Source organism: Cellulomonas sp. P4_H12 (assembly GCF_056400905.1).
The window spans coordinates 1-53,201 of the sequence record NZ_JBFUKJ010000027.1; the positions used below are offsets into that span (position 1 = coordinate 1).

Annotated in this window: 58 protein-coding genes; 41 read left to right on the top strand and 17 right to left on the bottom strand. The window is 73.9% G+C overall.

Going from position 1 to position 53,201, the window contains the following annotated elements:
• The 3 genes from AC1DQC_RS15415 to hpaD all read left to right on the top strand — a co-directional run.
• On the top strand, nt 1-1,053 hold a 1,053-nt coding region (locus tag AC1DQC_RS15415), incomplete at its 5' end, for a thiamine pyrophosphate-dependent enzyme (RefSeq protein ID WP_477052123.1).
• Nucleotides 1,054-1,101: 48 nt separating this feature from the next.
• Nucleotides 1,102-2,652: a 5-carboxymethyl-2-hydroxymuconate semialdehyde dehydrogenase gene (hpaE, locus tag AC1DQC_RS15420; protein ID WP_477052124.1), complete on the top strand. Its 1,551-nt coding sequence runs from the start codon at nt 1,102-1,104 to the stop codon at nt 2,650-2,652.
• A gap of 77 nt (nt 2,653-2,729) precedes the next feature.
• Nucleotides 2,730-3,851 (top strand): 3,4-dihydroxyphenylacetate 2,3-dioxygenase, encoded by a 1,122-nt coding sequence (hpaD, locus tag AC1DQC_RS15425; protein ID WP_477052177.1) that lies wholly within the window; start codon nt 2,730-2,732, stop codon nt 3,849-3,851.
• Nucleotides 3,852-3,882: 31 nt separating this feature from the next.
• Here hpaD and AC1DQC_RS15430 read toward each other — a convergent pair whose 3' ends face one another.
• A complete protein-coding gene (locus AC1DQC_RS15430) occupies nt 3,883-5,124 on the bottom strand; it encodes an alpha/beta hydrolase (RefSeq protein WP_477052125.1) in 1,242 nt (413 codons plus the stop codon).
• A 378-nt stretch (nt 5,125-5,502) separates the two neighbouring features.
• Between AC1DQC_RS15430 and AC1DQC_RS15435 the strand changes: the two genes are divergently transcribed.
• The 6 genes from AC1DQC_RS15435 to AC1DQC_RS15460 are packed head-to-tail and all read left to right on the top strand — an operon-like array spanning nt 5,503 to nt 11,139.
• Nucleotides 5,503-6,849 carry an FAD-binding protein gene (locus AC1DQC_RS15435; RefSeq protein ID WP_477052126.1) on the top strand — a complete coding sequence of 449 codons (1,347 nt, stop codon included), beginning with the start codon at nt 5,503-5,505 and terminating at the stop codon, nt 6,847-6,849.
• Nucleotides 6,849-7,697 (top strand): SDR family NAD(P)-dependent oxidoreductase, encoded by an 849-nt coding sequence (locus AC1DQC_RS15440; RefSeq protein WP_477052127.1) that lies wholly within the window; start codon nt 6,849-6,851, stop codon nt 7,695-7,697. The genes AC1DQC_RS15435 and AC1DQC_RS15440 overlap by 1 nt, the downstream gene beginning before the upstream one ends.
• A 38-nt stretch (nt 7,698-7,735) precedes the next feature.
• Nucleotides 7,736-8,332: an HAD-IB family hydrolase gene (locus tag AC1DQC_RS15445; RefSeq protein ID WP_477052178.1), complete on the top strand. Its 597-nt coding sequence runs from the start codon at nt 7,736-7,738 to the stop codon at nt 8,330-8,332.
• Complete coding sequence (locus tag AC1DQC_RS15450) at nt 8,329-9,477, top strand: phosphodiester glycosidase family protein (RefSeq protein WP_477052128.1); 1,149 nt, start codon at nt 8,329-8,331, stop codon at nt 9,475-9,477. The genes AC1DQC_RS15445 and AC1DQC_RS15450 overlap by 4 nt, the downstream gene beginning before the upstream one ends.
• A 23-nt stretch (nt 9,478-9,500) precedes the next feature.
• On the top strand, nt 9,501-10,436 hold the full coding sequence (locus AC1DQC_RS15455) for a decaprenyl-phosphate phosphoribosyltransferase (protein ID WP_477052129.1): 936 nt from the start codon (nt 9,501-9,503) through the stop codon (nt 10,434-10,436).
• A gap of 25 nt (nt 10,437-10,461) precedes the next feature.
• Nucleotides 10,462-11,139 (top strand): response regulator transcription factor, encoded by a 678-nt coding sequence (locus tag AC1DQC_RS15460; RefSeq protein WP_477052130.1) that lies wholly within the window; start codon nt 10,462-10,464, stop codon nt 11,137-11,139.
• Here the strand turns inward: AC1DQC_RS15460 and AC1DQC_RS15465 are convergent.
• The gene (locus AC1DQC_RS15465) at nt 11,112-12,527 is read right to left on the bottom strand and encodes a sensor histidine kinase (protein WP_477052131.1); all 1,416 of its coding nucleotides are present in this window, start codon (nt 12,525-12,527) and stop codon (nt 11,112-11,114) included. The genes AC1DQC_RS15460 and AC1DQC_RS15465 overlap by 28 nt on opposite strands.
• A 123-nt stretch (nt 12,528-12,650) precedes the next feature.
• On the bottom strand, nt 12,651-13,943 hold the full coding sequence (locus AC1DQC_RS15470; protein WP_477052132.1) for a sensor histidine kinase: 1,293 nt from the start codon (nt 13,941-13,943) through the stop codon (nt 12,651-12,653).
• Nucleotides 13,944-14,105: 162 nt separating this feature from the next.
• Between AC1DQC_RS15470 and AC1DQC_RS15475 the strand changes: the two genes are divergently transcribed.
• The 4 genes from AC1DQC_RS15475 to AC1DQC_RS15490 are packed head-to-tail and all read left to right on the top strand — an operon-like array spanning nt 14,106 to nt 18,704.
• Nucleotides 14,106-14,714, top strand: a complete 609-nt coding sequence (locus tag AC1DQC_RS15475) for a hypothetical protein (protein ID WP_477052133.1) — start codon at nt 14,106-14,108, stop codon at nt 14,712-14,714.
• Nucleotides 14,711-15,373, top strand: a complete 663-nt coding sequence (locus AC1DQC_RS15480; protein ID WP_477052134.1) for an ABC transporter ATP-binding protein — start codon at nt 14,711-14,713, stop codon at nt 15,371-15,373. Before AC1DQC_RS15475 ends, AC1DQC_RS15480 begins: the two co-directional genes overlap by 4 nt.
• Nucleotides 15,370-16,047, top strand: coding sequence for an ABC transporter ATP-binding protein (locus tag AC1DQC_RS15485; protein WP_477052135.1), 678 nt, complete (start codon nt 15,370-15,372; stop codon nt 16,045-16,047). Before AC1DQC_RS15480 ends, AC1DQC_RS15485 begins: the two co-directional genes overlap by 4 nt.
• A complete protein-coding gene (locus AC1DQC_RS15490; RefSeq protein WP_477052136.1) occupies nt 16,044-18,704 on the top strand; it encodes an FtsX-like permease family protein in 2,661 nt (886 codons plus the stop codon). The genes AC1DQC_RS15485 and AC1DQC_RS15490 overlap by 4 nt, the downstream gene beginning before the upstream one ends.
• A 9-nt stretch (nt 18,705-18,713) precedes the next feature.
• Here AC1DQC_RS15490 and AC1DQC_RS15495 read toward each other — a convergent pair whose 3' ends face one another.
• Complete coding sequence (locus AC1DQC_RS15495) at nt 18,714-19,436, bottom strand: response regulator transcription factor (RefSeq protein ID WP_477052137.1); 723 nt, start codon at nt 19,434-19,436, stop codon at nt 18,714-18,716.
• On the bottom strand, nt 19,436-20,107 hold the full coding sequence (locus tag AC1DQC_RS15500) for a phosphatase PAP2 family protein (protein ID WP_477052138.1): 672 nt from the start codon (nt 20,105-20,107) through the stop codon (nt 19,436-19,438). The genes AC1DQC_RS15495 and AC1DQC_RS15500 overlap by 1 nt, the downstream gene beginning before the upstream one ends.
• A 166-nt stretch (nt 20,108-20,273) precedes the next feature.
• Here AC1DQC_RS15500 and AC1DQC_RS15505 point away from each other — a divergent pair, with 166 nt between their 5' ends.
• Both AC1DQC_RS15505 and AC1DQC_RS15510 read left to right on the top strand, forming a co-directional pair.
• Nucleotides 20,274-21,065: a COG4705 family protein gene (locus tag AC1DQC_RS15505; RefSeq protein ID WP_477052139.1), complete on the top strand. Its 792-nt coding sequence runs from the start codon at nt 20,274-20,276 to the stop codon at nt 21,063-21,065.
• A 17-nt stretch (nt 21,066-21,082) separates the two neighbouring features.
• Nucleotides 21,083-22,468 carry a HAMP domain-containing sensor histidine kinase gene (locus AC1DQC_RS15510; RefSeq protein ID WP_477052140.1) on the top strand — a complete coding sequence of 462 codons (1,386 nt, stop codon included), beginning with the start codon at nt 21,083-21,085 and terminating at the stop codon, nt 22,466-22,468.
• Here AC1DQC_RS15510 and AC1DQC_RS15515 read toward each other — a convergent pair.
• Both AC1DQC_RS15515 and AC1DQC_RS15520 read right to left on the bottom strand, forming a co-directional pair.
• Nucleotides 22,444-23,118: a response regulator transcription factor gene (locus AC1DQC_RS15515; RefSeq protein ID WP_477052141.1), complete on the bottom strand. Its 675-nt coding sequence runs from the start codon at nt 23,116-23,118 to the stop codon at nt 22,444-22,446. The genes AC1DQC_RS15510 and AC1DQC_RS15515 overlap by 25 nt on opposite strands.
• A 39-nt stretch (nt 23,119-23,157) precedes the next feature.
• Nucleotides 23,158-23,913, bottom strand: coding sequence for an ABC transporter permease (locus AC1DQC_RS15520; RefSeq protein WP_477052142.1), 756 nt, complete (start codon nt 23,911-23,913; stop codon nt 23,158-23,160).
• Between the two features lie 106 nt (nt 23,914-24,019).
• Between AC1DQC_RS15520 and AC1DQC_RS15525 the strand changes: the two genes are divergently transcribed.
• The 6 genes from AC1DQC_RS15525 (at nt 24,020) to AC1DQC_RS15550 (ending at nt 28,426) form a co-directional block, all read left to right on the top strand.
• A complete protein-coding gene (locus AC1DQC_RS15525) occupies nt 24,020-24,862 on the top strand; it encodes a COG4705 family protein (protein WP_477052143.1) in 843 nt (280 codons plus the stop codon).
• The gene (locus AC1DQC_RS15530; protein ID WP_477052144.1) at nt 24,859-25,515 is read left to right on the top strand and encodes a DedA family protein; all 657 of its coding nucleotides are present in this window, start codon (nt 24,859-24,861) and stop codon (nt 25,513-25,515) included. The genes AC1DQC_RS15525 and AC1DQC_RS15530 overlap by 4 nt, the downstream gene beginning before the upstream one ends.
• A 73-nt stretch (nt 25,516-25,588) precedes the next feature.
• Entirely contained in the window at nt 25,589-27,103 is a 1,515-nt protein-coding gene (locus tag AC1DQC_RS15535) for a hypothetical protein (RefSeq protein WP_477052145.1), read from the top strand.
• Nucleotides 27,104-27,193: 90 nt separating this feature from the next.
• Nucleotides 27,194-27,586 (top strand): DUF7144 family membrane protein, encoded by a 393-nt coding sequence (locus AC1DQC_RS15540; RefSeq protein WP_477052146.1) that lies wholly within the window; start codon nt 27,194-27,196, stop codon nt 27,584-27,586.
• Nucleotides 27,587-27,648: 62 nt separating this feature from the next.
• Nucleotides 27,649-28,029 (top strand): SHOCT domain-containing protein, encoded by a 381-nt coding sequence (locus AC1DQC_RS15545; RefSeq protein ID WP_477052147.1) that lies wholly within the window; start codon nt 27,649-27,651, stop codon nt 28,027-28,029.
• 73 nt (nt 28,030-28,102) lie between these two features.
• Nucleotides 28,103-28,426: a carboxymuconolactone decarboxylase family protein gene (locus AC1DQC_RS15550; RefSeq protein ID WP_477052148.1), complete on the top strand. Its 324-nt coding sequence runs from the start codon at nt 28,103-28,105 to the stop codon at nt 28,424-28,426.
• Between the two features lie 3 nt (nt 28,427-28,429).
• Here AC1DQC_RS15550 and AC1DQC_RS15555 read toward each other — a convergent pair whose 3' ends face one another.
• Entirely contained in the window at nt 28,430-30,691 is a 2,262-nt protein-coding gene (locus AC1DQC_RS15555) for a winged helix-turn-helix domain-containing protein (RefSeq protein WP_477052149.1), read from the bottom strand.
• A gap of 234 nt (nt 30,692-30,925) precedes the next feature.
• Here AC1DQC_RS15555 and AC1DQC_RS15560 point away from each other — a divergent pair, with 234 nt between their 5' ends.
• The 3 genes from AC1DQC_RS15560 (at nt 30,926) to AC1DQC_RS15570 (ending at nt 33,929) form a co-directional block, all read left to right on the top strand.
• Nucleotides 30,926-32,452, top strand: a complete 1,527-nt coding sequence (locus tag AC1DQC_RS15560) for an MFS transporter (protein ID WP_477052179.1) — start codon at nt 30,926-30,928, stop codon at nt 32,450-32,452.
• Nucleotides 32,453-32,605: 153 nt separating this feature from the next.
• Entirely contained in the window at nt 32,606-32,812 is a 207-nt protein-coding gene (locus AC1DQC_RS15565; RefSeq protein WP_477052180.1) for a LuxR C-terminal-related transcriptional regulator, read from the top strand.
• A gap of 46 nt (nt 32,813-32,858) precedes the next feature.
• Nucleotides 32,859-33,929 carry a DNA polymerase IV gene (locus tag AC1DQC_RS15570; protein ID WP_477052150.1) on the top strand — a complete coding sequence of 357 codons (1,071 nt, stop codon included), beginning with the start codon at nt 32,859-32,861 and terminating at the stop codon, nt 33,927-33,929.
• Here the strand turns inward: AC1DQC_RS15570 and AC1DQC_RS15575 are convergent.
• Nucleotides 33,926-34,687: a deoxyribonuclease IV gene (locus AC1DQC_RS15575; protein ID WP_477052151.1), complete on the bottom strand. Its 762-nt coding sequence runs from the start codon at nt 34,685-34,687 to the stop codon at nt 33,926-33,928. The genes AC1DQC_RS15570 and AC1DQC_RS15575 overlap by 4 nt on opposite strands.
• An 81-nt stretch (nt 34,688-34,768) precedes the next feature.
• Between AC1DQC_RS15575 and AC1DQC_RS15580 the strand changes: the two genes are divergently transcribed.
• Genes AC1DQC_RS15580 through AC1DQC_RS15605 form a run of 6 tightly spaced genes read left to right on the top strand, consistent with a single transcriptional unit; the run spans nt 34,769 to nt 38,747 of the window.
• Nucleotides 34,769-35,557, top strand: coding sequence for a PIG-L deacetylase family protein (locus tag AC1DQC_RS15580; protein WP_477052152.1), 789 nt, complete (start codon nt 34,769-34,771; stop codon nt 35,555-35,557).
• Between the two features lie 51 nt (nt 35,558-35,608).
• Complete coding sequence (locus AC1DQC_RS15585; RefSeq protein ID WP_477052153.1) at nt 35,609-36,067, top strand: hypothetical protein; 459 nt, start codon at nt 35,609-35,611, stop codon at nt 36,065-36,067.
• A complete protein-coding gene (locus AC1DQC_RS15590; protein ID WP_477052154.1) occupies nt 36,064-37,293 on the top strand; it encodes an NRAMP family divalent metal transporter in 1,230 nt (409 codons plus the stop codon). The genes AC1DQC_RS15585 and AC1DQC_RS15590 overlap by 4 nt, the downstream gene beginning before the upstream one ends.
• The gene (locus AC1DQC_RS15595; protein WP_477052155.1) at nt 37,290-37,682 is read left to right on the top strand and encodes a hypothetical protein; all 393 of its coding nucleotides are present in this window, start codon (nt 37,290-37,292) and stop codon (nt 37,680-37,682) included. Before AC1DQC_RS15590 ends, AC1DQC_RS15595 begins: the two co-directional genes overlap by 4 nt.
• Nucleotides 37,669-38,022, top strand: coding sequence for a PRC-barrel domain-containing protein (locus AC1DQC_RS15600; RefSeq protein ID WP_477052156.1), 354 nt, complete (start codon nt 37,669-37,671; stop codon nt 38,020-38,022). The genes AC1DQC_RS15595 and AC1DQC_RS15600 overlap by 14 nt, the downstream gene beginning before the upstream one ends.
• A complete protein-coding gene (locus AC1DQC_RS15605; RefSeq protein ID WP_477052157.1) occupies nt 38,019-38,747 on the top strand; it encodes a DUF72 domain-containing protein in 729 nt (242 codons plus the stop codon). The genes AC1DQC_RS15600 and AC1DQC_RS15605 overlap by 4 nt, the downstream gene beginning before the upstream one ends.
• A gap of 8 nt (nt 38,748-38,755) precedes the next feature.
• Here AC1DQC_RS15605 and AC1DQC_RS15610 read toward each other — a convergent pair whose 3' ends face one another.
• The 4 genes from AC1DQC_RS15610 to AC1DQC_RS15625 form a co-directional block, all read right to left on the bottom strand.
• Entirely contained in the window at nt 38,756-38,956 is a 201-nt protein-coding gene (locus AC1DQC_RS15610) for a CDGSH iron-sulfur domain-containing protein (protein WP_477052158.1), read from the bottom strand.
• Complete coding sequence (locus AC1DQC_RS15615; RefSeq protein WP_477052159.1) at nt 38,953-39,969, bottom strand: iron-containing redox enzyme family protein; 1,017 nt, start codon at nt 39,967-39,969, stop codon at nt 38,953-38,955. Before AC1DQC_RS15615 ends, AC1DQC_RS15610 begins: the two co-directional genes overlap by 4 nt.
• 96 nt (nt 39,970-40,065) lie before the next feature.
• Nucleotides 40,066-40,566, bottom strand: a complete 501-nt coding sequence (locus AC1DQC_RS15620) for a metallophosphoesterase family protein (protein WP_477052160.1) — start codon at nt 40,564-40,566, stop codon at nt 40,066-40,068.
• A 13-nt stretch (nt 40,567-40,579) separates the two neighbouring features.
• A complete protein-coding gene (locus AC1DQC_RS15625; RefSeq protein ID WP_477052161.1) occupies nt 40,580-40,978 on the bottom strand; it encodes a VOC family protein in 399 nt (132 codons plus the stop codon).
• 132 nt (nt 40,979-41,110) lie between these two features.
• Here AC1DQC_RS15625 and ggt point away from each other — a divergent pair, with 132 nt between their 5' ends.
• Nucleotides 41,111-42,892, top strand: coding sequence for a gamma-glutamyltransferase (gene ggt, locus AC1DQC_RS15630; protein WP_477052162.1), 1,782 nt, complete (start codon nt 41,111-41,113; stop codon nt 42,890-42,892).
• A gap of 15 nt (nt 42,893-42,907) precedes the next feature.
• Here the strand turns inward: ggt and AC1DQC_RS15635 are convergent, their stop codons facing one another.
• Nucleotides 42,908-43,639 (bottom strand): glycosyltransferase family 2 protein, encoded by a 732-nt coding sequence (locus AC1DQC_RS15635; protein WP_477052163.1) that lies wholly within the window; start codon nt 43,637-43,639, stop codon nt 42,908-42,910.
• The gene (locus tag AC1DQC_RS15640; RefSeq protein WP_477052164.1) at nt 43,636-44,205 is read right to left on the bottom strand and encodes a DUF2238 domain-containing protein; all 570 of its coding nucleotides are present in this window, start codon (nt 44,203-44,205) and stop codon (nt 43,636-43,638) included. The genes AC1DQC_RS15635 and AC1DQC_RS15640 overlap by 4 nt, the downstream gene beginning before the upstream one ends.
• A 130-nt stretch (nt 44,206-44,335) precedes the next feature.
• Here AC1DQC_RS15640 and AC1DQC_RS15645 point away from each other — a divergent pair, with 130 nt between their 5' ends.
• The 3 genes from AC1DQC_RS15645 to AC1DQC_RS15655 are packed head-to-tail and all read left to right on the top strand — an operon-like array spanning nt 44,336 to nt 46,560.
• Nucleotides 44,336-45,112: a class I SAM-dependent methyltransferase gene (locus AC1DQC_RS15645; protein ID WP_477052165.1), complete on the top strand. Its 777-nt coding sequence runs from the start codon at nt 44,336-44,338 to the stop codon at nt 45,110-45,112.
• Nucleotides 45,113-45,162: 50 nt separating this feature from the next.
• The gene (locus AC1DQC_RS15650) at nt 45,163-46,107 is read left to right on the top strand and encodes a hypothetical protein (protein ID WP_477052166.1); all 945 of its coding nucleotides are present in this window, start codon (nt 45,163-45,165) and stop codon (nt 46,105-46,107) included.
• A 57-nt stretch (nt 46,108-46,164) separates the two neighbouring features.
• Nucleotides 46,165-46,560, top strand: coding sequence for a hypothetical protein (locus AC1DQC_RS15655; protein ID WP_477052167.1), 396 nt, complete (start codon nt 46,165-46,167; stop codon nt 46,558-46,560).
• Here AC1DQC_RS15655 and AC1DQC_RS15660 read toward each other — a convergent pair whose 3' ends face one another.
• Nucleotides 46,561-46,773 (bottom strand): hypothetical protein, encoded by a 213-nt coding sequence (locus AC1DQC_RS15660; protein ID WP_477052168.1) that lies wholly within the window; start codon nt 46,771-46,773, stop codon nt 46,561-46,563. It abuts the gene before it with no gap.
• 25 nt (nt 46,774-46,798) lie between these two features.
• A complete protein-coding gene (locus AC1DQC_RS15665) occupies nt 46,799-49,093 on the bottom strand; it encodes a helix-turn-helix transcriptional regulator (protein WP_477052169.1) in 2,295 nt (764 codons plus the stop codon).
• Nucleotides 49,094-49,310: 217 nt separating this feature from the next.
• Here AC1DQC_RS15665 and AC1DQC_RS15670 point away from each other — a divergent pair, with 217 nt between their 5' ends.
• The 7 genes from AC1DQC_RS15670 to AC1DQC_RS15700 all read left to right on the top strand — a co-directional run.
• Complete coding sequence (locus AC1DQC_RS15670) at nt 49,311-49,712, top strand: SHOCT domain-containing protein (RefSeq protein ID WP_477052170.1); 402 nt, start codon at nt 49,311-49,313, stop codon at nt 49,710-49,712.
• A 29-nt stretch (nt 49,713-49,741) separates the two neighbouring features.
• The gene (locus AC1DQC_RS15675; protein WP_477052171.1) at nt 49,742-50,194 is read left to right on the top strand and encodes a DUF6325 family protein; all 453 of its coding nucleotides are present in this window, start codon (nt 49,742-49,744) and stop codon (nt 50,192-50,194) included.
• Nucleotide 50,195: 1 nt separating this feature from the next.
• Nucleotides 50,196-50,357: a hypothetical protein gene (locus AC1DQC_RS15680; protein WP_477052172.1), complete on the top strand. Its 162-nt coding sequence runs from the start codon at nt 50,196-50,198 to the stop codon at nt 50,355-50,357.
• A 14-nt stretch (nt 50,358-50,371) separates the two neighbouring features.
• Nucleotides 50,372-50,764 carry a DUF7144 family membrane protein gene (locus tag AC1DQC_RS15685; protein ID WP_477052173.1) on the top strand — a complete coding sequence of 131 codons (393 nt, stop codon included), beginning with the start codon at nt 50,372-50,374 and terminating at the stop codon, nt 50,762-50,764.
• Nucleotides 50,765-50,840: 76 nt separating this feature from the next.
• Nucleotides 50,841-51,656, top strand: a complete 816-nt coding sequence (locus tag AC1DQC_RS15690; protein WP_477052174.1) for a class I SAM-dependent methyltransferase — start codon at nt 50,841-50,843, stop codon at nt 51,654-51,656.
• Nucleotides 51,657-51,715: 59 nt separating this feature from the next.
• Nucleotides 51,716-52,636 (top strand): S1C family serine protease, encoded by a 921-nt coding sequence (locus AC1DQC_RS15695; protein ID WP_477052175.1) that lies wholly within the window; start codon nt 51,716-51,718, stop codon nt 52,634-52,636.
• A 23-nt stretch (nt 52,637-52,659) separates the two neighbouring features.
• Nucleotides 52,660-53,201, top strand: a 542-nt coding sequence (locus AC1DQC_RS15700) for a sigma-70 family RNA polymerase sigma factor (RefSeq protein ID WP_477052176.1), incomplete at its 3' end; no start/stop codon positions are given.

Here is a 53,201-nt window from a genome sequence, read left to right on the forward strand (position 1 = left end):
CGCCGCCCGCTGCTCCTCGCGGGCCGCGGCGCCTGGGTGGCCGGCGCGGGCGCCGTGCTCGGAGCGGTCGCCGACGCCACCGGCGCCCTGACGGCGACCACGGCGCTCGGGCGCGGGATCTTCCCCCGGACCGAGTTCGACCTCGGCGTCGCCGGCGGGTTCGGCGCCGAGGAGGCGATGGCCCTCGTGCGCGAGGCCGACGTCGCGGTCGTCGTGGGCGCCTCGCTCAACCAGTTCACGATGCGGTTCGGGGACCTGTTCGCCCCGGGGTGCCGGATCTTCCAGGTCGACGTCGCACCCGCGGCCACCCACCCCCACGTCGGCGGCTACGTCCGTGGCGACGCCGCGGTGGTCGCGCGGGCGATCCTCGACGAGCTCGAGGACGCCACGTCCAGCGGGTGGCGCGAGTCGGTCGACCTCACCGGCGTCCTGCGGCACGAGCCCGGCACGGGGATCGCCGCCGACGGACGGCTCGACCCCCGCTCCGCGGCGGCCCGGCTGGCGGAGCTGCTGCCCGAGGACCGCGTGGTCGTCTCCGACGGCGGGCACTTCCTGGGCTGGTCGAACATGTACTGGCCCGTCGCCGCACCGGACCGGATGGTCATGGTCGGCACGGCGTTCCAGGCGATCGGGCTCGGGTTCCCCAGCGTCGTCGGGGCGGCACTCGCCCGTCCCGAGGCCACCGTGGTCCTCACGACCGGCGACGGCGGCGGCCTCATGGCGCTGTCGGACCTCGAGTCGGCGGTGCGCGTGGCCGGGGGTCGCGGCATCGCGGTCGTGTGGAACGACGGCGCGTACAGCGCGGAGGTGCACCTCTACGGGCCGAAGGGGCTGGCGCGCGAACCGATGCTCATCCCGGAGGCGGACTTCGCCGGCGTGGCCACCGCGCTCGGCGCGCAGGGGGTCGCCGTCCGGTCGCTCGACGACCTCGAGGTGCTGACCGCGTGGTGCGCCCGCCCGGCGACCGACCGTCCGTTCCTCCTGCTCGACCTGCGGATCTCCGGCACGGTGATCGCGCCGTTCTGGGAGGAGATCTCCCGCGCCAGCGGCTGATCGCCCCGGCACGACACCGACGTCCTCACCACCTGAGAGAGGGAGCTCATGGCCCACGACAGGCAGGCTCCGGGCACGCCCGCCGACCTTCCCGAGCGCATCCAGCACTACATCGGCGGCGAGCACCTCGACTCGGCGGACGGCGCGACGTTCGAGGTCCTCGACCCGGTCACCAACGAGACGTACGTGCGCGCGGCGGCCGGCAAGGCGGCGGACGTCGACCGCGCCGTCGGGGCCGCGCGGCAGGCCTTCCAGGACGGCCCGTGGCCGCGCATGCTGCCGCGCGAGCGCTCGCGCGTGCTGCACCGCGTCGCGGACATCGTCGAGTCGCGCGACGCCCGGCTGGCCGAGCTCGAGAGCTTCGACTCCGGCCTGCCGATCACGCAGGCGCTCGGCCAGGCCCGCCGCGCCGCGGAGAACTTCCGGTTCTTCGCCGACCTCGTGGTCGCTCAGTCCGACGACGCCTTCAAGGTCCCCGGCCGGCAGCTCAACTACGTCAACCGCAAGCCGATCGGCGTCGCCGGGCTGATCACGCCGTGGAACACGCCGTTCATGCTGGAGTCCTGGAAGCTCGGACCCGCGCTCGCCACGGGCAACACGGTCGTGCTCAAGCCGGCGGAGTTCACGCCGCTCTCGGCGTCCCTGTGGGCCGGGATCTTCGAGGAGGCCGGCGTCCCGGCGGGCGTGTTCAACCTGGTCCACGGGCTGGGCGAGGAAGCCGGCGACGCGCTGGTCAAGCACCCGGACGTGCCGCTCATCTCGTTCACGGGCGAGAGCCGGACCGGGCAGCTCATCTTCGCCAACGCCGCGCCGGCCCTCAAGGGTCTGTCGATGGAGCTCGGTGGCAAGTCCCCCGCGGTCGTGTTCGCCGACGCCGACCTCGAGGCGGCGATCGACGCGACGATCTTCGGCGTCTTCTCCCTCAACGGCGAGCGGTGCACCGCGGGCAGCCGGATCCTCGTCCAGCGCGAGGTCTATGACGAGTTCGTCGAGCGGTACGCCGCCCAGGCGAGCCGCGTCGTCGTCGGCCCGCCGCACGAGGCGAGCACCGAGGTCGGTGCGCTCGTGCACCCCGAGCACTACGCCAAGGTCATGCGGTACATCGAGATCGGCAGGACCGAGGGGCGCCTGGTCGCCGGCGGCGGCCGGCCGGAGGGCTTCCCGACGGGCAACTACGTGGCCCCGACGGTCTTCGTCGACGTCCCCGCCGACGCCCGGATCTTCCAGGAGGAGATCTTCGGCCCGGTGGTCGCCATCACACCGTTCGACACCGACGAGGAGGCGCTCGCGCTGGCCAACGGCGTGAAGTACGGGCTCGCGGCCTACGTGTGGACCAACGACCTGCGTCGGGCGCACACCTTCGCCCAGGCCGTCGAGGCCGGCATGGTCTGGCTCAACAGCAACAACGTGCGCGACCTGCGCACCCCGTTCGGCGGCGTCAAGGCCTCCGGCCTGGGCCACGAGGGCGGGTACCGATCGATCGACTTCTACACGCACCAGCAGGCCGTGCACGTGACGCTCGGCGGGGCGCACAACCCGACGTTCGGGAAGGCGGCGCACCACCCGGCCACCGACCTGGACGATCCCGACCCCCGCTGACCGACGGCCCGACCACGAGAGGCAAGGACGCTGACGTGAGCGCGACCCCCATCACCCCCGACGGGCCCGAGCCCGTCGTGACCGCGGACGACCCGATCCGGTCCGCCCACCGGATCCCGACGCCGTCGTCGCCGCCGCCCGACATCCTGCGCGCCGCCTCGATGGAGCTCGTCGTCACCGACCTGGCGGCGTCGCGGCACTTCTACGTCGACGTCCTCGGGCTGGTGGTGACCGAGGAGGACGACGACGTCGTCTACCTGCGGAGCATGGAGGAGTTCATCCACCACAACCTCGTCCTGCGCGCGGGTCCGGTGGCAGCGGTCGCCGCCCTCTCCTTCCGGGTCCGCGCCCCCGAGGACCTCGACCGGGCGGTCGCGTTCTACGGCGAGCTCGGGTGCCGGGTCGAGCGGCGCGCCGACGGCTTCGTGAAGGGCCTCGGCGACACTGTCCGCGTGCAGGACCCGCTCGGGTTCCCGTACGAGTTCTTCCACGACGTCGAGCACGTCGAGCGGCTCGCCTGGCGCTACGACCTCTACACGCCCGGCACGCTCGTCCGCATCGACCACTTCAACCAGGTCACGCCCGACGTGCCGCGCGCCGTCGCCCACCTCGAGGACCTCGGGTTCCGGGTGACCGAGGACATCCAGGACGAGGCCGGCACCACCTACGCCGCGTGGATGCGCCGCAAGCCCACCGTGCACGACACCGCGATGACGGGCGGGAACGGCCCACGGCTGCACCACGTCGCCTTCGCCACCCACGAGAAGCACAACATCCTGGCGATCTGCGACAAGCTCGGCGCGATGCGCATGTCGGACCGGATCGAGCGCGGCCCCGGTCGGCACGGCGTGTCCAACGCCTTCTACCTCTACCTGCGCGACCCCGACGGGCACCGCATCGAGATCTACACGCAGGACTACTACACCGGCGACCCGGACAACCCCGTGGTCACGTGGGACGTGCACGACAACCAGCGCCGCGACTGGTGGGGCAACCCGGTGGTCCCCTCGTGGTACACCGAGGCGTCGCTGGTGCTCGACCTCGACGGCGTCCCGCAGCCCGTCGTCGCACGCACCGACACCAGCGAGATGGAGGTCACCATCGGCGCCGACGGGTTCTCCTACACCCGCAAGGGCGACGATCCCGCCGAGCTGCCCAGCTGGAAGCAGGGCGAGTACAAGCTCGGTCACCAGCTCTGACCGCCCGAGCGACGGGCTCCCGACCTGGGGTTCACGCTGGCTCGTGGACGACGGTCACCTCGGCGTGCCGGCGGGCCGCGGACTCCAGGCCGGAGGCGTCGCCGCTCGCCGCGGAGTCGAGGAACTCGACGACCAGCTCGGACGTGATCGACAAGACCAGCGGCCGGCGCAGGTGCCCGACGGGGATCAGCAGGCGCAGCGGGGCCGCGAGGTAGTACGCGTCGTAGTCGCTGAAGTCGAAGTGCCGGGCCGCCCCGATCGTGACGCACCAGGCGCTGCCACGACCGGCGGCGAGGAGAGCCCTCGCGGTCCTCGCGTCTGCCCGTTCCCCCGCGGTGGTCGGAGCACAGGTGCCCGTCACGCAGCCACGGTCACTGGCGATCAGCAGGAACGGTCTGTCGAGCCCCTCGCTGACCACGTCCCCGAACTGCGTGCCGTCCAGATCGACAGCACCGCGACACGACGGATCGGTGCGGCAGGCCTCGAGCGCCGCCGCTCCCCCGAACGAGTGCCCGACGTAGAACGTCGAGCCCGCCTCGACGTGCCCGGCGAACGGCACCTCGCCTGTCGAGCCGGCGGTCGCCGCCGCGAACTGGGCGTCGTCGACCCAGACCCGCAGCAAGCGGTCAGCCGTCCGCTCGGCGGCACCCTCGTGCAGGTCGTCGACGTCGAAGGCCCGGGGGTTGCCGGCGGCCGACGCTCGGACGATGCGGCCGTCGATGACGGTCAGGTTCGCGCTGTAGGTCGGCGTCGGAGCCACGACGACGTAGCCGTGGCTCGCGATCGACTCGGCCAGCACGGTGTACTGCGGGGCCGCCAGCCCGAGCCCCGGCTCGAGCACCACGACGGGGAAACGGCCCGCGGCCGGCGGCGCCGACGACGTCGAGTGGGTGCGGACACGGTCGAAGTCGCTCTGCCCGGCGCCGACGGGGAACGCGAGCTGTTGTTGCCGCCACAGCCCCGGGGCGTACGGCGCCGGGCGGCCGGACGCGTGCTCGGTCGGGTACCAGGCCCACACGGCGAGCGTCCGTGCGGGACCGGGGGCTCCCGGCGCCAGAGGGTCCCGACGAGCGGCGTCCGTCCACTGCGTCACGACCCGCCCGACTCTGAACGGCCCCGTGGGCTCGGGCAGCGTGAGAGGCCGACGCGCCTGCACGACGGCGACGCCGGCGCACCCGACGGCGGCGACCGCGCTGACGACGGCGAGGACCGCCACGGACAGCCACAGCCCGCGATGTCGACGGAGTCGGTCGGCCACGGACAGCCGTGCCACCAGCACGCTCCTTCCCGGCGCGGTCTTCGCGGATGCCTCGGCCGGAACCCGAGGCCGCCGCCGTGCGCCGTGCGCCGTGCGCCGTGCGCCGTGGTCGATCCTGCCCCCTCTCGGCCGTCCCTGACGGCGACCCGCGGCCGCGTCCCGTCCCTGACCATTCCGCGACGACGTTCGACGCCGACCCCCTACCGCCGGGATCACCGGCCTGAGCGATGTGGCGTGACGCTCTCAGTCGATTCTCAAGAGCGCAGTCCTACGGTCGCGGCCAGCGCTGATCCGACGAGCGGAAGTGCAGGTGGCGGTGCCGTGGCGACGACAACCACAGAGCCGAGGCAAATGCCGGAGCGGATCTCGAACTTCGGGCGGAGCCTGACGTCGTTGAGCACGCGGTCGACGGCGGGCACGGACGAGGAGTGGGAGCGCACCGTCAGAGACGCCGGCCCGCGCGGGCTCACGGTCCGTGGCGCCGGGCAGAGCTACTCGGACGCGGCGCTGAACAGTGCCGGTCGCGTGGTCTCCGCGCCGCACGGGGGCGTCGGCACCGTGCACGTGGCGCCCACCCCGCGCTCGGCCGACGGACTCGGAGGCGCGTGGGTCGACGTCGGCGCCGGCGTCACCCTGCGCGAGGTGCTGCGGGCCGTCGTGCCGCAGGGCTGGACCCTGCCGGTGCTCCCCGGTACGGCGCTGGCCACCGTCGGCGGGGCGGTCGCCGCGGACGTCCACGGCAAGAACCACGGCTCGCGCGGGTCGTTCGGTCTGCATGTCCGACGGCTGGTCCTGCGGTCGCCGGCGAACGGCGACCTGGTGATCGGTCCCGACGCCCAACCCGCCGCGTTCTGGGCGACGATCGGCGGCCTGGGCCTGACCGGACTGATCAGCGAGGTCAGGCTGGACCTCGAGCCGATCACCAGCAGCCGCATGGTGGTGGACGACACGGTCTGCGCCAGCCTCGACGCCGTGCTGCACCGTCTGCTGGCCGAGCGACGCCCCGGCGCGCACGCGGTCGCGTGGCTCGACGGTCATGCCCGCGGCACCGCCACCGGCCGAGGGATCGTCACCGTCGCCCATCACGTCCGCTTCGACGACCTGTCGCCGGCGGACCGGCTGCGCCCGCTCGACTACGGGGCCACGAGCTTGCCCGGCCGGTGGCCGCTCCCGACGAACCTCGTGCGACCGTCGCTCGTCCGGGCCGCCAACGCAGTGCGATTCCGGCGCGCGCGCAGCGACGTCCACCCGCGGACCCGCGCCATCGCCACGGTGCTGCACCCGCTCGACTCCCTCGCGGCATGGCCCACCGCCTACGGCAGAGACGGCTTCGTCCAGTACCAGGTCGCCGTGCCCGACGGGCGGGAGGACCTCCTGGGCACGGCCCTCAGCACGCTGTCCGCGGCGGGCTGCCCCCCGTCGCTGGCCGTGCTCAAGCGGTTCGGGGCGGCGTCACCCGCGCCGCTGTCGTTCCCGTTGCCGGGCTGGACGCTGGCGCTGGACTTCCCCGCGGCGGCGGGTCGTCACGCCCGGGCCGCACTCGACGCCCTCGACACCGGGATCGCCGGCGCGGGTGGGCGGCTCTACCTGGCCAAGGACTCGCGGATGCGCCGTGAGCTCCTCCCCGCGATGTACCCGCGCCTCGACGAGTGGCGCGCGGAGCGCGACCGGCTGGACCCCAACGGCGTGCTGACGTCCGACCTCGACCGGCGCCTGGACCTGACGGGGCGGTCCCGCTGATGCTGAACTCGCTCGGACAGCCCGACACTGTCCTGCTGGTCGGCGGGGCGTCGGACATCGCCGTCGCGACGGCCCTCGAGTGGGCTCGCGACCGGCCCGTGCGCCTGGTCCTCGCGGCGCGGCCGGGTGCCCACCGCGACGCGGCGGTCGCATGCCTGACCGCCGCAGGCGCACGCGTGGAGGTCGTGCACCTCGACGCCTCCGTGCCCGTGGCGACGGCGGCGGACATCGACCGCGTCTTCGACCTGTGGGAGATCGACGTGGCGCTGGTCGCGCAGGGCGTGCTCCCCGACCAGGAGGCGCTCGAGCGCGACCCGAGCCTGGCGGCGGAGGTCGGCGCCACCAACTACACGTCCGCCGTGGTGGTCGGCCTGCAGCTCGCGCGCCGCATGCGCGAGCAGGGCCATGGGGTGATCGTCGCGATGTCGTCGATCGCCGCCGTGCGACCGCGTGCCGACAACTWCGTCTACGGSTCCACCAAGGCCGGCCTCGACGSCTTCTTCTCCGGTCTGGGCCAACGGCTGCGCAGGACGGGAGTGCGCGTCGTGGTGGTCCGACCGGGGTTCGTCCGCACGCGGATGACCGCGGGCCGTCCGCCGGCGCCGTTCGCCGTCGAGCGGGAGGACGTCGCGCGGGCGATCACCGCGGCCGTGGCATCGGGTGCCCGCGCGGCGTCGGTGCCCTCGCAGCTGCGAGCCGCCTCCTGGGTGCTGCGGCTCGCGCCCGATGCCCTGGTCGCCCGGCTCGCGCCGGCCGGCGACGTGCCACAGGATCTCTCAGGCTCCTCTTCTGATCGTGCTGCGAGCGTCGGACATCGGCCCAGCATCGTGAGCAGGAGGACCAGGTGACGACACGGCAGAGCCACCCCGGTGAGCGACGGCTAGTGGTGTGGAATCTCGACCGGACCCTCACGCGGTCGGACACCTTGATCCCCTTCCTGCGAGCGGTCGCGGGTCCCGCGTGGACCCGGGTGAGCGCGCAGGTCGCCGGTGACGTCGCCGTGCACGGGGGGCGGCGCAGCCAGCTCAAGGACTCGCTCCTGCGGCGTACGCTCGCGGGCCGGTCGGTCCGGAAGGTCGACGCCGTCGGGAACGCCTTCGCCCGATGGGTCGTGGCCGAGGGGTGCCGGGCCGACGCTCTCGCCCGGTGGGACTGGCACCTGCGCCGCGGGGACCTGCTCGCCATCGCGTCGGCCTCCCCCGCGCTGTACGTCCGCTCGGTGGCCGACCTGCTCGGCACGGACCTCGTGGTCGCCACCGAGCTCGCCGTGGACGGCGGGCGGTTCACCGGCGAGCGGTCCGGGCCCAACTGCCGCGGCGGCGAGAAGGCCCGTCGGATCGGCGAGCTCGTCGAGGACCGGAAGCCGGACACCGTCTGGGCCTACAGCGACAGCGTGAGCGACCGCACCCTGCTCTCGCTCGCCGACTTCCCCGTCCGCGTGCACCCCTGGCGCCGGCTCGACGACCTGGCGGTGGCGGGATGATCGACACCGAGGCCCCACCGGCCGCCCCGCGGCCGCCGGCGCGGCGGCGCGCCCGTCGGCCGTGGCTCCGCCGCACAGTCGCCGCGCTCGTCACCGTCGTCCTCGTGTCGACGTTCGTCTCGTACGTCGGAGCCCTGATCGCACCGGGGCAGGCCGACTGGCAGGACCGTTCCGTCGGGTGGGTGCGGGACCACGGCGGCAACGGGATCGTGAACAGGATCGAGAACTGGTGGTACTCCCGGCACGCACCCGCGGGCGGAGCGCCCGACCCCGCCGCGCTGCCCAGCTGGAGCACGGGGGACACATCCGCCGCCGGCTCGACGCCTCCGGCCGTGACGCCGGTGCCGGGCGTCCCGCCGCTGCAGGGCGTCGGACGGTGGGTGGCCGGACGCACCGACCGGAGCGGCGCTCCCGCACTCTGGACCACGTTCGTGCGACCGGACAGCGCGCACACGAGCGTCGTGGCGGCGATCGCGTGGGCCCCCCGCGGCAGCACGGTCGCGCACTTCTCGTCAGGAACGGTCGAGCCCGTGCCGGGGCCGACGGAGGCCGCCCGCGTGCCGGCCGCCGCCGTGCCCGACCTGGTCGCGACGTTCAACTCCGGGTGGAAGTCGAAGGACATCGTCGGCGGCGCCTACCTGGCGGGCACCACCCTGCTCCCCTTGGTCGACGGCCAGGCCTCCGTCGTGATCGACGACATCGGGGCGCTGGAGGTGGGTGCCTGGGGTCGCGACGTGACGATGAGCGCGCAGGTCCAGGCGGTGCGCCAGAACCTCGAGCTCATCGTCGACGGCGGGCAGGTGGTCGGCGGGCTCACGTCGAACCGCGACGGCCGGTGGGGCAGCAGCCTCAACCAGCTGCAGTACACCTGGCGCTCGGGCCTGGGTGTCGACGCGGGCGGGAACACCATCTACGTGGCCGGCGACGGCCTGACGCTGCAGACCCTGGCCGTCGCCCTGCACGCGGCCGGTGCGCAACGCGCCATGGAGCTGGACATCCATCCCGGCAAGGTCATGTTCGCGTCGTGGTCGCCCAGCCCGTCGGGCGTGATGCACCCGGAGAAGCTCCTGCCCACCATGCCGTCCGTGGCCGACCGCTACCTGGTTCCCGACCAGCGCGACTTCTTCTACCTCACGGTCCGCTGACCACCGCACGACCGAGGAGCACCATGACACTCGTCGGCACCACTGCCCAGGAGCCGGTACCCGGCGCCGCCGTCCGACGCGGCCGGCTGCCGTCGACGCCGGGCGCCGTGCTCGAGGCGGCGCGACCGCAACAGTGGCTCAAGAATGTGCTCGTGCTCGCCCCTGCGGCCGCCGCCGGCACCCTGCTGCAGCCGTCGGTCGCCGTCACCGCGCTGAGCACGACGGCGATCTTCGTCGTGGCGTCGGCGGGGGTGTACCTGGTCAACGACGCGCGCGATGTTGCCGCCGACCGCCTCCATCCGACGAAGTCGCGGCGCCCGGTCGCCTCGGGCCGGCTGGCCCCGAGGACGGCCACCCGGGTGGGTCTCACGGCAGCCGTGCTGGCCCTGGTCGCGGCGGGGTCGCAGGGCCCGATGGTGCTGGCAGCCGTGCTCGCGTACCTCGCCCTCACCACGGCGTACAGCCTCGGCCTCAAGCGCGTCGCCGTCGTCGACATCCTCGTCGTCGCCCTGGGCTTCGTCCTGCGGACCGTCGGCGGTGCGGTGGCGACCGGGGTCTCCCTGTCCAGCTGGTTCCTCCTGGTGGCACTCTTCGGCTCGCTGTTCCTGGTGACGGCGAAGCGGTTGGCGGAGGTCGTCCGCACCGACGCGCCGAACGACGCCCGCGCCGTCCTGAGCTCCTACCCGGTGTCGTGGCTGCAGCAGGTGGTGACCCTCTCGCTCACCGCCACGGTGGTCACCTACGCGACGTGGGCGCTGCAGTACCGCGGCCTCGACGTCGCGATGCCGGCGCTCGCCGCCTCCGTCGCGCCGTTCCTCGCGGTCCTGCTGCGCTACAGCCTGCTCGTTGCGCAGGGCGACGGCGAGGAGCCCGAGCGCCTGCTCACGCACGACCGGCTGCTGCTCGTCGTGGCCTCGATGTGGGCGGTCCTGGTCGGCGCCGCTCTGTACCTCGCGTGACGACCGCCGACCGGGAGTCCCTCGCATGAGAGTCCTGCTCGTCGAGGACGAGGTGCCCCTGGCCGACGCCGTCGGCCGGGCGCTGCTCGCGGAGGGCTTCAACGTGCAGGCCGTGCACAACGGCGAGGACGGCCTGTGGGCCGCCACCGAGGGCACCTACGACGCGATCGTGCTGGACATCATGCTGCCGCGCCTGAGCGGCTACCGCGTGGTCGAGCTCCTGCGCGAGAGGTCGGTGTGGACGCCGGTGCTGATGCTCACGGCGAAGGACGGCGAGTACGACCAGGCCGACGCGTTCGACCTCGGCGCCGACGACTACCTGACCAAGCCCTTCTCGATCGTCGTGCTGGTGGCACGGCTGCGCGCCCTCGTGCGTCGCGGGGCGCCGGCCAGGCCGGCGGTCCTGAGCGCCGGCGGCCTGCGTCTCGACCCGGCCAGGCGCACGGTGGTCCGCGGCGAGACCCCGATCCGCCTCACCGCCCGGGAGTACGGCCTGCTCGAGTACCTCATGCGGCACAGCGGCGACGTCATGACCAAGTTCCAGATCCTCGAGGCGGTCTGGGACGTCAACTACGACGGGGACCCCAACGTGGTCGAGGTGTACATCGGGTACCTGCGGCGCAAGGTGGACGCGCCCTTCGGGTGCCGGTCGATCCAGACGGTCCGCGGGCTCGGCTACCGGCTGGCCGTCGACGAGGCATGAGCGAGCGGGTCGTCGACGGGGGGCGCTGCCATGGCGGGCAGCACCAGCCGGAACCGCGCACCGGCCGCTCCGAGGGAACCCCACGCGGCAGGCTCGACGACGGTCAGGTCACCGCCGGCCGCTCGGGCCACACCGCGCGCGATCGGCAGGCCGAGACCGGTGCCCCCGGTGCCGCGCGCGCGGCTCGCATCGATGCGGAAGAACCTGTCGAAGACCCGCTCCCGCAGGGCCTCCGGGATTCCCGGGCCGTCGTCGCTGATCTCCAGGACCGCGACGCCCGCCTCCGCGCGCAGGCGCAGGCGCACCGCCGAGCGCGCGTGGGTCGCCGCGTTGTCGGCCACGTTCCGCACCGCTCGCGCGAGGTGAGCCGGGTCGCCGGCCACGCGCACGGACCGGATGTCGAGCTCGACCCGGAGGTCCGTGATCTGGCGGAGCCGCTGCGCCTCCCCGGCCACGACGTCGTCGAGGTCGACGTCCTCCGCCACCCGGGCGCTCACTGTCTCGTCGCTGCGGGCCAGCTCCAGCAGGTCGCCGACCAGCTGCTCGAGCCTCGCCCCCTCCGTCAGGATGACCTCCGTCGCCGTCGGCCACGCCAGAGTCTCCGGATGCGACCTCGCGACCTCGGCCGTCGCGCGGATCGTCGTCAGTGGGCTGCGCAGCTCGTGCGAGGCATCCGCCACGAACTGACGCTGGCTCGCCGCCGCGCGCGCGAGCCGGTCGAGCATGAGGTTCATCGTCTCGGCCAGGCGTTGGATCTCGTCGTCGGACGCGGGCACGGGCACGTGCTCGTCCAGGTCGCGCGCGGACACCTCGCTGACCCGCCGGCGGATCGACTCCACGGGCGCCAGGGCTCGGCCGGCCATCCAGTACGTGATCCCACCCGTGATGACGAGCACGAGCGGGATGCCGGCGAGCAGCAGCGCGACGGTGGTGTCGGTCGTCCGGGACACGGTCTCCAGGCTCTGCGCGGCGATCACCGTCACCGGGCCGTCGGGCGTCTCGACGGCCGACGCGACGACCACGTAGGGCTCCGCCTCGTCGAACGGCACCCGGCCGATCTGCCGGACCACCCGGTGCCCGGGGCGCGGGTGCGCGTCCCAGAGGGGCGGGTCGCCGGCGATCGCGGGCGAGGAGGCACGGACGCGGCCCACCGCGTCGACCACCTGGAGCAGAGCGCGGTCACCGAGGCTGCTGCTCACCTGAGTGAGGTCGGCGGCGTCCGGACCGTCGTCGGAGACCTGCCCGGCGAGCTGCTCGGACTGCTGGTCCGCCAGCTGGGTCAGACCGCTGACGAGCTGCTCGCGCTGCACGACGACCAGCGCCGCGGCCCCAGCGAACAGCGTGATCGCGACGACCGCCGTGGCGATCAGCGCCGTGCGGACCTGCACGCGGCGGAACCACCGCCGGCCGTGCCCTGACACGATCCCCGCTCGCCTCCCCTCGCGCCGTGCAGCAGCCCGGCGCGTCCATGCGCTCACTGTGGCTCCCGGTTCCTGAGGAGCGCCTGAGTGTCAGTTCGTGGCGCGCGGGGCGAACAGGGTCACGGTCGTCGGTCGACGGGCCGTGAGGACGACTCGCCCTCGCGCCTGCGTGGCGAGCCGCTGCGCCATGGGGAGGCCGATCCCGTGACCGCCGTCCGGACCGTCGATGCCGGTCAGGGGCCACGGCCCGACGAACTCGCCTTCGTCGAGCACGTCCACGGCGACGACGTCATGCGACGTCTCCCCGCTGATCGCCTCCCGCAGCCGTACTGTCACCGCGCCCGACCCGTGGCGCTCAGCGTTCTCCACGAGCACCTGGAGCACGTGCCGGACACCCTCGGCGGCCATCGCGACCCGCCACGGACGGTCGTCGTCGATCTCGAGCAGCAGCCGCCGTCCGTTCTCCGCCAACGGTCCCGTCCAGTGCTCCGCCCCTCGCCGAAGCTCGGCAGCCACGTCGGTGGAGCCGCCGGTCGCGGCGGAGCGGGCGAGATCCAGCAGGTCGCGGATGCTCTGGTCGAGGTCCGCGACGTCGCGGACCGCAGCCGCAGCGGCGCGGCGCAGCTCCTCCGGGTCTCCGTCGATCGCCTCCTCGAGCCCCCACCGCACCCGCGTCAGCGGCGTCCGCAGCTGGTGAGAGGCCTCCGCCGCGAACGCGCGCTCCCGGGTCAGTGCCTCGTCCACAGCGGCAGCCGAGGCGTTCACGCCGAGGGCGACCTCGTCGAGCTCGACGATGCCCGAGACGTGCGCCCGTGCCCGCAGGTCGCCCTGGGCGTGGGCTCGCGACACGGCGGCGAGCTCGGCGACCGGCCGGCTCAGCCGCCGGGCCGCACGACGGGCCACCAGCCAGGCCACGACGAGCGCCAGCGCCGCTGCGGTCAGGATGGCGCCCACCGCGAGCGCCGTCCGCCGCGTCACGGCACCCGCTGCACCCGCTGCCCGGCTCGCACCGATGACCCGCTCGGCGTCGCGCACCGGCACCGCGACGACCGTCCGACCGCCCACCATCGCGTCGCTCGTGTGCCCGGCCAGCGCGGACCGCGTCGCGGCGTCCGCCTGGGCAGGCCCAGCACCCGCCACCCGGGCACCACCGGTGCCGTAGACACCGAGCTCGACCCCGACGGGGACCCGCGGCAGCTCGAGGGCGTCGTCGCGACCGAGCGCGCTGTTGACCTGGCCGGCGCCGAGCAGCGCCGTGCGCTCGAGCCGCGCGACCTCGTCGGCGCGGAGCAGACCGGCCGCGGCGATCGCCAACGGCAGGCCGAGCACCACGAGCGCGACCGTGGTCACGACGAGGGCGAGCCTGACGATCCGGTGCTGCACGGCTCTCCTACCGCAGACGTCGATGCTGGCGACGACGATAGCTCCGGTCCGCGACGGCCCGGCGGCTCGCGGTGCACGTTAACCGTCCGCTTGCCCGGCCCGCACCGTGCGTTGGCCGGTCCGCTCCTAGCGTCGAGGAACACCTCGAACCCGGGAGCCACGATGCACACCACCCTCCGGACGGGCCGGTCGGCCCGCCGACTCGCCGCCCTCTGCCTCGTCGGTGCCGTCGCCCTGGGCGCGTGCAGCTCCCCGGCGTCGTCCGGCTCGTCCCAGTCGGTGACGCCGGGCGGAGCCGAGGTGAACCCGGCCGGCGACATCCCCGACAACCAGGTGTTCGTCGCCTACACGGACCCGTCCGGGGCGTTCACCGTCAAGGTGCCGGAGGGCTGGGCGTCCTCGGAGGCCGGCGGTGCGGTCACCTACACGGACAAGCTGAACTCGATCCGCATCGAGTCCTCGAGCACACCGGCGGCGCCGACGGTCGCCTCGGTCACGGCCGAGCTCCCGACCATCGCGTCGTCGACGCCGGGATACGTGGCAGGTGACGTCACCGAGGTCACGCGGTCAGCCGGCCCCGGCGTCCTGGCGACCTATGAGGGCGACGCCGCCGCGGACCCTGTGACGGGCAAGGTCGTGCACGACGCGTTCGAGCGGTACGAGTTCTGGCACGCGGGCGAGCTGGTCGTGCTCACGCTGTCGGGACCGGTCGGCGCGGACAACGTCGACCCCTGGAAGATCGTCACCGACTCGCTGACGTGGCCGGCATGACGCCCCCGGCGCTCGCCGCCCACGACCTCTACAAGTTCTACCGGGCGGGGGACGAGGAGACGCGGGCGCTGCGCGGCGTCAGCCTCACCGTCGATGCCGGCGAGATCGTCGCCGTGACCGGTCCGTCCGGCTCCGGCAAGTCCACCCTGCTCGCCTGCCTCGCCGGCCTCGAGGAGCCGACCGGCGGCGAGGTACGGCTGCACGGCGCCAGGATCAGCCATCGACCGGAGACCGAGCGCTCGCGCCTGCGGGCCCAGCACCTCGGGATGCTCTGGCAGGCGTCGAACCTGGTCGGGCACCTGACGGTCCGCGAGAACGTCCGTCTCGTGCAGACGCTCGGGCCGGGTGTCCACCGCTCCGTCGAGGCGCTCCTGGCGTCCCTCGGGATCGACCACCGGGCGTCGGCGCTCCCCCACGAGCTGTCGGGCGGCGAGGCGGCGCGCGCCGGCCTGGCTGTCGCGCTGGCGGGCTCGCCGACGATCCTGCTGGCCGACGAGCCGACCGGCGAGCTCGACTCCGACTCCGAAGGTCGGGTGCTGCACCTCCTGCGCGAGCTGGCTCGAGCAGGCAGCGCGGTCGTCGTCGTCAGCCACAGCCCCCGCGTGGCCGCCGTCGCCGGGCGCGTGGTGCCGCTCGTCGACGGGCAGGTGGCGGCATGAGCGTCGTCGTCTGCACGGACGTCGCCCGCACCTTCGGCGCCGGCCACACCGCCGTCGTCGCGGTCCATGCGGCGAGCCTCACCGTCGGCCGCGGCGAACGGGTCGCCCTGCTCGGCCCCTCCGGCTCCGGCAAGTCCACCCTGCTGCACCTCATGGCGGGCATCGAGCGGCCCACCACCGGCACGGTCTCGTGGCCGGAGCTCACCCTGCACCAGGACGGCGGTCGCCCGGCGGCCGGCCAGCTGGGTCTCGTCTTCCAGGGCCCCAGCCTCCTGCCGCCGCTGGACGTGCGCGAGAACGTCGCGCTCCCCCTCCTCCTGGCCGGCATCGACGAGCTCGAGGCGGCGCGGCGTGCCGACGAGGCGATGGACCTCGTCGGCGTCGCGGACCTCGCCGCACAGCTGCCCGAGGAGCTGTCCGGCGGCCAGGCGCAGCGCGTGGCCATCGCGCGGGTCGTCGCCATGCGCCCGGGTCTCGTGCTGGCCGACGAGCCGACCGGACAGCTCGACCACCCGACCGCGAGCCACGTCCTCGACGTGCTCGACGCAGCCGCCGCGCAGATCGGCGCAGCCGTCGTCCTCACCACGCACGACCCCGCGGTCGCGGACCGGTTCAGCACCCGGTGGACCATGCGCGACGGACGGCTCGCCGTCCCGGACGAGGCGCGCGCATGACCGGCGTGTGGCTCCGCGGCCTGCTGCGCCGCCGCTTCGGCTCGATCCTCGCGGCCGCGACCGGTGTCGGGGTCGCCGTGGCCCTCCTGGCGTGCCTGGGCAGCTTCCTGTCCGCTTCCAAGGCCACGATGACGGCCCGAGCGGCCAGTGGGGTCGATGTCGACTGGCAGGTCCAGGTGGCCGCGGGCGCTGTCCCGGCCGCGGTCGAGGCCGCCGTGCGGGACGAGCCGGGCACGCGCGCGACGTCCGTCGTGACCTTCGCCGGGACGCCCGGCCTCACGGCGACGACGGGCGGCACCACCCAGACCACGGGCCCCGGCAAGGTCGTCGGTGTCTCCGCCGACTACGCCACCACGTTCCCCGGTGAGGTCAGGCTGCTCACCGGCGACACGACAGGTGCCCTGCTCGCCCAGCAGACCGCCGCGAACCTCCACGCCGGACCGGGCGACGAGGTCGTCATCGCGCGCGCGGGCCTCGACCCCGTGTCCGTCCGGGTGTCGGGTGTCATCGAGCTGCCGCTCGCGGACTCGCTGTTCCAGACCGTGGGCGCACCGCCGGGCAGCGGCGCGACCGCTCCGCCGGACAACGTGCTCGTGCTGCCCGACACCGTGTTCGCCGACGTCATGGCCCCCGTCGCCGCCGCCCACCCCGAGGAGCTGAGCGCCCAGGTCCACGCCCGACGGTCGCACGCCCTCCCGGCCGACCCCGCGGCGGCGTACGCCGCCGCCACGGGAGCCGCGCACCACATGGACGTCGCGCTCGCCGGAGCCGGACAGGTGGGTGACAACCTGGGGGCCACCCTCGACGCCGCCCGACAGGACGCCCTCTACGCGCAGGCGCTGTTCCTCTTCCTCGGCCTGCCGGGCGCCGTCCTCGCCGGCCTGCTCACCTCGACGATCGCCGGGACGGGTGCGACGCGTCGGTCCCAGGAGCAGGCCCTGCTGCGCACCCGGGGCGCCTCCCTGCCCGACCTGACCAGGCTGGCGGCCGTCGAGGCCGCCGCGGTCGGCGTGGTCGGTGGCGCGCTGGGTCTTGCCACGAGCGCGCTCGTCGGGCGGCTCTTCTTCGGCTCCTGGGGGTTCGGCGGCGGCAGGGCGGCATGGGCGTGGACGGCGCTCGCCGTCCTGACCGGCCTCACGGTCGCCACCCTCACGATCCTGCTTCCCGCGCGCCGAGCGGCCAGGGGCCAGACCGTGGCGAGCGGCCGTGCGGCGACCGGGCGCGCCACCCGCCCACGCTGGATGCGCTGGTGGCTCGACGTCCTCCTCCTCGTCGGCGCAGGCACGGTCGTGTGGTTCACGCGCTCCTCCGGCTACGCGCTCGTCCTGGCCCCCGAAGGGGTTCCCCAGCTCTCGGTGAGCTACTGGGTGTTCGCCGGCCCGGCACTGCTCTGGGCGGGCGCAGCCCTTCTGACCTGGCGCCTCGTCGACCTCCTCCTGACCCGCGGCCGGCCGCTGCTGATCCGCGCGCTGCGCCCGAGCGCCGGGCCGCTCGCCCGCACCGTCGCCGCGACGCTGGCCCGCCAGCGCCGGCCGGTCGCGAACGCCGTCGTCCTGCTGACCCTCGCGCTGTCCTTCGCCGCGTCGACGGCGACGTTCAACGCCACCTACCGGCAGCAGGCCGAGGTGGACGCGCAGCTGACCAACGGCGCCGACGTCACGGTGACCGAGTCCCCCGGCGCCGAGGTCGGACCGGCCGAGGCGGCGCGCCTCGCGGCCGTCCCGGGCGTGCGGGCCGCGGAGCCGCTGCAGCACCGGTACGCCTACGTCGGATCGGACCTCCAGGACCTGTACGGGGTGCGGCCCGGCTCGATCGCCGACGCCGTCCACCTGCAGGACACCTGGTTCCGCGGCGGGTCGGCCCGCGACCTCATGGCCACCCTCGCGGCACGGCCCGACAACCTGCTGGTGAGCGCCGAGACCGTGACGGACTTCCAGCTGCACCCGGGCGACCTGATCCGCCTCCGCCTCGTCGACGCCCGGACGAAGTCGTTGGTCACCGTGCCGTTCCACTACGCGGGGGTGGCACTGGAGTTCCCGACGGCACCGCGGGACAGCTTCCTCGTCGCGAACGCGGACTACGTGGCCCAGCAGACCGGGAGCGACGCGGTCGGGACATTCCTGCTCGACACGGGCGGGTCCCACCAGCACGTCGTGGCTGATCGCGTGCGCACGGTGGTCGGGACGGACGGACAGGTCACCGACCTCGGCTCGACCCGAGCCCTGATCGGCTCGAGCCTGACCGCCGTGGACCTGAGCGGCCTGACGCGCGTGGAGCTGAGCTTCGCCGTCGTCCTGGCCGCGGCCGCGGGCGGGCTCGTGCTCGCTCTCGCGCTGAGCGAGCGACGCCGCACCTTCGCCCTGGCGTCGGCCCTGGGTGCGTCGCGCCGACAGCTGCGTGCGTTCGTCCTGGCGGAGGCCGGCGTGGTCATCAGCGCCGGCCTGATCATGGGTGCCTTGGTGGGCTGGGCCCTGTCGCGGATGCTCGTGCAGGTCCTCAACGGGGTGTTCGACCCGCCGCCGGACGCGCTCGCGGTCCCGTGGGGGTACCTCGCGGCGACGGTCGCCGTGACGGTCGCCGCCATCGTGGCGGCCTGCGTCTGGTTCGCCTCGCGCGTCACGGCACGGACGAGTGCGGCGGACCTGCGCTCGGTCTGACGCCGGTCCTCAGGACGGCGTCGGCACGGGGTCGAGGCGGTACCCGCGGCCGCGGACGGTCGTGATCGCCGGGACGGTGACGTCAGGACCGTCCGCGGCCGCGAGCTTGCGCCGCACGGCGGCGACGTGCACGTCCAGCGTCTTCGTCGAGCCGAACCAGTTCTCGTCCCACACGTCGGCGATCAGTCTCTCGCGCGTGACGACGACACCGGGTTCCGCCGCGAGCCGGGCGACGAGGTCGAACTCCTTCGGGCGCAGCCGGATCTCGACCCCGCCCAGGTACACGCGGCGCGCGCCCAGGTCGACCTCCAGAGCTCCGAGCGCCACGTGCTGCGGAGCGGACCCCAGCAGCGTCGCATTCTCGGCGACGGGCATCCGACGGACGTGCGCGCGGACGCGCGCCAGGAGCTCCGTGAGGCCCACCGGCTTGACCAGGTAGTCGTCCGCGCCCGCCTCCAGGCCCACGACGACGTCCATCTCGTCGCCCCGTGCGGTGAGGATCACGATCACGGCGGACTCGCAGGACAGGCGCACCGCCCGGCACACCTCGACGCCGTCCAGGTCGGGCAGGCCGAGATCGAGCAGGACGACGTCGGGCCGTGCCGCCCGGGCCTCGACGACCGCCGACGTCCCGGTCCGCAGCCACGTCACCTCGTGCCCGTTGGCCTGCAGCGCACGTCGCAGGGGCGCACCGACCCCCTCGTCGTCCTCGACGACCAGGACCTTGGCCACTACCGACCCGGCTCGACGCGCTCGGCACGGCCCGCGGCAGACGTGGCGAACCGGGCCAGCACGGGCGCGAACGCGGGTGCCGACAGCAGGGCGCCACGCAGGTACCTGTGCCAGAGCCCGGTCAGCAGCACGATCGCCGCACCCGCGACGAGGACGGAGCCGATGACGTCGCCGAGGTAGTGCACCCCGAGGTAGAGACGTGACGCCGCCACGAGCACCACGGCGACGGCACCGACGACCGCGACGGGACGCGCTCGTGCCGTACCGCGGACGAGGAACCACGCCGCGACGGCCGCGGACACGGTGTAGGCCACATGGCCGCTGGGGTAGCTGGTCGCTCCGGTCTCCGGCGCGAGCGAGTGGACGATGTCGATCGGCGGACGTTCGCGTCCGACGACGGCCTTCACGACGAGGGCGGCGCCCCACCCCACCGCGACGACCAGGGCGGTCGACACGGCAGCCACCGGCCGGCGCCGCCACACCACCAGCAGTCCCGTCCACAGGAGCACCGTGGCGACAGCCACCGCGGGCGACGCCAGGAAGCTGATACCGAGCATCAGCGGCGTCAGCACGGCGGAGCGGAGGTCGTCGGCGATCGCCACGTCGATCGCCAGCCCGTACGGCTGGAGCCACGCGGTGTCCGCGGCGGCGAAGCCCAGAAGGAGAGCCATCACCCCCAGGGTGGCAGACGTGGTGGGCCAGCGACGGACATAGGGCATAGCGGTACTCCGGTGTGGTGGCGGACGGTGACGACCCCACGGTGCGCGACTCCGACTGAGAATCGACTGAGTCCCGCTCTCAGGGGATCGCAAGGTTCCGGCGACGACCATGTCGGTCGTGACGACCCGAGAGCCCACCGCCACCCCTGCCACCGACGTGTTCGTCCCAGCGGCCAGCAAGGTCCCGGAGGTCGCCGCGATCTTCTGGGTGACCAAGCTGCTGACCACCGCGATGGGCGAGTCCAGCTCCGACTTCCTCGTCCGGGCCATGCCACCCGAGCTCGCCGTCCTGCTCGGTGCTGCGGGCCTGACCGTGGCACTGATCCTGCAGCTGCGGGCTCCGCGCTACGTGCCGTGGCGGTACTGGCTCGCCGTGGCGATGGTGGGCGTTTTCGGCACGATGGCCGCCGACGTGGTCCACGTCGGGCTCGGCATCCCGTACACGGTCTCGACCGTCGCGTTCGCGATCACGCTCGGCGCGACGCTGTGGCTCTGGCACCGCACCGAGGGGACGCTGTCGATCCACAGCATCCGGACCCCGCGGCGCGAATGGTTCTACTGGGCGACGGTCATGGCGACGTTCGCCCTGGGCACGGCCGCGGGCGACCTCCTGGCGGTGCGGCTGCACCTCGGCTACCTGGCAGCCGGCGTCGTCTTCACGGCTCTGCTGCTCGTCCCGGCGGTCGGCTACCGGTGGTTCGGCCTGAACGCGATCGCCGCGTTCTGGGCCGCCTACATCCTGACGCGGCCGGTCGGTGCGTCCTTCGCCGACTGGCTCGGCGTCTCGCCGGAGCGCGGCGGGCTGGGCCTGGGCTCCGGCCGTGTCGCCCTCGTGCTGAGCGCCGGGATCGTGGCGCTCGTGGTCCGCATGACCGTCGCCGACCGGGCCGGCAGGGAGCTCGTGCGCTGACGGCTACGGTGGCCGACATGACAGGGCACCGGCAGCTCTCGGTCCGCGCCCGTTCGGCGCTCGCGGCGATGGGCGCGGTCACGATCGCCCTGGTCCTGGCTTCTCTGGCGCTGCTCGTCGTGCTGCACGACTMCGTCGAGCGCACGGCGACCGCGACCGCGACCACCCGCGCCCACGACGTCGCCGCCGAGCTGGCCACGGACGGCCAGGTCACCACCGGCATCAACCTGGCTCCGGGGCCCGGTGACGATGCCTACATCCAGATCCTCGACGCCGGCGCCGTGGTCGCGTCGAGCCCGTCAGTGGCGGGGCAACCGCCGCTGGCCAGCGCTCCCGCGGTACCGGGTACTGCCGAGGTCGTGCCGCCCGATGCCGTCGGTCCCGGTGACGGGCCGTTCGTGACGGTCGTGCTGGGGATCAGCGGCGTCGAGGGCGCCGACGCGGTCGTCGTCCAGCAGTCCTACGCCGAGGGCTATGACACGGTGACCGACGCGGCCCAGGCGCTTCTGGTGGCCGTTCCGGCGCTCGTGCTGGTCGTCGGGGCGATGACCTACGTGCTCACAGGTCGGGCGCTGCGCCCGGTCGAGCAGATCCGGCGGCGGACATCCCAGATCAGCGACGCGGACCTGGACACCCGGATCGACGTCCCCACGACAGGCGACGAGGTGGCCGAGCTCGCCCGCACGCTGAACGGGATGCTCGACCGGCTGCACGCGGCGTCGCAGGCGCAGGCCCGGTTCGTCGCCGACGCGAGCCACGAGCTGAGGACGCCGCTCGCCGCCGTCCGGGCGGAGCTCGACATCACCACCCGCCAGGGCGCGACCGCCGACTGGCCGCGCGCCGCCGTCTTCATCGGTGCGTCGAACGACCGGATGCAGCAGCTGGTCGACGACCTGCTGGTTCTCACCCGGACGTCGGAGCCGTCCGCCGAACGGAGCGACGCCGAGGTCGACCTGGACGACGTGGTCGAGCGGGTCGGTTTCCGGCTGCGCCCGCCGGCCGGGGTCACCGTCCAGGTGACCTCGACACCGGCACGGGTGCGGGGCGACCGGCACGACCTCGAACGGGTGGTGCAGAACCTCGCGGACAACGCCGTGCGCCACGCGACCGGCCAGGTGGCGCTCTCCGTCAGCCTGCGGGACGACACCGCCGAGATCAGCGTCGACGACGACGGCGCCGGGATCCCCGAGGAGGACAGGGAGATCGTGTTCGACCGTTTCGTGCGGCTCGACGAGGGGCGCGCACGCGCCGAGGGCGGCAGCGGTCTCGGCCTCGCGATCGTGCGGGGCATCGTGGCGTCGCACGGCGGCAGCGTCGTCGCGACCACGTCGGACCTCGGAGGCGCGCGGTTCGTCGTGCACCTGCCCGTCTCGCAGGGTCAGTCCTCGGCCCCGACCCGGTAGCCCATCCCGCGCACCGTGAGGATCGACGACCGACCGAACGGCGCGTCGACCTTGCGCCGCAGGTAGCTGATGTACACCTCGACGACGTTGGGGTCCCCGTCGAAGGCCGAGTCCCAGACGTTGTCCAGGATCTCCCGCTTGGTCACCACGTCCCCGCCGCGTCGCAGCAGCAGCTCGAGCACGCCGTACTCGCGCGGGGTCAGGGCGATCTCGACTCCCCCGCGGGTCACCCTGCGCCGCGCGGGCTCCAGGCGCAGGTCCCCCGACGACAGGACCACCGGGCGTTCGGGGGCTCCGCGCCGGACCAGCGCGCGCAGCCGCGCCAGGAGCACGTCGAACGAGAACGGCTTGGGCAGGAAGTCGTCGGCACCGCGGTCGAACAGGCTCACCTGGACCTCGTCGCCGTGCCGCGCCGTCAGCACGAGCACCGGCGTCCAGATGCCGCGCTCGCGCAGGCTGACGAGCACGTCCCGGCCGCTGAGGCCCGGGAGCATGAGGTCGAGCACGATCGCGTCGTACGTCCCCTCGGTGGCCGCCCAGAGCCCGTCGACGCCATCGCCCATGACGTCGACGGCGATCCCCTCGGCCTCGAGCCCGCGCCGCAGGACGTCAGCCAACGGCGGCTCGTCCTCGACCACGAGCACCTTCACGTCCACCCCTTCCGTGGATCCCCATCGAACACCGGATCGTCAATGAGATCGAACCGTGGGTCGCACGGACCCGACCCGACCGGCGAGCAGGTGCGCGCTGAGCACGGCCGCGACCGACTCCGCCGCCAGCAGACCGACCAGCACGAGCAGCTGCACCTGCGCCGCCTCGTACGGCGACGCGCCGCCGAGCAGCAGCCCGACGAAGGCCCCCGGGAGGACCACGAGCCCGGCGTTGCGCGTCTGGTCGATCGCCGGCACCAGCGACCGGGCCACCGCGCGCCGGACCTGCGGCGCCACCGCGGTGCGCGGCAGCGCCCCGAGCGACAGCCACGCCTCGACGGTGTCCCACTCCGTCGCCACGTCGTCGCGCAGGCGTCCGCCCGTCAGCGAGACGGCGGTCATGGAGCCACCGATGATCTGCGCGACGAACGGCAGCACGGTCTGCGCGCGCAGGGGCAGCGCGCCGCTGAGCAGGACGGGGACCGTCGCCGCGAGCGCGCCGGCGGCGATGGCGAGCCCGAGGTGGGGATACGTCCCACGCCCCAGCCCGACGCKGGACGTCGACGTCCACGTCGCCGCGGCGAGCATCAGCACGAGGTAGAGCAGGACGGCGCCGGGATGCGCGAACACCCAGGCGATCAGCAGGGCGACGACGGTCAGCTGCCCGGCCGCGCGCAGGACCGCCACGAGCGTGTCCCGTCGGACGTGGACGCGGGCGAGCGACAGCGCCAGCACGGTGACCGCGACGAGCACGGCCACCGCGACGCCGACCGGCACGAGGGACTGCGTGCTCACGGGCGGCTCCGGTGCTGTGCGGCGGGCATCGCTGAACCGTACGGCCCGGGGAGCCTGCGCGACGTCCTCAGGGGTTCTTCAGCATCCGCCCCCGAGGCTACGGGGCATGACGAGAAACGACCTCTCCACCAGCGGCACCGCGCGGCGCGTGCTGAACAAGGTCCCCGAGATCACGATCTACTTCTGGGTGATCAAGGTCCTCGCGACGACGGTCGGTGAGACCTTCGCGGACTGGCTCACCGAGACACTGGGCATGACGCTGACGGCCGCGACCGTCGTGGTCGGCGCCCTCTTGGTCGCCACGCTCGTAGCCCAGTTCCGCGCGTCGCGCTACGTCGCGCCGATCTACTGGTTGGCCGTCGTGCTGATCAGCGTCGTGGGCACCCTCATCACCGACAACCTCGTCGACGTCGTCGGCGTCCCGCTCTGGGTCACCACGGTCGTCTTCGCGGTCGCGCTCGGCATCACCTTCGCGGTCTGGTACCGGGTCGAGCACACACTGTCGATCCACTCGATCACCAGCACGCGCCGCGAGGCGTTCTACTGGCTGGCGATCCTGTTCACGTTCGCCCTCGGTACCGCCGCCGGCGACCTGCTCGCCGAAGGTCTCGCTCTGGGCTACCTCGCCTCCGCGCTGCTGTTCGCCGCCGCCATCGCCGCGGTCGCGGCCGCGCACTACTGGTTCCGGCTGGGTGCCGTGCTGTCCTTCTGGATCGCGTACATCCTGACGCGCCCGCTGGGCGCATCGATCGGGGACCTGCTCTCGCAGAGCAAGGCCGACGGTGGCCTCGGGCTCGGCACGACGACCACGAGCGTCATCTTCCTGGCCGCGATCGCGATCACCGTCGTGTTCCTCACCGTGACGCAGCGCGACGTCGAGACGGTGGAGGCAGACGACTTGGACGACCTGGACGACCTCGACGAGCTGGCCGGGGAGTCCGCTCGATGACGTTGCTCGTCTCGGCGTCCGACCCGAGCACCCTGACGGGCGTCGCCGGCTGGGCCGTGCACCTCATGGAGACCCTCGGCGTGGTCGGGGCAGCCATCGCGATCGCCCTCGAGAACGTGTTCCCGCCGCTGCCCAGCGAGATCATCCTGCCCCTGGCCGGGTTCACCGCGAGCCAGGGGTCGTTCGGCCTGGTCCAGGCCATCGTGTGGACGACGATCGGGTCGGTCGTGGGCGCTGCGGTGCTCTACCTGGTCGGCGCCCTCATCGGCCGCGACCGGACCCGCGCGCTGATCGCCAGGATTCCTCTGGTCAGCCTGTCGGACGTCGACCGCTCCGAGGCGTTCTTCAACCGGCACGGGCGCACTGCCGTGTTCGTGGGTCGGATGGTCCCCGTCTTCCGGAGCCTCATCTCGATCCCGGCCGGAGTCGAGCGCATGCCCGTCGGGATCTTCCTGCTGCTGACCGCCGCGGGCAGCGCGGTGTGGAACACGATCTTCGTGTGCGCCGGCTACCTGCTGGGCGAGAACTGGGACCTGGTCGACCAGTACGCCGGGATCTTCCAGTGGCTCGTCATCGCGGTGATCGTGGGGTTGGTCCTGTGGTTCGTCGTGACCCGCCTGCGCGTGCGGACCCGACCTGCCACCGACGGCTGAGGGCGACGCGACCGGCCTACCCGTCGAGGGGCGCGCTCAGGTGTTCCTCAGCGTCGCCCGGGAGGATGAGGGTGTGGACTCCGCCGCCGGGCACACCGAGGTTGCACCCCCGACCGAGCGGGCGGTCGCGTGGACGGTCGCCGCGGGCGCCGGGTTTCTCGCGCTGCTGGTCAGGTGGAACCGGCTCGGCGGCCGGACCGGTCTCTACGGGTACCAGGGCTACGACGACGGGGTGTACTTCACGTCGGCCGTCGCCTTCGTGCACGACCACCTCCCGTACCGCGACTTCCTCCTGCTGCACCCGCCGGGGATCATGCTCGCGCTGACCCCGTTCGCGCTGCTCACCCGGTGGATCAGCGACTCCGACGCCCTGGCCGCCGCTCGGCTCGGCTTCCTCTGCCTCGGCGCGGTCAACACCGTGCTGGTCACGCGCCTGGCGCGCCGCTGGGGTGCGGCGGCGATGGTCGTCTCAGGCCTGGCGTATGCGGTCTCGTCGGCGGCTGCGTATGCCGAGCGCCTGACCCTCCTCGAGCCGCTGGGGACGCTCACGCTGCTGGCGTCGGTCCTCCTGCTCCTCCGGGCGCGGGGCACCGGCGCGTCGTGGTGGTGGCTGGCGGCCGGCGGCGCCGTGCTCGGCCTCGGTCCCGTCGTGAAGATCTGGAACGTGGTGCCGGCGGTCATCGTCCTCGCCTGGGTCGCCCGCACGCGCGGCGCACGATCCGCGGCGGTGGTGGCGGGTGCCGCCGGCGCGACCGCCGCCGCCGTCCTGCTCCCGTTCGCGATCGCCGCGCCCGCCCGGATGTTCCGGCTCGTCGTCCTCGACCAGCTCGGGCGCCCCCGCACGCCGGGGTCGGTCGCCCTCCGGCTCGAGGGCATCACCGGCGTCGACGTCACCGCGGCGTCCCCGGTGGGAGCCCAGACCACGCTGACCGTGCTGCTCTGCGCCGGGGCGGCGACGGCCGCGGTCATCGCCTGGCGCGCCCGACGCGCGCGACTGTGGGTCGCGCTGCTGGTCGCGCAGGTGCTCGTCATCGTCGTCGCGCCCTCGTTTTACGCGCACTACTCGGCCTACTCGGCTGCAGCCCTCTGCCTGGTTCTCGCGGCCGCGGTGTCCCTCGTCCCGACCGCACGTCGCACGGTCGTCGCGGCAGCGACCGGGGCGGTGCTGGTCCTCACAGCCGCGGCCGCCCCTGTCCATCGGGCCCCCACCTTCCCCGCCGCCGAGGTCCGGCGGCTGCTGCCGCCGGCAGGCTGCATACAGTCGGACTCCCCCGGCGTCCTGGCACTGCTCGACGTGCTGACGCGGGACGAGCTTCGCCACTGCACCGTGCCCGTCGACCTGTCCGGGCAGACCTACGACGTCGGCAGCCACGACCCGGCCGGTCACCCGGTGCCCCGGAGCCGCAATCAGCACTGGCAGCTCGCAGCGACGGCGTACCTCACCTCGGGATCGGCCGCCGTCATGGTCCGCGGTGTGGGCGACAGCTTTGACGTCCCCACGGTCCGGGCGTTGGAGGCGCGGCACCGGATGGTCCGCCTGCCGGGGGTCCGCGTCCTGCTCCCGACGACGCCCGAGGCCCCCGGCTGAACAGTTTCATGCGGTCTGTGTGATGTCGACCGATTCGTCCCCTCGTAACGTCGCCGGAGAGACGTCGTCCGACGACAAGGGGATCTGGGCATGAGCGAGAACCGCAGCGACCTGGCAGTGGGCCTGAGCGTCTTCGCCGGCGTGATGCTGATCATGGTCGGCGTCCTGCACGCCCTGCAGGGGCTGGTGGCGCTCTTCAACGACAGCTTCTTCGTGGTCGGCGAGGAGTGGGTGTTCTCGTTCGACGTCACCACGTGGGGTTGGATCCACCTTCTGGTCGGCATCCTGGTCGCGTTCGCCGGCTTCTTCGTGTTCCAGGGCGCCGTGTGGGCACGCACCGTCGGCGTCCTGATCGCCGGCCTCAGCGTGATCCTCAACTTCGCGTGGCTGCCGTACTACCCGATCTGGAGCCTGATCATCATCGCCCTGGACATCTTCGTGATCTGGGCCCTCACCGCGCACGGGCGCGACGTCGCGGCCTGAGATCTGCTGCTCCTCCTGCGTCATCCATGACCCCTCGGGGTCGAGATCGAGAGAAGGAACCCATGAACACGTTCGGGCAGTGGCTCTGGCTCATGATCTGGTGGTTCTTGTTCTTCGCCTACCTGGTGATCTTCTTCCAGATCCTCAGCGACCTGTTCCGCGACCACGCCCTCAACGGCTGGGCGAAGGCCGCCTGGATCATCGCCCTCGTGTTCGTGCCGTTCCTGTCGGCGCTGATCTACATCATCGCCCGCGGCGAGGGCATGGGCCGTCGGCATGCCGAGGCGGTCGGCCAGGCCAAGGCGCAGACCGACGCGTACATCCGGCAGACCGCCGGGTCGTCGTCGCCGGCCGCCGACATCGCGGCGGCGAAGTCCCTGCACGACCAGGGCGCCATCGACGATGCCGAGTTCGCGGCGCTGAAGGCCAAGGCCCTCGCGTGACCCGGGCCTAGCTGCCGGCCCGGACGGGCACCACCACACGGGGAGCCGACACCACACGGACGGGGTCACGGCCTTGGACTACACCGACCGACTGCTCCGCCTGGCCATCAACGACGTGCGTCTGGACGAGGGCGGCGTCGAGCCTGAGGTGCTCGACGCGAAGGTGGTCGCCCTCGTCCGGCTCGCGGCGCTGATCGCCGTGGGTGGGGCGGTCCCGACGTACGGCGCCGAGGTGGACCACGCGGTGAGCGCCGGGGCGACGACCGCGGAGATCGTCGACGTGCTCGCGGCGGTGATCCCGATCGTCGGCCTGCCGAGCGTGGTCGCCGCCGCGCCCAAGGTCGCCCTGGGGCTCGGCTACGACCCGTTCGACCCCGAGCTGAGGGCGGAGCCGTGAGCGCTACGTGCCCAGCAGCCCGCTCGCGACGGCCCGCTCGACCGCGGCGCTGCGTGAGCTGACGCCGAGCTTGCGGTAGATGGAGCCGATCTCGGAGCTCGCCGTGTTCCGGGACACGTGGAGCCGATCACCGATCTCCCCGATGGTCAGGTGCGTCTGCAGGTACGGCAGGATCCGCAGCTCGGCCGGGGTCAGCGGCGACGAGCCGCCCACGTCCGCCTCGCTCGTGGCGAGGACCGTGCGCAGCGCGGCCACCTCGCGGAGCAGGTCGCCCAGGTCGGGTCGGCGCAGCAGGACGTCGTCGATCTCGCGCAGGAGGTGGCGCGCCGCCACGCGGTCCCCCGTCGCCACGCAGGCGTGAGCCACGTGCAGCCGCGCCCGCACCGCAAGGAACGGGATCGCATAGGTGCAGATCGGTCGGGCGCGCATCGCCCGGGTGAGCATCGCGCCCGCGTCGGCGGTCGCGCCGCGGTGGACGTGGAGGCGGGCCGCCGCGGCGAACCCGAGCACGGCGACGGCGTAGTCGCCGATCCGGTTCTCGGCCACGAGCGCGAGCACGCGGCCGACCCGCTGGGCAGCGTCGGCCCAGCGTCCGGCGTCCATGTCGAGCAGCGCCAGCTCGGACTCGGCGAGCACCACCCGGTCCACGCTGCCGTCCCGCGCCGCGGCCGCGGACGCCTGCGCGAACAGCCGGGCCGCCCGCTCGCGATCGCCCAGCAGCAGGCCGGCCTCGGCCTGCAGCAGCACCGCCTGCGAGCGCCAGACGCTCCACTCGGGCTCGTGGGTTGCGGCGACGTCGCTGTCCGACCGCATCTGCTCCGGCCCGCCGGCACACATCAGCGCCCGGACCATGGCGCGCGCGGAGGCGAACGAGGCGGTGCCGTCCACCGGCACCAGGTCGAACGTGGCCCCGTCCAGGACCGCCGACCACCGCTCGGCCTCACCGGCCCGGCCCGTGAGGACGGCGGCGTGGGCGGCCAGGGCCGCGAGGGGCGGGTAGCCCGCGATCACCTCGTCTCCCAGCGTGGCCAGCCAGCGCTGGGTGGTCGACACCTGGCCGGCCTGGTACGTCGGCATGCTGAGCTCGGCCACCAGGTGCACAGACCGCTCGCGCTCGGTCGTGCTGAGCAGGTGCTCGAGCGCCCGCGCGGGCGACCCGTGAGCCTCGTACCAGTCCGCCGCGCGCAGGTGCAGCTTCGTCACGACGTCAGGTTCGACCCGGGCCAGCTCGCCGCGCACGAACTCCCGGAACAGCGCGTGGTACCGGAACCACCCCCGGCGCCGGTCGAGCGGGACCAGGAACAGGTTCGAGGACTCGAGCGCGCGCAGCGTCTCCTGGGCCGCCGCCTCGCCCGAGCCGCCCGGCTCGCCGATCACCGCGGCGCACAGCGACGCGGACAGCTGGTCCAGCACCGAGGTCCGGCGCAGGAACCGCAGGGTCTCCTCCGGCAGGTGCAGCAACGCCTCGCGCTGCAGGTAGTCGGACACGAACCTGTCGTCCCCGGTGACCGCGGCCGCGGCCTGCCCACCGCCGTCCCGGGCGATGAGGGACGTGAGGTAGACGCCGACGGGCCACCCCTCGGTCCGCTGCAGGACGAGGTCGGTCTCCTCGGGCGAGACCTCGACGTCGACCGCCGCGAAGACCTGCTCGGCGCCCGCCGCGTCGAGGGCGAGGTCCGTCGTGACGATCTCCTCGACGTCGCCCTGCGCCCGCAGCAGCGGCACGAACGGCTGCGCGGCACGGCTGGCCACCGCGACCTGCGACCCCGGCGGCACGCCCTCGACGAGGACACCGAGCACGTCGTGGCAGATCGGCGACCGGATCTCGTGCAGGTCGTCGAGCACCAGCAGGAACGGCTCGGCGCTGGACCGCAGGGCCGCAGCGAGCCGCGGCGCCCCGCGCCCGAGCACCGAGCCGCTCGGGCCCACCATGTCCGCCACCAGGGTGTCGTCGCGCCCCGTCGCGCGGACGAACGCCGAGGCCAGCAGCGTCAGGAAGCCCACCGGGTCGTCGTCGAGCCGGTCGAGCGAGACCCAGGCGACCCGCCGCCGCTCGCCGGCCACCCACTCCGCGAGCAGGGAGGTCTTCCCGTAGCCCGCCGGTGCCGTGATCGCCACGGCCCGGCGACCGCTCCGGCGGGCTCGGTCGATCAGGGGGAAGCGGCTCACCGAACCGGCGCGCGGCAGGGGCGCGCGCAGCTTGGCGTCGAGGAGGACGGAGTCCAGCCCGGCGCTCGCGCTGGCCCTGTCCGGCTGCTCGCTCACGTTCGCAGACTAGGGGCATGCGGGACCCCGCCGAGGACGGATCGCCGCACGGGCCCGGGCCGGGGCCGATCCGCTCTGGACAGCGCGACACCGTGCCGCCAAGGTGGCCGTACAGGACGACCGCGACGTGGTCGGCGAGCCAGGCACCGGAAAGGGGCCCCCGTGGCCGAGCCGCTGGAGAACGTGTCGGACGACGTGCCGACGGGGAGTCCTCGCTTGGCGATCCTGCTGGCCATGGCGATGTTCGTCCTGGTGGTGGACACGTCGTTGATGAACGTCTCGATCTCGGCCGTGGTCCACGACCTGGGCACGACGGTCAGCGGCGTGCAGTCGGCGATCGCGCTCGAGGCCCTGGTCTCGGCGGCGTTCATCCTCATCGGCAGCAAGGTGGGCGACCTCTACGGGCGCAAGCGGGCCTACGTGATCGGCCTGCTCGCCTACGCGGTCGGTGCGACGGCCATGGCGCTGGCGCAGAGCCTGACCGCGATCATCATCTTCTGGGCCGTCGTCGGCGGGCTCGGTGCGTCCCTGCTCCTGCCGGCCATGCAGTCCCTGATCCACGGCAACTTCGCCGGCGCGGCCCAGCGCAAGGCCTACGCGCTGGTCGGGGCGGCGGCGGCCATCGCCGCCGGCGTCGGCCCCCTGATCGGCGGCTTCATCACGACCTACCTGTCCTGGCGGCTGGCGTTCCTGCTGGAGGTCGTCGTGATCGCGGTGGTGCTGTCCGGGATCGGCCTGGTCAAGGACGTCCCCTACACCGGGCCGCGCAAGATCGACGCGGTGGGCGCGGTCCTGTCGGTCCTGGGCATGGGCGGGGTGGTGCTCGGCATCCTCGTGTGGCAGGAGGGTGGCGAGGCCGTCCTGGCCATCCTGGCGGTGGGCGTCGTCGCCCTCGGCTCGCTCGTCTACTGGCTCGCCCGGCGCAAGCGTCAGGCCAGGGCGACGCTGATCGACCCGGACCTGTTCTCGTCGAAGATCTTCCGCTTCGGCATCACGCAGCAGACCCTCCAGCAGATCGCCCTGGGCGGCACCATGATCGCGCTGCCCATCTACCTGCAGGTGGTGCTCGAGTACAACGCGATGCAGGCCGGGCTGTCGCTGGCGCCGCTCTCGCTGAGCATGTTCGCCGTGGCGGTCGTCGCCGGGAAGAAGGCGGGGGCGCGCAACCCCAGCGGCATCATCCGGTGGGGCTTCGCCCTGCTCGCCGTCGGGATCGGGCTCGTGCTGCCGGTGGTGCCGCGGGCGGACTCCGGCTGGTGGCTGGTGGTCCCCCTGATCATCGCCGGGTCCGGGCTCGGCCTGCTGGTCTCGCAGCTGAACAACTACACCCTCGCCCCGATCTCCGAGGAGCGGGTGAGCGAGGCCGCCGGCGTCAACTCCGCGGCGGGATCGTTCGGGCTCTCGTTCGGCCTCGCGTTCGCCGGCGCGATCCTGCTCGCGGCGCTGTCGACGATCTTCACGTCCATGGCCTCGCAGAGTACGGTGCTCGACGCCTCCGAGCAGACGCAGGTCGCGGAGGTGCTGGAGCACGACGCCGAGGTGGTGTCCAACACCGCACTCGACGAGCTGCTGGTCGACCAGCCGCCGGCCACCCAGGCGGAGATCCTGCGGATCAACACGGAAGCCCGACCCTTGGCGCTGCAGATCGCCATGCTGATCCCGCTGCTCGCCGCGCTCGCCGGCCTGACGATCTCGTTCCGCATGGCGCGCCTCCCGCAGGCACCTCCGACCGCGCAGGTCGAGGCCGCCGTCTGGGGCTGACCCTGACCGGATCTGCGGAGACCATCATCAACGGGCACGAACCTGCCGATACATCCGTGGGGCAGGTACGCATGCCGCCCGCCGGAGGAACCGCCACCGTCGGGACTGCGTCGCCCCGCTGGAGGAACCGTGACCAGTCAGCACTTCATCCCCATGCCCGCGACCGGCGCCAGCGCCCTCACCCAGCGTGAACGCGTGGTCCTGGCGGAGCTCGGTGAGGACATCACGCTCGAGGAGATCGCCCGCCGGCTGTGGGTCACCCGCAACACGGTGAAGTCCCAGCTGCGCAGCGCCTACCGCAAGATCGGCGTCTCCACGCGCGCCGACGCGGTGGCCTGGGCGAGGGCCCACGGCATCTGACGCGTCTCCGCGTGAGCGCGGTGCCTCGACCGGGCAGACTCGGGGCATGGGCGCGGACACTGCCTGGGTGCTGCACGTCGACCTCGACCAGTTCGTCGCGGCCGTCGAGGTGCTGCGCCGCCCGGAGCTGGCGGGTCGACCGGTGGTGGTCGGCGGTCGCGGCGACCCGACGGAGCGCGGCGTGGTCTCGACGGCGTCGTACGAGGCTCGCCTCTTCGGGGTGCACTCCGGGATGCCGCTGCGGATCGCGGCCCGCAAGCTGCCCGACGCCGTGTTCCTCCCCGTCGACGGTCCGGAGTACGAGGCGGCCTCCGAGCGCGTGATGTCGACGCTGCGGTCGCTGGGCGTCGTCGTCGAGGTGCTCGGGTGGGACGAGGCGTTCCTCGGCGCCCGCACCGACGACCCCGAGGCCCTGGCCCGCCGGGCGCAGGAGGCGGTCCTGACCGAGACGCGGCTGCACTGCTCGGTGGGCATCGGCGACAACAAGGTGCGCGCCAAGATCGCGACGGAGTTCGGCAAGCCGGCCGGCGTCTTCCGGCTCACGGCGGAGAACTGGTTCGAGGTGATGGGGCACCGGCCCACCATCGAGCTCTGGGGCGTGGGCACGAAGGTGTCGAAGCGGCTCACCGCCCTCGGGATCACCACGGTGCGCGAGCTCGCCGACGCCCCGGCGGACGCGCTCGTGGGCGAGTTCGGGCCGCGGATGGGCGTCTGGTACCACGAGCTCGGCCAGGGCCTCGGACCGGTGACGGTCGACGACAGCCCCTGGGTGGCGCGCGGCCACAGCCGCGAGACGACGTTCCAGCAGAACCTCACGACGCCCGAGCAGGTGCGGGAGGCGGTCCGCCGGTTGGCGCAGGACGTCGTCGAGGACACCGCTCAGGACGGGCGGCCCGTGGTCCGCGTGGCGCTCAAGGTCCGCTACGCGCCGTTCGTCACCAAGGGCATGAGCCGCAAGCTCGCCGAGCCCACGCGCGACGCCGCGACCGTCGTGGCCGCGGCCCTGGCGCTCGCCGACAAGCTCGAGGACCGCGAGGTGCGGCTGCTCGGCGTGCGCGCCGAGATGGCCGTGCCCGACGACCCCGTGGACCGGACCCCCGTCCGCGGCCGGATCTAGCCGGCGAGCGCTGCCTTCAGGAAGGCGATGTCGTCCGCCTGGGTCTCGGCGGGCGTCTCGACGATCGCGTCGCAGCCCGCCTCCCGGACCACGTGCGCGATGAGCTCGGGCGGGATCGTGYCCGTCGCGAAGCCCGCGTGCCGGTCGCGCGCCGAGTCGTGCKGGTCGCGCGAGCTGTTCGCGTGCACCAGGTCGACCCGGCCGGTGATCGCCCGCACGCGCTCGACCAGCGTCTCGAGGTCCTCCCCCGCCGCCCACGCGTGGCAGGTGTCGAGGCACAGGCCGACGTCGTACTCGCCGATCGCGTCCCACAGGAGCGCGATCCGGTCGAGCGTGCGGGCGCACGCGTTCTCGCCGCCCGCCGTGTTCTCCACCAGCACGCGCACGGGGAACGTCGCGCGCTCGAAGGTCTTGCGCCAGTTGTCGATGCCGACCGCGATGTCGTCGCCGTCGCCCACGTGCCCGCCGTGCACGATCAGCCCCCGCGCTCCCAGCGTCGCCGCCGCGGCCGTGTGCTGCGCGATCATGTTCCGGCTCGGGATGCGGATCCGGTTGTTGGTGGACGCGACGTTGACCAGGTACGGCGCGTGCGCGTAGATGCCCAGGCCCGAGGCGACCAGGGCGTCCGCATCGGCGCGGGGCACCGGCTTCTTCCACCCCTGCGGGTCGGCCAGGAACAGCTGCACGGACTGCGCGTCGAGCTCGGCGGCGGTCGCCACCGGGTCGTCGCCGCGCACGTGAGCGCCGATCAGGACCACGTCGTTCCCCTTCCTCGGGACCAGCCGCCAGGCTAGACCGAGCCGCCCACGGCCGCCCGCGCCCTGAGTACCGTGCACTGCATGAGCCCGACGCTCGGACTGTGCTTCGCCCACCCCGACGACGAGACGTACGGGGCGTTCGGGAGCGTCGCCCTGCACGCCGCCGACCCGGCGTTCCGGCTCGTCGTCCTGCACGCGACCGACGGCGACGCCGGCGAGGTCGCGCCGGGTGTCGAGGTCGGTCCCGCGGGGCTGGGGGCGCTGCGCCGCCTGGAGGACGAGCGGGCGTGGCGGGCCCTCGGTCGGCTGCCCGACCGGCACGACTGGCTGGGCCTGCCGGACGGCGAGGTCGACGCCGTCCCGTTCGACGACCTGGTGCAGCGGATCGCGCAGTTCCTCGACGAGGAGCGGCCCGACGTCGTCCTCACCTTCGGGCCCGACGGGATCACCGGGCACCCCGACCACATCGCCGTGGGTGCCGCCACGGACGCCGCGTTCCACCGGGTGCGCGCCGACGGCGGCCCCGGGCTGCGCCGCCTCCTGCACGGAGGGATCCGCCAGTCCTGGTTCGACAAGCACCAGGCATGGCGGGCCGCGCACGGGCACGAACCGTGGGTGCCCGATCGCCTCTACCACCTGCGGGGCACGCCCGACGCGATGATCGGTGTCGAGGTGCCGACCGCGGAGGTGGCCGGGCAGGTGCTCGCCGGACTGCGGGAGCACCGCAGCCAGGCGCACGTGCTCCTGCCCGCCGGCGTGGACGACGGTTCCTTCCGGTGGGGCAGCACGCGGGAGACGCACGTGATCGCCTGGCCCGCCGCCGGGCCGGACGACCCCTGCCTGGCCGACGTGTTCGAGGGCCTCGACTGACGCCGCCGCTCTCGTCGTGCGGTCCGCGCTCCGGAGCGCCACGATGCGTTCATGCAGGTCGCGCGCGGGATCCCCGCCCTCCTCGCGGTCGTCGTAGCCTCCGGCTGCGCGGTCGGCTCCTCGGCGAGCCCGGCCGACGACGCCCGCGCCCTGTCCGAGCCCGTCGCGCAGGCCACGTCGGCCGTGCAGACCGCGACGATCGCCGTCGGGCTGCTCGACGACGACCGCCTCACCGCGCCGGTCACGGACACCGCGCTGGTCGACCAGATCCACGTGCTCGAGGAGGCGGCCGACGCCGTGTCGACCCTGGTCCCGGCGGACCCGGACGGGGCCGGCTGGCAGGAGGACGCGCTCGCCGCGGTCCGGGACGCGCAGGCCGCCGTCGTGTCCGCGCGCGGCTGGGTGAACAAGGCCGGCGGGTCGGCGGCCGGCGTCCGCGCCGCGCTCGACGCGAGCGCGGACCAGCTGGACGCGCTGACCACCACGCTCGACGAGGCGGGTGCCTCGTGAAGAAGGTCCTCGGGCTCGCGCTCGGCATCCTCACCGCGATCGGCGGCTTCCTCGACATCGGGGACCTGGTCACCAACGCCGTGGTGGGCTCCCGGTTCGGGCTCTCGCTCGCGTGGGTGGTCGTCGTCGGCGTCGTCGGGATCTGCCTGTTCGCCCAGATGTCGGGCCGGGTCGCGGCGGTCAGCGGGCGCGCGACGTTCGAGATCATCCGCGAGCGGCTCGGACCGCGCGCGGCGGGCGCCAACCTGTCGGCGTCGTTCCTCATCAACCTGCTGACGCTGACCGCCGAGGTCGGCGGCATCGCGCTGGCACTGCAGCTGGCCAGCAGCGTCGAGCCGCGCCTCTGGATCCCCGTCGCCGGGCTGGCCGTCTGGCTGGTCATCTGGCGGACCAAGTTCTCGATCATGGAGAACGTCACCGGCCTGGTGGGCCTCACCCTGGTCGTGTTCGCCGTCGCCGTGTTCCTGCTGGGCCCGGACTGGGGCACGCTCGCCGACCAGGCGTTCCACCCGAGCGTCCCCGCCAACGAGGGGCACGCCGTCTACTGGTACTACGCGATCGCGCTCTTCGGGGCCGCGATGACGCCGTACGAGGTGTTCTTCTTCTCCTCCGGCGCGGTCGAGGAGAAGTGGAAGGTCAAGGACCTCACGCAGTCGCGGGCCAACGTGCTGGTGGGCTTTCCGCTGGGCGGGATCCTGTCGGTCGCCATCGCCGCGTGCGCCGCGATCGTCTTCCTGCCGAAGGGCATCGAGGTCTCCTCGCTCAGCCAGATCGTGCTGCCCGTCGCGCTCGCGGGCGGCAAGCTCGCGCTGGCCGTCGTGATCGTCGGCATCGTCGCCGCGACGTTCGGCGCGGCGCTGGAGACCTCGCTGTCGAGCGGCTACACGCTCGCGCAATTCATGGGGTGGTCGTGGGGCAAGTTCCGCCGCCCCGCGCGGGCCGCGCGGTTCCACCTGACCATGATCATCTGCCTCCTGGTCGCCGTCGGCGTCCTGATGACGAGCGTCGACCCGATCAAGATCACCGAGTTCTCGGTGGTGTTCTCCGCCATCGCCCTGCCGCTGACGTACCTGCCGATCCTCGTCGTCGCCAACGACCCCGAGTACATGGGCACCTACGTCAACGGGCGCGCCACCAACGCGTTCGCGCTGGTCTACCTCGTGATCATCGTGGTGGCGTCCGTCGCCGCGATCCCCCTGATGATCGTGACGGGAGCGGGCTCATGAGCCTCCCACCGGACGAGCAGCAGCCGGGCCTCGTGCTCGACGCGCGGCTGCACCTGCTGGACCGGCAGATCCTGGACGTCGACGGCGTCCCCGTGTGCACGGTCGACGACCTCGAGGTGCACGGGGTCGACGGCAGCGACCGGCCCGACGGGTCCCAGCAGGCGGTCGTGACGTCGCTGCTGAGCGGGGCCGTGCTGGCCACCCGTATCCTCGGCGGACGGCCCCCGGCGTCCCGCTGGCACCGGATCCGCTGGACCCACGTCGTCGACGTCGGCACGACCGTGAAGCTCGGCGTCCACGGCTCGGAGCTCGACGTCACCTGGACCGAGCGTTGGGTCCGGGACCACGTCATCTCCCGCATCCCCGGAGGCAGCCATGATCCTGGGTGACCTGCTCGACTCCCCCGTCCTCGGCCCCGACGGCGCACGCGTCGGCTTCGTCGTGGACGTGCGCTTCGCGCTGGACGGTCCGCTCGACGGGCTCCTCGCCGCGCCGCGGCTGCACGGGCTGCTGGTCAGCCCGCGCACGGGGACGTCCTTCCTCGGGTACGAGCGCAACGGTGTGAACGCCCCGGCCGTCCTGGCGCGCTGGTTCGCGTGGCGCCACCGGGGCACCTTCCTGGTGCGCTGGGCCGACGTCGAGTCGGTCGGCAGGGACGCCGTCACGCTGCGGGCGGGCTTCCGGCGCGTGTCCGCCGCCCTGCCGGGCTCGCTCGCGCAGCGCCCGTGAGCATCCGCATCGGCACGTCGGGCTGGTCGTACGACCACTGGGACGGCGTGCTGTACCCGCCCGGCCTGCCCCCGTGGGAGCGGCTCGGTCGGTATGTGCAGGAGTTCGACACCGTCGAGCTCAACGCCAGCTTCTACCGGTGGCCGCGCGAGTCGACGTTCGCCGGCTGGCGCCGCCGGCTGCCGCCGGGCTTCGGCATGTCCGTGAAGGCGTCGCGCGGCCTGACGCACGCCAAGCGCCTGTACGCGCCCGAGGCCTGGTCCGAGCGCATCGCCCGCTCGTGGCACGAGCTGGGCGAGCGCCGCGAGGTCGTGCTGGTCCAGCTGCGGCCCGACCAGGAGCGCGACGACGCCCGGCTGGACTGGTTCCTCGGCTCGCTGCCCGACTGGGTGCGCGTGGCCGTCGAGCTGCGCCACCCGTCGTGGCAGACGGACGAGGTGTTCGCGCTGCTCGAGCGCCACGGCGCCGCGTCGTGCGTGATGAGCGGCGCGCGGCTGCCGTGCGTGCTGCGCGCGACCGCGCCCTACGTCTACGTGCGCCTGCACGGCCCGGACCACGACCACCTCTACGGCGGCTCGTACTCCGACGACGACCTGCGCTGGTGGGCCGACCGCATCCGCGAGTGGGCGCACGACGGCCGCGACGTGCTCGTGTACTTCAACAACGACGGCGGCGGGAACGCCGTGCGCAACGCCCGGACCCTGCGCGGGATCCTCGGCGTCTGACCGGAGCGCTACGGCGCGACGAAGCCGATGGCCTTGTGGCTGCCGTCGCAGAACGGGGCGATCGCGGACGTGCCGCAGCGGCAGAGCGCGACGGTCCGCCGTCGCCGCTCGATCGGGACGCCGTCGCCGTCGACGAGCTCGACGTCCCCGCGCACCAGCAGCGGACCGTTGGGGCACGCCTCGATCGTGGCGGGCTGCGGCGTGCTCATGCGGCGCGCAGGGACGAGGTGCCCGCGGACCAGGCACCGAGCAGGTGGTGACCGACGAGGTCGTCCAGGTGCAGGCAGGCGGCGGCACCGAACACGATGTCCCCGACGAGCTCGGGCTCCTGCTCGGCCAGCCGACCGGCGAGGTCCCGGCCGGCGATCTGCTCGTGGACGGCGTCGGCCTCGACGTGCTCGTCGAAGTACTCGGTGGTGCCCGCGTCGTGCCCCAGGCGCCGGAAGCCGTCGCCGTACAGGCGGCTGGGCAGCGACGACGTCATCTCGAACGCGGCGAGGTGCCCCGCGATCGCGCCGCGCCACCGACGGTGCAGGCCGAACAGCGACATGACGTTGAGGGCGGCGAGCGTGACGGCGGGGACGCGCTCGACGTAGTACCCGTAGTCGTCGACCAGGCCCACGCCGCGCATGGTGCGGCCGAACAACGCGCTGTGCATCCGGTCGGGACGGCCGCCGCCGTACTCGTCGGACTGCACCTCGACCAGGGCCGCCTTGGGCGCCCCGGACAGCCGCGGGATCGCCCACGTGTGCGGGTCGGCCTCCATGAGCTGGTACAGCGACCGGTGGATCAGGAGCTCCTCGACCTGCGCGGCGTCGGCCGATTTGCTCACGTAGCGGGCGACGCTGGGACCCGGCCCGGGCGCCGTCATCGCGAACAGCGTCGACGCCACGGCCTCGCGCTCCGCGGGCGGGAGGGGCGGGACGGCCACCGCCGCGCGCAGCGCACGCTCGAACGCCTCCTCCAGGATCCGGCGCAGGCGCAGGAGCTCGGGGTCCCACTCCCACGCGTCGTCGACGCCCTCGAAGCCGCGGTAGTGCAGCGCGTACGCCGTCCAGAGCGTGAGCTGCAGGTCGTCGTCGACGAACGGGTCCGCAGTCTGTGCGGCCGCGCGCCACCGCCGCACCAGCGCACCGTCGGCGACGTCGTCGGTCCGCGGCGGGTGCACCAGCAGGTCGGTCAACGAGGCACCGAGGGGTCCTCGCGGTGCGGGCAGCTTCATGGTCGAGCTCCGTCCGGGCACGTCAGCCGCCCGTTGCTGGAGCAGTCCGTGCCTCAAGCCTGCGTCACGGCGGCGCGGTCCGCGACCGGTCCGTCGTCACGACCGACCGAGCCTGTGCAGCTCCACCTCGCCGAGGCGGCCGCCGACGACGGACGCGGTCATGAAGGTGGCGAACGGCTGCCGTCGGCGGTCCGTCGGCGAGCCCGGGTTGAGCAGCCGCATGCCCCGCGGAGTCACCGAGTCCCACGGGATGTGGCTGTGCCCGAACACGAGGACGTCGAGATCGCCGTGCTCCGCATCGCACCGCTGCTCCCGGCCGGCCGCGGGACCGGTCTCGTGCACCACACCCAGCCGCAGGCCGTCCAGCTCCGCCCGGCCCACGAGCGGCAGCCGGTCACGGAGCGCGGGTCCGTCGTTGTTGCCGTAGCAGGCGACCAGCCGCCGCGAGCGCTCCGCCAACGCGGTGTGCGCCTCGACGGAGACCCAGTCGCCCGCGTGCACCACCACGTCGGCGGCGTCCACCGCCGCCCACACCTGGGCGGGCAGGTCGCGGGCGCGCCGCGGAAGGTGCGTGTCCGCGAGGAGGACCAGGTGCACGAGGCTCCCCCGGTCAGCCGACGAAGATGCAGAACGGGTGACCGGCGGGGTCGGCGTAGACCCGCAGCGGCTCGTCGAGGTCGTCGGACCGGTCGAACAGGAGCCGCGCCCCCAGGGCCAGCGCCCGCTCGTGCTGCACATCGAGCTCGGCGACGTCCGGCACGGTGGTGTCGAGGTGCAGCTGCTGCGGGACCGGACCCTCCGGCCAGGTGACCTCGGGCAGCGCCTCGACCTGCTGGAACGCGAGCGGGACGCCGCTGGTCGACCGCAGCACGAGCCAGTCCTGCTCGCCGTGCTCCGGCTCGTCGCCGGGCCGGTACTCGAGCCCGAACAGCTCACGGTAGAACTCCGCCAGCGCGCGGACGTCGGTCGCGTCGAGCACGACCTGGCGGATCGTCGGGAACGTGGTCATGGGTCCTCGTCTCGGGTCGTCGGCACCGCCGCGCGCCATGATCCCGCCCCGGACGACACGCCGCACCCGGGCGGGCCGCGCGCTGCGGTGGTAGGACGGAGGGACGTCGGCCCTCTCGTCCCAGGAGGTCTCATGCGGTCGTCCAGGCACGTCGGATCGTTCGCCGCGGTGGCCACCGCGGCCGTGCTCGCCCTCGCCGCCGGAGTCGCGCCGGCTTCGGCCCACCCGAGACCCGGTGACAAGGTCGCGGTGGCCGTGGGCTCCGGTGGGGCCGTCGCGACGGTCGATGCCGACGCGACCCGGGTCGGCCTCGACGTGCTGCGCCACGGCGGCAACGCGGTCGACGCCGCCGTCGCGGCGGCCGCGACCCTCGGCGTCACCGAGCCGTTCTCGTCCGGGATCGGTGGCGGCGGCTTCTTCGTCTACTACGACGCGGCGTCGGGCCAGGTGCACACCATCGACGGGCGCGAGACCGCGCCGGCCGCGATGCGCGCCGACTCCTTCACGGAGAACGGGGTGCCGATCCCGTTCGCCGACGCCGTGACGTCCGGGCTGTCCGCGGGGGTGCCGGGCACGCCGCGCACCTGGGAGAACGCGCTGGCCCAGTGGGGCACGCTCGACCTGGGCCAGGCGCTGGAGGGCGCCACCGAGGTCGCGCGCCGGGGCTTCGTGGTCGACCAGACGTTCGCCGACCAGGTGACGACCAACGCGACCCGGTTCGCCGCCTTCCCGTCGACGGCCCGGCTCTACCTCCCGCGCGGTGCCGCGCCCGAGGTGGGGTCCGTGCTGCGCAACCGCGACCTCGCCCGCACGTACGACCTCCTGTCCCGGCGGGGCGCCGACGCCCTCTACACGGGCCGGCTCGCGCGCGACATCGTCGAGACGGTCCAGGACCCGCCCGTCGGCCGGCGCAGCATGCTCGTCGCCCGGCCGGGCCTGATGGAGCTCGGCGACCTCGCCGCGTACCAGGCGCCGCTGCGCGAGCCGACCCTCGTGTCGTACCGCGGGCTCGACGTCTACGGGATGGCGCCACCGTCCTCCGGCGGGTCGACCGTCGGCGAGGCGCTCAACATCCTCGAGACCGCCGACCTCGGCGCCCTCGGCACGACGCAGGCGCAGCACCGCTACCTCGAGGCCAGCGCCCTGGCCTTCGCCGACCGCAACCGGTACGTGGGCGACCCAGCGTTCGTCGACGTCCCGCTGGCGGAGCTGCTCTCCGACGGGTTCGCCGGCGAGCGCGCCTGCCTGATCGACCCGGCGGCCGCCCTGGTCAAGCCGCTCGCGCCGGGCAGCCCGGACGGGCAGTACGCCGGCTGCGGGGTCGCCGCGGTCCCGGGCGCCGAGGGCTCGGACGGCCAGTCGACCACGCACCTGACCACCGCCGACCGGTGGGGCAACGTGGTCGCCTACACCCTCACCATCGAGTCGATCGGCGGCAACGGCATCGTCGTGCCGGGCCGCGGGTTCCTGCTCAACAACGAGCTCACCGACTTCAACTTCACTGACACCCAGGGTGGCAACGACCCCAACCTGCCGGCGCCGGGCAAGCGCCCGCGCAGCTCGATGGCGCCGACCATCGTCCTGTCGGACGGCGCGCCGCTGCTCGCCGTCGGGTCGCCGGGCGGCGCGACGATCATCACGACCGTGCTGCAGGTCCTGGTCAACCGCCTCGACCTCGGGATGGACCTCCCCCAGGCGATCGCGGCACCGCGGGCCTCGCAGCGCAACGCGGCCGCGGTCCAGGCGGAGCCGGCCTTCCCGCGCGCGGACCTGCAGGCGCTGGGGCACGCCTTCGTCGACACTCCGGAGATCGGCGCGGCGACGGGGATCGAGTTCCTGCCCGACGGCCGGCTGCAGGCGGTCGCGGAACCGGTCCGGCGCGGTGGCGGCAGCGCGGGCGTCGTCCAGCCCTGAGCCGTCCGCCCGCCGTCACCGGGCCAGCCGCGCCCGCCACCGCGCCCACGGCGGCGCGCCCTCCCAGTTGAGCCGGAGCGTGCGCCAGGCCCGGTCGAGCCGGTGCACGCGCTGCGCGTGCCCGCGCAGGGACCGGGCGGACACCCCGACCCGCAGGAACGGGTCGAACCGGATCCGCCGGCCGGGACCCAGCGCGAACGCGAGGTCGAGGTCGTCGTGCACCTCGGGGTCGTCGCGCCGGACCCGCGTGCGGACCGCGAGCCACGCCTCGCGGCGCACCGCCATGCACGACCCCCACAACGAGGTGTGCCCGAGCGCGAGGTGCGTCAGCACGTAGTACGCGCCCAGGTAGGCGCCCGACGCGACGTCCCGCACCGCCGGCGGCAGGTCGAAGAACCGTCCCGTGCCCGTCACGGCGTCGAGCCCGGGGTCGTCGGCCATGCGCACGGCGATGCGCTCGACCCAGCGCGGATCGGGCCGCGAGTCCGCGTCGAGGCGGGCGATGACGTCGCCGCGGGCGCGGTCGTACCCCGCGGCGGCGGCGCTCGGGATCCCGACGCGGGGCTCCGGGACGACCACGGCGCCCCAGGCCGCGGCGACCGAGGCGGTCGCGTCCGACGAGCCGTTGTCGACGACGAGCACCTCGTACGGCGCGACCGTCTGACGCGCCAGGCGGTCGAGGCACTCGCGCAGCGCGGGCGCGTCGTCGCGCGCGGGGATGACGACGGAGACGGTCGGCCGGGTCATGCGACGGCCCGACGACGGCCGGCCAGCGCGAGCCCGGCGACGACGCTCCCGGCGAGGCCGGCGGCGAGGTCCCCCACGGTGTCCCGGTAGCCCACGTGGATGTTGGGGTCCAGATACGTGTGCCCCGCCCACTCGCCGATCTCCCACAGCACGGCCAGCGCGCCCCCGACGCCGCCGACGAGCACGACGCTCCCGGACCGAGGGTGGCGTGCCCCATCCACCAGGTCGGGCGGCAGGACGCCCCAGCGCGCGAGAGCCAGCACCGACACGAGCGCGATCAGGCCGGTCGTCAGCCCGTGCACCACGACGTCCAGCCAGCCGACCGCGTCGTACCAGCCGAGCTGCGCGGCCCACGCGGCGACCAGCAGGGCGCTGCAGTACGCCACGTCGAGCGCGGCGGGGACGCCGACCACCCGCGGCACCAGGCAGCCGCCGAGCACGAGGAGGAAGAGCGCCGCCGCCACCGGTCCGGACCACCACGTCCCGACGACGACGCTGACCGCGGCCAGCGCCCGGACCAGGTCACCGGGGGCGACGTGGCGCGGCCGGTCGAGCGCCTGCGTCATGGGTGCGCCTCTCGAGGTCGGGGTCCGGCCCACGCCGCACCTGCCCGCACGGGCAGATCCTCGACCCGGTGGTCCATGGTGCGTCACGGCGGGCGGTCGTGCCGGGTGGCCGCGGGGCTACGGTCGTCCCATGGGGTTCGACGTCGGTGCCGCGGCGTACGGGCGGTTCATGGGCCGGTACTCCGAACCGCTCGCCGAGCAGTTCCTCGGGACGGTCGCCGAGACGGTCGGGGTGCCGCCGCACGGGCGCGCGCTCGACGTGGGCTGCGGGCCGGGCGCGCTCACCGCGCCGCTGGTCGCCCGGCTCGGGGTCGACGCCGTCGCGGCCGTGGACCCGTCGGAGTCGTTCGTTGCCGCGGCACGCGCCCGCTTCCCGGGTCTGTCGGCGCACGTCGCCGCGGCCGAGTCCCTGCCGTTCGCCGACGACGCCTTCGACCTCACGCTGGCGCAGCTCGTCGTGCCGTTCATGACCGACCCGGTGGCCGGGCTCACCGAGATGGCGCGTGTGACCCGGCCGGGTGGCGTCGTGGCTGCGAGCGTATGGGACCACGCGGGCGGCGGCGGGCCGCTGGGCGTGTTCTGGCGCGCCGTGCGCGACGTCGACCCGTCGGCGACGGACGAGTCGCAGCAGTCGGGCGCCCGCGCGGGGCAGCTGGCGACGCTCTTCCGCGCGGCGGGCCTGCGCGAGGTCGTGCCCTGGAGCGAGACCGTCACCGCGGGCTACGGCTCGTTCGACGAGTGGTGGGAGACCTTCACCCTGGGCGTCGGGCCTGCGGGGTCGTACGTCGCCGGGCTGGCCGAGCACCAGCGCGACGTGCTCCGCTCCCGCTGCGCGCAGCTGCTCCCGGACGGACCCTTCGAGGTCACCGCCGTGGCGTGGTGCGCGCGCGCGACGCCCCCTGCGTGACGCCGACGCGGTCCTGGTCCGCGGTGGGCGGCCGCGCCTAGCCTTGCCCGATGGACGTGATCGAGTGGCTGCTCGAGGGCGACCCGGCCATCCGCTGGCAGGTGCTGCGCGACCTCACGGACGCCCCGGCGGGCGAGGTCGCCGCCGAGCGGGCACGCGTCGAGCACGAGGGGTGGGGCGCTCGCCTGCTCGCCCTCGAGGACGACGACGGGCTGTGGGCCGGCGGCGCGTGCTTCCCCGCCGGCTACGCGGGCGGGGAGCCCGGGCAGCCGTGGACCGCGACCATGCACACGCTGCAGACCCTGCAGCTCCTCGGTTTGGACCCCGCCTCCCCCTCGGCCCGCCGTGCGGTCGCCCTCGTCGCCGAGAACGGACGGTGGGAGCACGCCGGCCAGCGGTACTTCGACGGCGAGGTCGAACCCTGCATCAACGGCCGGGTCATCGAGTCGGGCGCCTACTTCGGGGTGGACGTCTCCCCGCTGGTCGACCGGGTGGTGGGCGAGCGCCTGGCGGACGGCGGATGGAACTGCGAGGCCGAGAACGGCTCGGTGCGCTCCTCGTTCGACACGACGATCGACGTGCTCGACGGCCTGCTCGCGTTCGAGCGCGCGACCGGCGGGTCGACCGCCGTCCGCGAGGCCCGGCGGGGCGGTGAGGAGTACCTCCTGGAGCGCGGACTGTTCCGCCGCCTCAGCACCCACGAGGTGGCCGATCCCATGTACCTCGAGCTCGCCTTCCCGTACTACTGGCAGTACGACGTGCTGCGCGGGCTCGACTACTTCCGCGGCGCGGGCACTGCGCCGGACCCCCGGATGACCGAGGCCGTCGAGCACGTGCGCTCCCGCAGGCGGCCGGACGGCCGGTGGCTGCTCGACCGCGTCCCCGCGGGGCGCGTGCACTTCCACCTCGAGGACGGCGTCGGCCGGCCCAGCCGGTGGAACACCCTGCGCGCGCTCCGGGTGCTCCGGTGGTGGGACGCAGCGACCAGACCTTGAACGTCGCTTTCCCCGATCGGGGTATCGCGCGCGGGCGTGCCGGTCGATGATCGGGAGATGGGCGTCCCCAAGGAGACCGAGTCGAGCATCGACCTGCCGGTGTCGACGGCGGTCGCCTGGCAGGCGCTCACCCGAGCGGCGGGCGTCGAGGCGACAGCTCCCGGGGCGACCTGGCACCTCGAGCACGCCGAGGTCGCGATCGACTCCGCCACGCCCGGCGAGGGCGCGGGCGGCTCGGCCAGCTGGGACGGCGTGGACTACCGCGTGGCGGCGCACCTCGTGCCGCAGGGCGCCCGAGGGACGCTGCTGCTGCTCACCGCCGATCCCGGCGTCGAGCAGCACGGGCTGCGCGGCGAGGTCCGCGCCTCCGCGTCCCACCGGCACGCCCGTCGCGACCTCGAGGCCCTGGCGGCGGCCACCGGCGCCCAGGTCGCGGCGCTCAGCGGCGGATAGTCACCCGTCCGGCGGCGTCGGCGCCGCCGTGAACGAGACCACCTCGAGCCCGAGGTCGAACAGCTGGTGCAGCACGCCCTGGACGTGTGCCTGGTCGGTCAGGCTGCCGACCAGCTCGGTGCGGCCGTCGCCCACGGTGAGCGTCATCCCCTCGAACGCCTCGCCGAAGCGCGCGTCGAGCTCTCCGGCGACGACGATCGTGCAGAGGACCATGAGCGCATCGTGCGCGCACGCACCGTCAGGACGGACCACCCCCCGGGCTGCTCACCCGGGTGGTCGCGGCGGGTCCGTCCTCCATGGCCTGCAGCCGGGCGATCGCCGCCTCGCGCGAGGTGACCCCGAGCTTGCGGTAGGCCGCCTTCAGGTGGGACTTCACGGTGTTGTAGGAGATGAAGAGCTGGTCGGCGATCTCGCGCTGCTGCAGCCCGTCGGCGGCGAGCCGCAGCACGACGACCTCGCGCTCGGACAGCTCCTCGCCGAACGCGGTGACGTGCCGCGCCGGTGCGGCCAGCAGGTCACGCAGGTCCGCCGCCCGCGCGACCAGCGCGCCGGGATCGGGCAGCCGGTCGAGGATCTCCTGAGCCCGGTCGACCGACGCCGACGCGCCGGGACCGTCGCCCACCAGGCGACGCGTGGCCGCGAGCAGGAGGAACGCGTTCGCCAGCCACGCGCTGCGCGGCATGCCCTCGAGGACGTCGATCGCGGAGCCGAGCTCGGCCACGGCGCGCTGGTGGTCGCCGAGCCGACGCGCGCGCTCGCCCCGGGCGAGCAGGACCAGGGCGGCGGGCGGCGAGCGGTCCGCGCCGGCCGCCAGCAGCACGTCGGTCATCCGGTCGAGCAGCGGGTCGGCGTGGCTGTCGGGTCCGGCGGCCGACTCCGCGAGGCCGAGGTTGCCGACGGCGAACGCGAGCATGATTGGGTTGGCGTCGGAGATCTCGCCCACCGCGAGCCGCAGKGTGCCCACGGCGTCCGCGCCCTGTCCCCGCAGGTACTGCGCCTGGCCGAGGCAGGCGAGCGCGACCCCGTGCCAGCTCGGGCTCGGCGCCGTGAGGACCGCGCGCTCCGCGGCCGCCTGGGCGCGCGCCAGGTCGTTGACACCGATGGCGGCGTCGAGGAAGTCGACCCGGAACCCGAGCGAGAGACCACCGGCGTCGAGCGCGTCGAGGGGGCCCGTGCGCGCCACCCCCAGCCACTCCACCGCCTCGTCGAGCCGGTTCTCCAGGCTGGCGGCGAGGGCGCGCACGAACGCGAGCTCGGGATCGCGCCGCGCCTCCGGCCAGGAGAGCGCCGCGAGCCACCGGCGGATGCTCGCGCTGCGCCCGCCGGCCGCCATCGGCTGCAGCTGGCCGGCGACCAGCCGAGACGCCACCGCGACGTCGCGCGCGGCGATCGCGTGGTCCGTCGCCGCCTCCAGGTCACCGGCGGCCTCGAGCCACGCGGCGGCGCGGCCGTGCAGCACGGGGACCAGGTCCGGCCGGGTCCGGGCGAGCTCGACGCGCAGCGCCTCGCTGAACAGCTGGTGGGGGTGGTACCACTCCCCCGTGCTGTCCACCGAGATGAACAGGTTCGCCCGCTCGAGGTCGGCGAGCAGTGCGCCCGACCCGGAGGTGCCGGCGACCGCGTCGCACAGCGGGCCGTTGAGCCGGCCCAGGATCGACACCCGGAGGAGGACGTCGCGGGTGGCCGGCTCGACGAGCTCGAGGACGTCGCGCGACAGGTAGTCGACGACGTGCCGGCTCGCGCCCGAGAACTGGTCGATGAACGCCGCGCGGCCCTGGGCGGGCATGAGCAGGGCGGCGAGCCGCAAGGGCGCCGGCCAACCCCCCGCCCGTTCCGCCAGCCGGTGCTCCTGGTCGGAGGTCAGGCCGGCCAGGCCGATCCCGTCGAAGAAGCGGGCGACCTCGGCATCGTCGAACCGCAGCGCGTCCGCCCGCACCTCCACCAGGTCGCCGGAGGCCCGGAGCCGGGCGATCCCGAGCGCCGGGTCCGAGCGCGTCGCGACGACGAGCTGGACGCGCGCCGGCCGGTAGCGCATGAACTCCGTGAGCTGGGCGCTGATCTGCGGCGTCTCCGCACGGTGGTAGTCGTCGAAGACGAGGACCACGTCGTCCGCGCCGTCGGCCAGCTCGTCGTAGAGCCGCGGGAGCGTGGCGTCGACGATCCTCGCCGGTCGAGCGCGCAGCGCGGCCAGCGTGGCGTCGCCGGCCCCCGCACCCGCCGCCGACAGCGCGGCGACGACGTGTGCCCAGAAGCGCTCGGGCTCCTGGTCCCCCGCATCGAGCGTCACCCAGGCGAAGCGCCCCGTCGGCTCGCTCTGGACCCACTCGGCCAGCACCGTGGTCTTCCCGAACCCCGCGGGCGCCGAGACCAGGGTCAGGGCACGACCGCGCCCGTCGCGCAGCGTCTCCAGCAGGGCGGGGCGGGGCACCGATCCCCGCGGCGGTCGGGGCGGCGCGAGCTTGGCCCGGACCACGCCGACGTCCGACGTGCGTCGAACCGGGCCCGTCTGCTTCAGGCCGATGTCCTGCTCCACGAGCTCTCCCCAGGGCCGCTTGAACTGCACCCTAACCCCGCGAAGGTGTCGAAACGGGCACATCGGTGCGTCGCGGTGTGGTCACCCGGGTGAACGTGTCGGGGGGTGATCCCGCGCGCCGACCTCCGGCCGGACGATCGCACCGAGCCCCGGTTCAGGGGACTCGCGTCCGCCCGGCACGCGCCCGGCGGCCGTCGTCACCACGAAGGAGTCCGCCATGGGCCTGTCTGCGACGTTCGGGAGCGGTGACGTGCTGCTCTGGATGCTGGAGTTCTTCCTCTTCATCATCTGGTTCTGGCTGCTGATCGCGATCTTCGGGGACCTCTTCCGCGACCCCGACACCGGCGGCGGTGCGAAGGCCCTGTGGGTCGTGCTGCTGATCATCCTGCCGTTCCTGGGCATCCTGCTGTACCTGATCGTGCGCGGTAAGAGCATGGGTGCGCGCCAGGCCGCGCAGATGCAGGCCGCCCAGTCGGCGTTCGACGACCGGATCCGCAGCGCGACCTCGTCGTCAGCGACACCGGCCGACCAGATCGCGCAGGCGAAGGCCCTGCTCGACTCCGGCGCCATCGACCAGGCCGAGTTCGCCAAGCTGAAGGCCGCCGCGCTCGCCTCCTGAGCGCACCACCCACGAGTCAGGAGGACGCAATGAGCGACACATCGCTGGACCGGCTGGGCCCCGTCGACTACGTCGTCGTGGAGTTCCCGGCCGGGCAGAGCAGCTTCACCGGGGAGATGGTCGACGAGCTCATCAAGCTCGTCGACGCCGGGACGATCCGCGTGATCGACGTGCTCGTGCTCACCAAGAACGAGGACGGGTCCGTCGACGCGGTCGAGCTGTCCGACATCCCCCAGCTGGGCGAGCTCCAGCAGATCGAGGCCGAGCTCGCCGAGCTGCTCGCCGCGGACGACGTCGAGAACCTCGCCGCCGCGATGGACCCGGGCACCGTCGCGGGCGTGCTCATCTGGGAGAACCTGTGGGCCGCGGGCTTCGCGTCCGCCGCCCGCCGCTCGGGCGGCCAGCTGATCGCCGACGGACGGATCCCGATCCAGGCGATCATCGCCTCGATCGAGGCCGACGTCGCACTCGAGGAGGTCTGACATGCCGCTCCGTCCCGCACGCATCGGCCGGGTGGGCGTCATCGGCCACCCCGTCGCCAAGACCGCCGTCGTCGTCAAGGCGGTGACCCCCGGCCCGGCTCCCGTCGCCAAGACGGCCGTGGTCGCGGCCGCCGTGACGCCGGGCCGGCGTCGCCGGATCTGACGAGAGGAACCGACATGAGCGAGAACCGCAGCGACCTGGCCGTGGGGGTGAGCGTGTTCGCCGGCACCCTGATGGTGCTCATCGGCATCCTGCACGCGATCCAGGGCGTGGTGGCGCTGGTCAACGACACGTTCTTCGTGGTGGGTGCCAAGTGGACGTTCTCCTTCGACGTCACCACCTGGGGCTGGATCCACCTGCTGGTCGGCATCGTCGTCGCGTTCGCGGGCTTCTTCGTCTTCCGCGGAGCGGTCTGGGCACGCACCGTCGGTGTGCTGCTCGCCGTGGTCAGCGCGGTCGCCAACTTCACGTGGTTGCCGTACTACCCGGTCTGGGCGCTCGTGGTCATCGCCCTCGACGTCCTCGTGATCTGGGCGCTGACGATCCACGGTCGCGACGTCGCCGACTGAGCCCGAGCGCGCGCCCGACGGCACCCGTCGGGTGCGTGCCCTGGTCCTGGCGGCCCGGCGCTGCCAGGGTGTCGGCATGGGATCACCGGACGGCATCGCCGGGGTGTTCGACCGGGCCGCGGCGACGTACGACGACGTCGGCGTGCCGTGGTTCGAGCCGATCGCCGCGGGCCTGGTCGAGGAGCTCGCGGTCGCGCCCGGTGAGCGGGTGCTCGACATCGGCTGCGGGCGGGGGGCCGCACTCGCACCGTTGGCACGCGCGACAGGCGCGTCCGGGTACGCGCTCGGCATCGACCTGGCCCCCCTCATGGTCGCGCTCACCGCCCGCGACCTCGCGGGCCTCCCCCAGGTCGAGGTCCGCGTCGACGACGCCCGCGCCCCGGCCCTCGACCCGACGTCGTTCGACGTGGTGGCGTCCTGCCTGGTGCTCTTCTTCCTGCCTGACCCCGCGGGCGCACTCCGCGCGTGGGCCGAGCTCCTGCGGCCCGGCGGCCGGCTGGGGGTGACCACCTTCGGCGCCCAGGACGAGGCGTGGCGGGCCGTCGACGCCCTGTTCGACCCGTACCTGCCGCCCGGGATGCTCGACGCCCGCACCAGCGGCCAGCGCGGGCCGTTCGCCTCGGACGCGGGCATGACGGACCTGTGCGTCGACGCCGGCCTGGTCGACGTGGGGACGGCGCACCGCACCGTCGAGGCAAGCTTCCGCGACCCCGAGCACGTCCTCGAGTTCTCGTGGTCGCACGGGCAGCGCGCGATGTGGGAGGCCGTCCCGCCGGCCGGCCGGGACGCGCTGCGCTCCGACCTGCTCGCCGCGTTGCGCGGCCTGCGCGACGCGTCCGGCCGGATCGTCTTCGCGCAGGACGTCCGGCACACCCTCGCCCGCCGACCCTGAGCGTGTGCGCCGGCGGCGAAACCGGGCATACCGGCGCCGGCGCGCTCGCTGTACCCGCCGTGGACCCTGATCCCCTGGACTCGTACTCGCGCACGGTCGTCGCCGTCGCGGAGGCGGTGCTGCCGAGCGTCGCCAGCCTGACCGTCCGCACCGCCCGCGGCACGGGCGCCGGCAGCGCCAGCGTCATCACCACCGACGGCTACCTGCTCACGAGCGCGCACGTGGTGGCCGGTGCGACCGCGGCCGAGGCGGCGTTCAGCAACGGCACCACCGTGCAGGCCGACGTGGTGGGACGCGACCCCCTCTCGGACCTCGCCGTGCTCCTCACGCGCGGCGAGGTGCCCGCGCCCGTCGAGCTCGGCGACGCCGCCGGGCTGCGGGTGGGCCAGCTGGTCATCGCGCTCGGCAACCCGCTCGGCCTGGCCGGCAGCGTGACGGCGGGCATCGTCTCGGCGCTCGGCCGGTCGCTCCCGACCGCCTCGGGGCGCGTGGTGGACGAGGTCGTGCAGACCGACGCCGCGCTCAACCCCGGAAACAGCGGAGGCGTGCTGGCGGACAGCGCCGGCCGCATGGTCGGCGTGAACACCGCGCTCGCCGGCATCGGCGTCGGCCTCGCGGTGCCGATCAACGCGACCACGCGCGAGATCATCACGACGCTCATGACGCGGGGCCGGGTGCGTCGCGCGTGGCTGGGCATCGTCGGCGCGCAGGTGCCGCTGCCGCCGCACCTGGCCGAGCGGATCGGTTCCCCGACGGGGCTGCAGATCGCCGGCGTCTCCCCCGGCAGCCCGGCGGCGCAGGCCGACCTCCATCGCGGCGACATCGTGGTCGAGCTGGACGGCAGCCGGGTGGTCACCGCGACCGCCGTGCAGAAGCTCATGGTGGAGGACGCGATCGACCGCCGCATCGAGGTCACCGTCTGGCGCAACGGGGCGCTCGTCGACGTGCTCGTGTTCCCCCGCGAGCTCGCGCTGCCCTGACCCCCCGGCTCTATGTTGTGACGGTGGCAAGCGACCCCGCCGACAACCTCACAGCGCCGACCTCGGGCTGGAACACCAACGTCCCCGACACGGACGTCGCCGCGTTCGAGGACGTCCGGCCCCGGCTGTTCGGCGTCGCCTACCGGATGCTCGGCAGCGTGGCCGAGGCCGAGGACGTCGTCCAGGAGGCGTGGCTCCGCTGGCAGGGCACGGACCGCAGCGTCGTGCGCAACCCCGCGGCGTTCCTCACCACGACCACGACCCGGCTGGCCATCAACGCGGCCACCTCCGCGCACGCCCGGCGCGAGACGTACATCGGCCCCTGGCTGCCGGAACCCGTCGACACGACCGCGGACCCGGCGCTGGGCGCCGAGCGGGCCGAGGCCCTGGACCTGGCCGTCCTCCTGCTGCTGGAGAGGCTCACGCCCGCGGAGCGCGCCAGCTACGTGCTGCGCGAGGCGTTCGACTACTCCCACCGCGAGATCGCTGACGTGCTCGACATCTCCGAGGCGAACGCGCGGCAGATCGCCCGCCGGGCGCGCGAACGGCTCGAGCAGGACCGCGC

Bases quoted from the DNA above. Each gene is read 5' to 3' on its own strand.
- AC1DQC_RS15570 (WP_477052150.1), top strand. From the start codon at position 32,859: ATGGGCGCGGACACTGCCTGGGTGCTGCACGTCGACCTCGACCAGTTC.
- AC1DQC_RS15680 (WP_477052172.1), top strand. From the start codon at position 50,196: ATGCCGCTCCGTCCCGCACGCATCGGCCGGGTGGGCGTCATCGGCCAC.
- AC1DQC_RS15490 (WP_477052136.1), top strand. From the start codon at position 16,044: ATGACCGGCGTGTGGCTCCGCGGCCTGCTGCGCCGCCGCTTCGGCTCG.
- AC1DQC_RS15460 (WP_477052130.1), top strand. From the start codon at position 10,462: ATGAGAGTCCTGCTCGTCGAGGACGAGGTGCCCCTGGCCGACGCCGTC.
- ggt (WP_477052162.1), top strand. From the start codon at position 41,111: ATGCGGTCGTCCAGGCACGTCGGATCGTTCGCCGCGGTGGCCACCGCG.
- AC1DQC_RS15585 (WP_477052153.1), top strand. From the start codon at position 35,609: ATGCAGGTCGCGCGCGGGATCCCCGCCCTCCTCGCGGTCGTCGTAGCC.
- AC1DQC_RS15475 (WP_477052133.1), top strand. From the start codon at position 14,106: ATGCACACCACCCTCCGGACGGGCCGGTCGGCCCGCCGACTCGCCGCC.
- AC1DQC_RS15625 (WP_477052161.1), bottom strand. From the start codon at position 40,978: ATGACCACGTTCCCGACGATCCGCCAGGTCGTGCTCGACGCGACCGAC.
- AC1DQC_RS15670 (WP_477052170.1), top strand. From the start codon at position 49,311: ATGGGCCTGTCTGCGACGTTCGGGAGCGGTGACGTGCTGCTCTGGATG.
- AC1DQC_RS15560 (WP_477052179.1), top strand. From the start codon at position 30,926: ATGGCGATGTTCGTCCTGGTGGTGGACACGTCGTTGATGAACGTCTCG.
- AC1DQC_RS15650 (WP_477052166.1), top strand. From the start codon at position 45,163: ATGGACGTGATCGAGTGGCTGCTCGAGGGCGACCCGGCCATCCGCTGG.
- AC1DQC_RS15675 (WP_477052171.1), top strand. From the start codon at position 49,742: ATGAGCGACACATCGCTGGACCGGCTGGGCCCCGTCGACTACGTCGTC.
- AC1DQC_RS15545 (WP_477052147.1), top strand. From the start codon at position 27,649: ATGAACACGTTCGGGCAGTGGCTCTGGCTCATGATCTGGTGGTTCTTG.
- AC1DQC_RS15610 (WP_477052158.1), bottom strand. From the start codon at position 38,956: ATGAGCACGCCGCAGCCCGCCACGATCGAGGCGTGCCCCAACGGTCCG.
- AC1DQC_RS15690 (WP_477052174.1), top strand. From the start codon at position 50,841: ATGGGATCACCGGACGGCATCGCCGGGGTGTTCGACCGGGCCGCGGCG.
- AC1DQC_RS15500 (WP_477052138.1), bottom strand. From the start codon at position 20,107: ATGGCTCTCCTTCTGGGCTTCGCCGCCGCGGACACCGCGTGGCTCCAG.
- AC1DQC_RS15640 (WP_477052164.1), bottom strand. From the start codon at position 44,205: ATGACGCAGGCGCTCGACCGGCCGCGCCACGTCGCCCCCGGTGACCTG.
- AC1DQC_RS15615 (WP_477052159.1), bottom strand. From the start codon at position 39,969: ATGAAGCTGCCCGCACCGCGAGGACCCCTCGGTGCCTCGTTGACCGAC.
- AC1DQC_RS15455 (WP_477052129.1), top strand. From the start codon at position 9,501: ATGACACTCGTCGGCACCACTGCCCAGGAGCCGGTACCCGGCGCCGCC.
- AC1DQC_RS15580 (WP_477052152.1), top strand. From the start codon at position 34,769: ATGAGCCCGACGCTCGGACTGTGCTTCGCCCACCCCGACGACGAGACG.
- AC1DQC_RS15685 (WP_477052173.1), top strand. From the start codon at position 50,372: ATGAGCGAGAACCGCAGCGACCTGGCCGTGGGGGTGAGCGTGTTCGCC.
- AC1DQC_RS15450 (WP_477052128.1), top strand. From the start codon at position 8,329: ATGATCGACACCGAGGCCCCACCGGCCGCCCCGCGGCCGCCGGCGCGG.
- AC1DQC_RS15645 (WP_477052165.1), top strand. From the start codon at position 44,336: ATGGGGTTCGACGTCGGTGCCGCGGCGTACGGGCGGTTCATGGGCCGG.
- AC1DQC_RS15635 (WP_477052163.1), bottom strand. From the start codon at position 43,639: ATGACCCGGCCGACCGTCTCCGTCGTCATCCCCGCGCGCGACGACGCG.
- AC1DQC_RS15540 (WP_477052146.1), top strand. From the start codon at position 27,194: ATGAGCGAGAACCGCAGCGACCTGGCAGTGGGCCTGAGCGTCTTCGCC.
- AC1DQC_RS15485 (WP_477052135.1), top strand. From the start codon at position 15,370: ATGAGCGTCGTCGTCTGCACGGACGTCGCCCGCACCTTCGGCGCCGGC.
- AC1DQC_RS15530 (WP_477052144.1), top strand. From the start codon at position 24,859: ATGACGTTGCTCGTCTCGGCGTCCGACCCGAGCACCCTGACGGGCGTC.
- AC1DQC_RS15595 (WP_477052155.1), top strand. From the start codon at position 37,290: ATGAGCCTCCCACCGGACGAGCAGCAGCCGGGCCTCGTGCTCGACGCG.
- AC1DQC_RS15525 (WP_477052143.1), top strand. From the start codon at position 24,020: ATGACGAGAAACGACCTCTCCACCAGCGGCACCGCGCGGCGCGTGCTG.
- AC1DQC_RS15480 (WP_477052134.1), top strand. From the start codon at position 14,711: ATGACGCCCCCGGCGCTCGCCGCCCACGACCTCTACAAGTTCTACCGG.
- hpaE (WP_477052124.1), top strand. From the start codon at position 1,102: ATGGCCCACGACAGGCAGGCTCCGGGCACGCCCGCCGACCTTCCCGAG.
- AC1DQC_RS15655 (WP_477052167.1), top strand. From the start codon at position 46,165: ATGGGCGTCCCCAAGGAGACCGAGTCGAGCATCGACCTGCCGGTGTCG.
- AC1DQC_RS15600 (WP_477052156.1), top strand. From the start codon at position 37,669: ATGATCCTGGGTGACCTGCTCGACTCCCCCGTCCTCGGCCCCGACGGC.
- AC1DQC_RS15660 (WP_477052168.1), bottom strand. From the start codon at position 46,773: ATGGTCCTCTGCACGATCGTCGTCGCCGGAGAGCTCGACGCGCGCTTC.
- AC1DQC_RS15565 (WP_477052180.1), top strand. From the start codon at position 32,606: ATGCCCGCGACCGGCGCCAGCGCCCTCACCCAGCGTGAACGCGTGGTC.